This is a genomic window from Nonomuraea sp. NPDC001699, from assembly GCF_053596455.1.
The window spans coordinates 1-57,671 of sequence record NZ_JBSFGF010000010.1 but is presented as its reverse complement, the minus strand read 5'-3'; the positions used below and the strand labels follow the sequence as shown (position 1 = coordinate 57,671).

Here is a 57,671-nt window from a genome sequence, read left to right as displayed (position 1 = left end):
CAGAAGGAGTCCGTGACCGAGGCCTGCGCGGAGACCTCGGTCAGGTCTGCCAGCAACTCACCAGCCAACGCCGAGCGAAGGGATACGAGCTCATTACACAAACTCCGAGATCTCTTACATCGCGACCTCAGGCAAGGCCTCCTCGGGTGAGGTCCGCAGAGGTACCGCATACCTCAAGGCGCGGACAGTAGCGCCAGGTCATCAGGAGAAGCAGCGAGGCCCCGGCCGAACCCCTTCAGCGCTACCGCTGGAGTCGGCCGCCCCCTTCCTCAGGTACACCAACACAGGACAGGAGCAGAAGCGGATGAGCACTTCAACCATCGAACAGGGCGCCGATGGAGCGGCCGAGGTCGCTGGCACGTACACACCGTTCGACCCGTTCGACCTCGACATCAGGCTCACGGAGAACACCCCGGCGGCCAACACCTCGTTGAGGTGCGGTACCGGTGACACGTGCGGCAGCTCCTGCCCGAGCGCCTGCACCACTTCGTAACCCCGCTGGCCCAGGTCCCTCTCGACCGGACCCGGGATTCCCAGATCAGCCCGGATGGTGACAAGGAAAGGGAGTGATCAGGATGACGCGGACGCGGATCAGACGGTATCGGCGCACCGGTGTCGGGCTGCTGCGCGCCACCGTGCATCTCGCTCCTCCGGCCCGTCCGGGCTGGCCGAAGCCAGGCTCCTCGGTCGAGCAATGGCGGTCATGGCTGGCCCAGGTATGGGCGGATGAGCCCTTCCAACAGGCGGTCAACAGCGCCAGCCCAGACTTGGCCCGACAGCTTCAGGCGATCTTCGATGGGCAGGTGAGCAACGTCCGCCGGGTGCGTCGCGCCGCGCTCTCCATCGCCCGATACGCCATCCGCTTTGCGCACCGCTCCACCCCGTTCGGCCTGTTCGCGGGTGTCGCCCTGGTCGAGTTCGGCAACACGCCGTTCGTACGCGTCGGGGATGCGCACGAGGCCGTCGACCGGCCCGACCCCACAGAACTCGACTTGGCGATCACGGCGTGGGAGACAGACGAGAAGGGAATGGACGACGTCGAGGTGTGTGTGAACAACCTCGCCCGCGTGCGCGACGGCCGCGTCCATGTACCGGCCGAGGGCGCGGACGAATTCTCCCTGGTCTCGACGGCAGCGGTGGAGCTGGTGTTGGAAGCGGCCGGCTCTCCGATCCCGCATGCGGCCTTGCTGGGGAAGCTTGCCGCCGAATTCCCGCAGGTCGAGCCTTGCCGCAGGGCCGAACTGGTCGCTGAACTGCTGCGCACGCGGCTGCTGCGTTCCCGGCTGCGTGCGCCGGCCACTGTCACCAACCCGGCCAACGTCGTGTCGCCCGCGCTGCTGGCCGCCTGTGAGCGCACAGCGGTGGACTTGCGGCTGGACGCCGAGGTGCGCCTGCCTGAAACCGTCGCGGCTGAGGTGGAGACCGCGGCGACCGTGCTGGCCCGGCTTGCGACCCATCCCGCTGGTACTACGGCCTGGCGGCGATACGCCGAGCGATTCGTCGGCCGGTTCGGTGAGGGGACCGAAGTCCCCGTCGAACAGCTCACCGACCCTGAGCGGGGGTTGGGCCTGCCGGACGGGTTCGGCCTGCTGTCGGAGCCGCCCAGGCCGATGTCACGCCGCGACCGGCTGCTGCTGGATCTGGCCGGGACCGCTGCCGTCGAGGGCAAGCAGGCAGTCATCTTGTCCGAGGCGCTTGTCGAGGAGTTGGAAGTCGCCGCGGCCGAGCCGTTCGGCAACATCGCGCCTGCGCCGCACTTCGAGGTGTGCGCGCAGGTCCAGGCCCGGACGGTGGGCGCGCTCGACTCGGGCGACTTCCGGCTGCGCGTCCACACCGTCTCCCGCGCGGCCGGTTCCATGTCCGGGCGCTTTTGGCATCTGCTGCCGGGCCTGGCTGCCGGATACGCTGCCCTGCCCACCGTCGCGCCCGGCGCGACATTGGCGCAGTTGTCGTTCCACCCCACACGGGCCGAGGCAGACCTGCTCACCAGGGCACCGCGCGTTCTACCGAAGCTGGTCAGCGTCGGCGAATACCAGGGCGGCGAGGATGTGCTGTTCCCACGCGATCTGTCGGTCGGCTTCCGCGACGGTCATCTGTATCTGGCGGTGGCCGCGACCGGGGAGCGCCTGGAGCTGTTGGCCCCCACGGCGATCAATTTCCTGTGGAACAACTACACGCCGCCGATGGTCCGGTTCCTGGCCGAGATCAGCCGCGCCGCCACCACCCAGGTGACGTGGTTCGACTGGGGCGCTGCGTGGACGCTGCCATTCACTCCGGCGCTGCACTATCGGCGCACCATCCTGGTCGCCGCCCGCTGGCAGCTCCACGCCCGAAGACTGCCCGGCCGTACGGCACACCTGGACGAGTGGGCCGAGCACCTGCACGCGTGGCGCGTCCGGGCCGGGGTGCCCGAGCGGATACTCCTGGCCCTTGATGACCAGCACCTGCCTCTAGACCTCACGCGAGAGATGGACGTGGACCTGCTGCGCGCGCACCTGAGCGGCAATCCGATCGCGGTGCTGTTCGAGGCGCCGCCGCCTGATGCCGACGGGTGGCTCGGCGGCCGGGCACACAGCATCGTCGTCTCAGTGGTGTCGACACTATGAACACCCTGGCGACGCAGGCCCTGGCCGAGGGCGCGCTCGGCCAGGCACTGCTGCACATCGAGCGCGCCGATCTCGCCGCCGCGCGTCCCCTGTTGCAGGAAGCGGTATGCGGCGGCGTCAGCATCGGCTCCAACGCGAGCTTGTATCACGGAGCTCCCGCGCTGGAGTTCGTCCTCAGCCGCGCCGGGCGCGTCGACCGGGGTGTGCAGGCGGGCGTTGACCGGGTCGTGGCCGCGCGTCTGACCGCTGCCCGGCAGCGGCAGCAGGAGGGGCTGTTGCCGTCACTGGCGGAGTTCGACCTGATCAGGGGACTAACGGGGTTCGGGGCACTGCTGTTGGCCCGGCCGGGCGCCTCACCTCTGCTCAATGAGGTCTTGACCTATCTGGTGTCGCTGGCGCGCCCGGTCACGGTCGATGGGCGGATGCTGCCGGGGTGGTGGTCGTCGGACAACCCCACGCACGAGGCGCAGGTCTCCGGCGGTCACGGCAACAACGGCATCGCCCACGGCATCGCCGGGCCGCTGGCACTGCTGTCGTTGGCCGGTTGCCGAAGCGTTCAGGTCGACGGCCAGCGCGACGCCGTCCAGGTATACGCGACGTGGTTGGAGGAGTTCGGCAACTCCTACTGGATCACCCTCGACGAGCTGACCGACGGCAAGCCGCTGCCGGTACCGCCTCTGCGGCCGTCTTGGTGTTACGGGGACCTGGGGATCGCCCGCGCCCTGCAACTGGCTGCGCTCGCCCTGTGTGACCCGGCCCGCGGGCAGAAGGCTGAGGATGTCGCGATGGCGGCGCTGCTCGACTCGGATCGGCTCGGCCGGGTAAGCGATGCGTCGCTGTGTCACGGCTGGGCCGGGATCTTGACGGTCGCCACCGCTATCGCCGCGGACAGCGCCTTCCCGGCTCGGTTCACCACAAGTATCCGGCGAGTGCGCCAACGCCTGGCCGCCGGACTCGGCGACCTGACCAAGCCCGGGTTTCTTGAGGGGCGTGCCGGGGCGCAATTGGCGCTGGAGGGCTCCAACCGCACCGGCTGGACCTGCGCCCTACTCCTTCACTGACCCTCACCGTCCCACCGACCCGAACACGGAGCGAGCAGGAGCGACTCGACACCATGAACAGTTATGAGGACAACCTCGCCCCGCTGGCCGGGCCGGAATGGTGGCAGGCCACGATCAGCTTCCCCGACCGCATCGGGGTGAGCCCCGAGGCGGCGCTCGCGCTGTCGGCCGCCCTGGTCGGGCGGCGCTTCCACTTCCTGCGCAAGGAGGGCGGGCTGCGGCTGCGCACGGATAAGCCTGTGGACGTCGTGCTCGACCGGCTCATCGCCGACCAGGTGGTGGCCACGTGGGTCAGCGGCATCTACGAGCCCGAAACTGAAGCGTTCGGCGGCCCGCAGGGCATGGCTATCGCCCACGAGGTGTTCAGCGCCGACAGCCCCGCCGCGCTGGCCGAGACCGGCAGTCCCGACGGCAGGGAGCGATGCATTCTGCTGCTGTCGGCGATGTTCCGGGCGGCAGGGCTCGACCCGTTCGAGGTCGGCGACGTGTGGGCGAAGATCGGCGAGCTGCGTCCTGCGATTGACCCGCCCGCCGAAGCGCGCCGAGCGGCGGCGATCACCGCGATGCGGCGCCTCATGAACGCCGATGCCGCCCAGCGGCCTCTACCTGAACCGGGGTGGGCCGAGCGCGTGGCCGCCTTTGAGGACGCAGGCCGCCGCCTCGCCCGGTGCGCGAAGGACGGGCACCTGAAGCGAGGGCTGCGCGCCGTCCTGGCTCACCACGCCATCTTCGCGTTCAATCGCGCCGGCACGTCCGTGGCCGAGCAAGCCGCGGCGGCCTGGCTCGGCTGGCAGGTCGCCTTCGGAGAGGACGGGCCGGCCGCCGTGTCCACCAGCCCCTCCTCGCCAGTAACACCTACCTTCACCAGGATGGAGACCACCATCACTACCGCCGTCGATCCGACCAAGCTGCGCGAGGCCATGGTGGCCAAGTACATCGAATCCGGCCACCTGCGCACGCCAGAGATCATCGAGGCATTCCGTGCAGTCGAGCGCCACACGTTCGTCCCCGACGCTCCCATCGAGGCCGCCTACGTCGACGACGCCGTGGCGATCAAGCACGACCCCGGCGGAGAGATGATCTCGTGCATCTCCGCGCCGTCCATCGTGGCCACCCAACTGGAGCAGGTCGGCGCTCGCCCCGGGCACAAGATCATGGAGGCCGGGGCGGCCACCGGATACAACGCCGCGCTGCTCGGCCACCTGGTCGGCCCCACTGGACGCGTGTGGACGATCGATGTCGACCAAGACCTCGTCGACACAGCCCAGATGCACCTGCAAGCGGCCGGGGTGGGCAACGTGACTGTTCTGCTCGGCGACGGCGCGGCCGGGCTGCCGCAGCATGCCCCCTTCGATCGCATCCAGTTCACCGTGGGCGCCGGCGACATCCCCACCCAGGTGCTCGACCAACTCGGCCCGGACGGTCGTCTGGTCATCCCGATGCGCATCCGCGGCAGCATCTCCCGATCCTTCGCCTTCGAGCGCGACGGCGACACCTGGAAGACGGCCTCCTGCGAGATGGCGACCTTCGTGCCGCTACGCAAGGGCATCGGCGATGACATCTACACCCGCGTCCCCGTCGACGGCGAAGGCGATGTTCACCTGGAGACCTTCAGCGAGCAACTCGTCGACCGCGAGGCGATGCGTACGATCCTGGACACCCCAGCCCACCCGGCCTACACCGGGGTGAAGTTCCGGCAGGGCGACCCGTGGCAGTGGCTGTATCTGTGGCTGGCGTGCGTCCTGCCCAACGGGCTGTCCCGGATGCCCGGCAACCGGCCAGGGTTCACGCCGCACTTCGCGTGGGGCTCGATGGCCGCGCTCGACGCAGACACCCTGGCCTACCTGACCATCCGCGAAGGCGAGGACGGCGAAGGACGCTTCTGGCAGATCGGCGTCATCGGCCACGGCCCACGCGCCACAGCCCTGGCCGAGCAGGTCGCCACTGCGATCGAGGAATGGGACCGCGACTACGGCAACCACGCCCCCGCCCCCAGTTTCCGCATGGCCACCAGCGACAACCGTGACCTGCTCAAGGCCGCCGATCCGCGCTTCATCATCGACAAGCCGGCCAGCCGCCTCGTAGTCGACTGGCCGTAGGGAGGAGTCAGCGTCGTGATGAACCCGGCGATCGCCGCCCGTATCCCGCTGGTCTGCCGCACCAAACCGCCCGGCAAGCCGTTGGCGGAGCGCATCGCCGATCTCACTGCGCTGAGCATCGAACCGGCAGGTGCTGGCCGCCACGACCTGGTGGCCCGCGCCTGCGGGGTCCTCAACATCTCCGCGCTCATCGCCTCCGACGCCGCCCTGCCCGAGATGGCTGCCGATCTGTGCTGGAGGCAGCACCAGGTATTCGCCGAGGCTGGGAATCTCGACCGGGAGATCGCCGTCATGTCGCTGATGCCGCTGATCAACCTCGGCCGGCTACTGATTCGCGAAGGCGACGGCAAAGGCGCTTACGAGCTGCTTGATCAGCTTTACCGTGCGGCCCAGCAGCGCGCCGCTACCGTGATCCATGGACATGACGTCGACCTGTCGCCCCTGACCCGCACCCACGACGACCACGGTGCGGTGTGCATTGAGCTGTGGGTCGCCCTGCTCATCGACGGGGCCCGCGCCCTGGCCCAACAGGGTCGCTGGAGTGAGGCTGCCGACGCTATGGCATCCCACCGTGGTATCGGTGACCGGCTGCTCGACGGCCGCCAGCTCAAGATCATGGCCCTGCTGGAGCAGGGACGCCCGGTCGACGCGATTGCGCTGATCGACTCGACGACGCCAGCCGAGCCATGGGAGACGGTCGTGGCGTCGCTCCTGCGCATCGCCGTCCGCCCCGGCACCACAGCTACCTCGCAGGACGAGGTCGAGCACATGCTCGACCAGACGTACAGCCTGGTCGCCGCCCAGGAGCCGACCACAGCTGCGTTCCGGGCCCGCCTCGCGTTGACCGCTCTCGACGTGGCCGCCAGCCAAGGCCAGCCGAGCGGCGCCCAGCTGGCCGATGCCGTCATCGACGTCGCATTGACCGATGCCTACGTGGCCCGCGATGTCCTCGCCCACCCGGTGATGCGCTCCCGCATGACAGGCCAGCAGCACGAGGACCTCCTCGCCGTGATCGCCGCCGCGGCGCTCGGTACCGGGAGCATCCCGGACGTCCATCTCAAAGCCCTGACCGAGGCGGTGGAGCACGCCGAGCAGCGCCTGCGGAACCTGCTCGCCACAACCGTGTGCCCCCGCCCGACATCTTTGGAGAAGACGTGACGCGTCAGCCTTGGACCACCGCGCCACTCGTAGCCCTCGACCTGGAAGGCACCGGCGGCCAGGATCGTGACCGCGAGCAGATCCTGGAGATCGCGATCGTCCCGCTGGACGGCGGCTTCCCGGACATGACCGCTGCCTGGGACACTACGGTCAACCCCGGCCGCATGGTCGCGCCCCGCCCGTGGATCGCACGAGAACTCACTGGCAACTTCCTGTTCACCGCGCCCGCCTTGGACGACATCCGTGCCGAGATCGTTGATCGTCTCGACGCGCGGATCATCGTCGGGCACAACATCGGCGTGGACTGGCGGCTGCTGCGCCGTCTCGTGCCCGAAGCCCAGCCCTCGGCCTTGATCGATACCGCCCAGCTCTACCGTCACGGTCACCCGGCGAGCCGACGCTGGAATCTGGTCCGGCTGCTGGAGAAGTACGCCCTCAACGCCCAAGTCCACCAGCTCGTCCCCGCCAGCCGCCCGCACCGCGCCCTCTGGGACGCGGTCGGGGCAGCCCTGTTGCTGCCCTCACTGATCGAGGACCTGCCCAGCACGACTTCTCGCACGATGGAGGAACTGACCCACCTCGCCGGGGTACCCCCTACAGGGCAAGGCATCCCGCATGGGTGAGGCCGAGCAGGTTGCGCTCGATGTCTGACGGCCGCCCTGCCCCGGAGGAGGTCCGCATGAACGTTGCGCTCCGCGACGAGCTGCTGCGGCGCATGGAACGCGATCAAGCCGTCCGTACGGCCACTCCCCTCGGGCAGCCGATGACGGAACAGGCCTGGCGGGAATGGGAGCAGGTCGACCACGACAACACTCGCTTCCTGAAGGAGGTCATCGCTGAACATGGCTGGCCGGGCCGCGACCTCGTCGGCGACGACGCCAGCAAGGCTGCATGGCTACTCGCGCAGCACGCTGACCACGACGTCGTCTTCCAACGCCACTGCCTGGAACTGCTGCAGGCTGCTGCCACAGCCGGGCAGGCCGCGCTCCCCGATGTCGCGTATCTGACCGACCGGGTCTACGTCGCCGAGGGGCGCCCGCAGCTGTACGGCACGCAGTACCACGAACCCGACGGACGACTGCAGCCGCGTCCCATTGAGGACGCCGAGCATCTGGACCAGCGGCGCGCTCAGACGGGGCTTGGCCCGCACGCCGAGTACGACCAGCACATGCACGAGCAGTACGACCTACCTCAAGAACAGCCCCGCGAACTGCCATGACCGCCTGCCGCACTCGCCAGCCGCCTGACCCCGTCGGTAAGCGAAAGTAGCGTTGTCCGATAACCGCCGACGCCGTCTCCCTACAGCAGTCTCCGGATCACCCGCGGTCCGTCATGGTCGCCAGACTCATCGAGCGAGGCACGACTCAAATTGCCACAGGTAGAAGCGGCCTTCGCGAAGGTTCGCCGCCACCTGTTCGCTTTCGAGGCACCCCTGGCCGACGCCCACTCAGCCCAGAACACCGTCACGACCAAGCACGACACCTCAGGCGTGCCGACCAGCTCGATCAGCGCCCGCTGGCTCCAGGCCGAGATGCTGCAGGCCGTCCAGCTCTTCCGCGGGGCGAAGGTCACCGAGATGAGTCTGCAAGGTCGGCCCCAGCCTGCTGACGACGCAAGCTGAACGCGGCGGTGCCGTTGCGCACGCCTCACCGCGGTCCCGGCATGCTGACAGCCGCCTCGGCTGCCGCACCGCCGGACCGTCGTTGCTGGCCGACCCGCCCCACCCGCCTCAGGCCTGGCGCGTGCTGCTTGGCACCGTGCGCTCATGGGATAGAGGAACGATTACTGCTGTGAGGCGATCAAGCGGAATGTCCTCGGTGAATCAGTTGAAGACGTGGTGGCATGCGATATTGCGTAGCCGGTACTCGCGTGCGCGAGGTGGGAACAACTCGTCGCATTTCGTGCCGATCATCGATGGGCTGATACCCCAACTGGACAGGTCCCATGAGGGTGGGCGTGGGTCGTCCGCTACGCGTTTTGCCTGGCTGCTCGGCTTCGATGGGTGGCGGTCGGCTGCGGGACCGGCTGTCGCTGTTGAGTGCGGAAGCCCGTGGCGACGGTGCGGCTCAGGCAAGTGTGCACGGGTTCTGGCCGTGCTCCTCTCCTTGGCGCTGCTCGTCCTCTCATCTCGGTCGAAAGTTTTGTGGGGGAGGGCGAGTGACACCTGTGCGGGGAGAGCGGATGAGACGCTGGCCTTGTGCTCTAGCGGAGCCGGCCTGGAGGCATCGTGGCCGGCGACGGCTGGCCGAGCGTCCACGGCTTGAGGTGCAGAGCCTCGCTGGTCGTTGGGGTGGGCCGTTCCGGCGCCGCTCAGCGCTATCGCGGCGGTTATGACGGCAGCAGCTCCGCCTCCTAGAAGCAGAGTCCGGATGCGAACACCACGCATTCGCGGGCCGATGTCAGGCATGTCCTTGACCTCCGATGCTCTTGATCGTTACGGGGCGTAGCGTAGCTGCGACTCCGCGGACATCCGCTCGGCTTTGGCCGTACCTTGAGGACCCGTGACGCTGCCATCTCGTGTGCGTCGCTGCGTTTCTGTCGGGTCGCTTCGCCAGTGATCGTCGAGCCTGATCTTGGGTGTGTCCGTGAGCGGCCGTGTCTCGCCAGGACAACCCCCTGGGCGACGGATTCGGGGAGGGGGGAGGTGGATGGGTCCGCTTCGCGGAAGCCCCTCCTCGAAGGAGAAGCGATTCAGTCTCGTGAGGCTTACTCGGTAGATACCAGACTCGATGCAAGCACTTAATGTAGCCTTGCAACTACTTTAAGTCACCGAGCGTTTGGAGCGTCGATGCGCCTGCCTCTGCTGGCCGCCAATGTCGGTCTTTGTGCTGGTCTCGTCCTCGCAGCCGTCCCGGCCTACGGTGCTGCCCGGCCGAACGCGGTCTTCCTCTCCATTACGGCCCATGGAGGCACCACGATGAGGGCCGTCTACGTGCAATGTCCGAATCCGACGCAGGGGCACCCGTACGGCGAGGCTGCATGTGCCTCCATCGATGCCGTCGACGGAGACTTCGACCGTCTCCCCAGCCGTCCGCCCCGTCGGTGCCCCGAGGGGCAAGGCTCGGTCACGGCGACGATGAATGGCATGTGGCAAGATCGGCCAATCAGCTGGCAGAAGACCTTTCCCAATGTCTGTGAGCTTTACGCTAAGACGGGTGCAATCTTCCTCTTCTGAAAGGGCCTGCACGCCTGGACCGACCTGTTGAACGGTTCAGTCGGAGATCGCGCGGGCGCTCACCCCGCAACGGTCGATAGTGCCAGATGCTACGGCGGTTTCCCAGTTCCCGCCGGCTGGCCAGAACGGGGAGAGGTTAGCCCCTACAGGACGTCCAGGCCGTGGTGGCCATTATGGAACCCGAGACGGGCAACAACCTGCGTACGTCGCTCTCTTGATGGCGAGGGTGGGGGTTCTAGCGCCTGGCAGCGCATGCCTGACGGCGATGACGCGGTACAGCCCTCGTGTACTAAGGGCACTTGACGACTCCGGCTACTCGGTCGCTGAGGCGTCCTGCCCGGTGGCGCAGGCGGCACCTTCAGCTCAAGGAGGTGTTCCCTTCCACCGTTGTGCGTAGCGCATATGCGCGCCCCACGCTATCTCGCCTCCTATTATGCGCTTGCCGAGGTGCTTCAGATAAGTGACCTCGAAAGCGTATGGCGTGCCCTGAAGGTCGGTGCAGATTAGCAGTGCGATCACCTTGCCTGCGGCGTGCTCACCGGCTCGCAGGTCATGCTGTAGGGCTTAGCGTCGGGGTACTGGAATGAGAGCCGACGAGCGCGTGGTTCGGCGCGGTTTCAAGTCTTTGTGATGCGCATTCCGTTTCCTTGTCGTCATGCGAGGGGTGTGGTGGTACATCCTTGACGTAGACAAACCCCTCTGGAGGAATCTGGTGATTCGGGAATGCCTTACAAATGACCGAAAGAGCGAAGCTTCCGAGCTTTTGGGTCGAATTATTATCGCCGGTGCATTGACGTTTGAATTGCTGAGTGAACCAAGCATGGCCTTGGCCCATGCAGATCCCGCTTGTCCGACCGAATACGTCTCCGAGCAGGCACGCCAGATGTTCGACGTCGAGAAGCTGTGCGCGTTGGTCCGCGGGGACCTGGCGGAGGGGCGGCCAGTCGATCTCGGAAGGCGGATGGCCGAGACCCAGCGGCTACCAGGATTGACGGCACCAGCACCAGCACCGGGGCCACAGGCGCAATCCATACCGAAGAGCTCGCCCTCCAGAAAGAAGCGTCCCCGGCCAACGCCTGTGCCCGTACCTGCGCCTGTGCCGAGCAGGCAACAAGGAGTAGACGAGCCGGGCAGAGACGAGCCGCGCAAGCGGCGGGAGATGGTCCCACGGCCAAATCGTCCGTCGAAGCCTGTTCCGAGCCGAAACGACACCATCAGGCGCGTTCATCGCAGGCACGATCAGGACAACAGCGCGCCTTCGCATCGGCGTCACGCGCGAATGAAGCCAGCGACTCCGCCGCTGCCCTCCCCATCGCCCTCGGTGTCACGATCGCCTCTCTTGCCTGCGGCGGGCGGCGGTGCAGAAGATGTATCGGCCAACCGTGCCGGCGCCACATCTGAGGTGAGGCGACCGCTTGGAACCGCGCTGGCGTTCGGGCTGATGGTCATGCTGCTGGGAGCGGCACTGATCATCCGTCGACGCCTTCGAGCGGGTACCGCGCTTCCGGCCTCCCGGGCTGGGTCTACTGCGCACCCCCTTGAGAGCGGGCAAGGCCACGGCATGGTGGCTGCTGCCGATGTGACGGCACCGGAGATCGATGGGCCGTGGCGGGGTTCGTCGCCGGCGACTGTCGCATCGGGCAAACAGAAGAGAAGGCTGAAGAAGAGGCTGATGTCGATGCGCCTCGGTCGGGCAAGGCCAAGAAAGACGCAGGTGAGACGGGCATCGCAGCGACCGAGGCGCCGGCAGCTTCTTCCTCCGCAGCGCTGATGGCATCGCAGTTCGTCGCGGCCCCTGGAAAGGCGAGGGCCGAAGTGCTGGGAGCACTGCGGCTGTCGTACGGTGACTCGGAGCTCTCCTTCGGCCGGGCAGAGGCCTCTGATTTGTTCGCGTTGCTGTCGGCCACGCGGGAAGGCATGTCGACGCAGGGCATCATCGACACGCTGTGGCCTGGCGACGATGATCGTGGCGGTCGCCTGCTGGAGTCGGCGGTTCGGCAGCTCAACCAGGTGATGCGGCAGGCGTCCGGCCTGGGGGTCGGCGTGAAGTTCGTGGTGAAGGTAAGACAGCAGAGGCAACTGGCGGCTGCCTACTTCGATGTGGACTTGTGGCGGTTCGAGTCCGCCTTCGTCCGAACGGGCACCGTGGAGGGGAGGGCCGCCCGACTGGCTGCCCTGCAGGAGATGCTGGCCCTGTATCGGGGGCCGTTGCTGGCTGGGCGTGATGATCTTTGGATGCTTCCACTGCGGCAGGCGGCACAGCGGCAGGCGGTGAACGCTGCCGAGCGCTTCGCCGAACTGGCGCGGACGGAGGACCCAGACCGAGCGATTGACGTACTACGGCTGGCAGTGGAGCGTGTTGATCCACACAGCGAGGTGCTGTGGTGCCTGCTGATGTCGATCCAGGGTGAGCTGGGGCGCCTGCACGCAGTTCAGCGGACGTTCGAGCTGTTGAAGGAGCGGATGGCGGAGATCGACGCGGTGCCGAGCGCGCCAGCTCGGCAGATGTACGAACGGCTCATCCGCTAGGCGTGTCTCGGGAGCTGTCGGTGCACCTGAGGTGGCGGATGATGTGCTGGTCGCGCTGCGAGTAGGTGGCCAGAGCGTCGCTCGTGATGAGGTGCGCAGGGCGAGTGCCGTAGATGCGGGCCAGCAGGCGCAAGGTCAAGATCGAGGGGCGCCGGCCCGCTTGTGGCCAGTTCTCGTAGTCATACAGGCGAGACTCGCGCAGTCCTGTGCCGTCGGTGCGGGCGAGGCGATGGAAGGCGTCGACCGTTTGTGCTGCGGTGAGCCCGGCGGCGTATCGGTAGAGGCGTAGTGGGGTGGCGGGGTGGTCCAGGCCGAGGATGACGGCGATCTGGTCGGTGGTGAAGCCGTGCTGGCGTAGGTAGCGGCTGCGGCGTCGGCAGTCGAGCAGGGTCTGGTATCCGGTGCCGGACATGGCCTGGTGTCCCTTCGCGTGTGCGTGCGGTTGCGCGTGGCGGGCCCGTTGGGGTTCGGGTTGGGGACGGTAGGCGGGCTTGGTAGAGGGGCTCCAGTCTGGACGTGGGGTGATCGCCGAGTGATCTGCAGGGTGTGGGCGGCGGGAGCGCCGGTGTTGCCGCAGGTCGGGGGGCGGTGTGGGTGGGGTGTGGATTGGGGGTGTGATTCGGGCGGCGAGGTGGGTGATCGTGCTGGCCGCTCCTGGATCGGCCGGGGGCGTGACCGGAAGGGATATCTCCGCATGGACAAGCTCACGCAGCACGCGTTCTCGGGCGAGGCGGTCGACGCCCTCATTCCGCGAGGCTGTCAGCAGCCGTCGTTGATGGAGGAGTTCCCGGATCTGGCGCCGGGGCTGGTGATGTCGACGTTCCGTTCCTCGCGGTTGTGGGCCGGGGTGGCCTGGCGGCGGGCGTTCGCCGGGAGGGCGGATCAGTCGGCTGCCGCCCGCCGGATGGTCGGGCAGCTCCTGGCCGACACCGGGCTGGCCGACGATGCTCAGTGGGTGACGGCCGAGCTGGTCAGTAATGCGCTGCGGCACTCCTTCTCGGGTCGAGAGCGGGGGTTCTTCGTGGTGGAGGTGCTGCGCGGGGCGGAGTCGGTACGGGTCGTCGTTTATGACCTGGGTGGCGGCCCGGTCCCGGACTTTTCTCAGACGCCTGGCTCGGTACCGGAGACGGCCGAGGACGGCCGGGGGCTGGCCGCGGTGGCCGAGTTGGCGGACCGTACCGGGGTGACGGGGAATGCGGCGACCGGGCACGCGGTGTGGGCGGAGCTCTCCCTGATGGAGGGGGTTACCGGACCGTCCTTGGATGACGTGGTGGGTGACCGGGGGGAGGAGCCGAGTGGCGTTCTGGAACGGCCATCGGCGGCTAGACCCGGTTCTAGCCGTCAGGAGGAGGGTATCCGGCTGGACCCTTCCGCGGCCCTGCGGGAGAGGAGTTGAGGTGGAAGGCGGACCAGGTGTCCGCGTACGGGCAGGAGCCGTGGGCGCGGCAGGCACTCGCCGCGCTACGCCGGGGCTGGCCTGACTGGGCCTTCCTGGTGGTGGGCTACCAGTGGCTGGCGCTGCGCGGCAAGCAGGTGATGATCAGTGCCACCGGGCCGCAGGCACTACGGCATGCCTTGCCGCCGATCCCGGCCCAGCCGGTTTTCGAGCCAGGATCGCAGCTCTCTGGCCTGGCCGAGCACGGGCTGCATGGGGTCTGCCCTCTGGCGAGATTGGCCGAGTTGTTCAACGGGGCACCTGGTGTGATCTCGGCGAAAGCTAGCGTGCCGCCGCTGTTGGCCTCAGAGTCCGCACCCGACGCGGGGGCGGGTGCGGCCAGTGTGGGCGGTGGGGGCGCTGCGGGGATGAGCGGCCCGTGGACGGCCGATGCGGGGCCGTTGGGGGTGGCGGCGGAGCGGTCGGTGACGGGCACGTGGTCGGTCGCGGGCGCTGATGGGGCACGGGTGGCGTGGCGGCAGGGTGGATGGTGGCCATGGGCATTGGGTCGGCGGCGTGACCGGGCACGGCCAGACTCGCGAACAGGAGCCCCGGCTCGTCCGGACTGCCAAGTCGAGGCGGAGGAAGGTCATCGGCGTCGACGTCGTCGCGGCCGGTCCAGGTCCTCGGAGTTGGCTGGCGGCATCGCGGCATAGGGTTGCGGGCCGCGTCCAGGTATGGGTGTGGGGGCGGGCTTGACACCTGGGGTGCAGGTGGGTGTTGATACCGGTTCGCCCGCCCGTCCGGTGCGGGGTTGCCCGGGGGAGGGCTGGGATGGGGTTCGCCTCACGTAAGGGGTGAGGCGGACCCTGCCGAGCATAAGAGCAAGCACGGCATGATCGGTGTCGCGTGCACTTTTACGGGGTGTTGCCGGTTCCGCTGGTGAGGTGTTGATCGGTGTCGCATACGGTGTCGCGATTTGTTGTCGCGTCCGGTGTTGTTGCTGAGATCGCGACACCCTTTGGCGTGTCATCTGCTCAGGTCACGCGGTTTTCGTCTGTTGCGCTGGCCGCCCCGAATCGCCTATAGGCGACTCCTTTGAATATGTGTGCGCGCGTTCTCGTGCATGCCTGCACCATCAATTTCTCTTCTCTCATTCCGCCTCTGCGTCTCCGCCCTCCCCTCCTCCATCGGTAGCTGCCGGCCAGCGGCCCGGCCGCTGGCCGGCCCATCCGGTGACCTCGTCCTGTGCGGCGAGCAGTGCCTTCGTCTCGGCTGATCACGGAGCGGCCCCGGTGCCGCCGTAGGGCAGTACCGGGGCTGGTTGCGTTGCCCCGGGGTGGCTAGACGGGGCGGGCGTGGCGGCGCTCTCAGGCCCGTCCGCGCCGCCTCTGGTGGCGTCCGGGGCGGTGGTGGCGAGTGGATGTCCACGTAGGCGGCGATCATCCGGGCCACGTCAGCGGGCGGGATGTCGGCGCGGAGATCAGTGACGGGGTACGTGCCGCCGGGAGCGATGCGGCCGAGGTAGATCCATCGTCGGTCATGTGGTAGGCGACCGTCTCGAAGTCGGGTGCCCATCCGGCATGCATCCACGCAGTTGTGGGCGTCATCGCAGGTGGCGCAATCGCCACCGAGGTCGAACATGTGCTCGTAGACACAGATTTCCAGCAGGGTGCCGTCGTCCCCGCGTTCGGGGCGGACGATGACGGGTTGATCATGACGGTCGTCCCGCATGATCGCCCATCGGGGGCTGTGGTCGCTAGGGCGCGGGCGTGCGCGGGTTCGACAGTGCGGCGGGCGGCGGTGCCGGTCCCGTTGCAGGTTCCGGAGGCGGTGTGCGTCATCTGTGGTGTGCCCTTTCGTGTGGCTCGGCGTTATTCCGGGGCGGTGTTCCGGCGGTGTTTCCCGCCTAATTCCATGGACGCTCGTTTCCGTATTGATGTCAATCGGGATTGGCGCTCATCTCGCAGATTCTTTGTGCGGGAATTCGGGCAATCCGGCATCGTTCAACGTCGTCTTCTTGTTCGGTGAAGAGTCGGGCCGGCCCGGGATGTCAAGTCGATCCTGCTACCTTCTCGCCAGATGTTTACGCAGATCAGCGGTTATTTTGTTAGGTCAGCCTCTCCAGCCGTCGGGGTGACAATATTTGTTGCCGGATCGACTTGCCGCCCGCGTTATTGACGAGGGATGGTCGTGGTGCAAACGAAAAACACCGGCCCACACGGGCCAGAAAATTCGACCGGAAAGGGCGTCACGCAATGGCTATCCAAACCTCGGAAATGACCGCTACCGAAACCGTCCTCACTGATTCGGAAATCGCCGTTACCGGAACGGCCGCTACCGCGTCCCTGACGGGCCCTGACAGCCCCGACGCCGCCGCGCCGGGCGCTGACCCCGCGACGGACGCTGACGGGCGTGTAGTGGCGGTGTGGGCGGCGCTGAACGCCGAGCCGGGCGGGTCGGCCACAGCGATCGGGGCGGCGGCGGGCTTGAGCCGGATGGCGGCCGGAAAGATCCTCAACGACTTCGAGGCGGACGGCCGGGCGCGGCGTGAGCCGGGCGTTAGCGAGGGTGGGCGCGGGCGGGCGGCTGACCGGTGGTTCCCGATCATCCCCGACGCCGTCACCGCCACGGCCACCGACGTTGACGCGGAGCCGACCGGTACCGCTGACGCGCCCGCCATGCCTCCTGAGACGCCGGATGCCGCGCCTGACGCGGTCCCCACCCCGGACGGGCCAGAGAAGGCGTTCCCGGCCGGGTCTGCCTCGGTGGACGAGCCAACCGATGACGAGGAGCAGGACTCTGCCGACGATGACGCGGACGATCACGAGTCGGACAGGACGGACAGTGGCCTCGACGCGGTCGCCGTGGCCGACGCCTCCGAGCCAGTGGCAGACGATCCGGCGTGGGTGCGGGCACGTGCGGATCTGGCGGAGCTGGTGAACCTGTTCGGTGGGGTGATGTCGGCGAAAGCGGAGGGAAACGCCGTGATGGCATTGGGGTGCCTGGAAATGGCAATGACGAAGGTCGCCTCGGCGCACCGGAATGCGCGGGCGGCGCTGACCGGCACCGCTGCCCCGGCCCGTCCCGTGTCGGCGGCCCGTCCGGGTGCCAGTGGCGGCACGGGCGCGGGGGATGCGGTTCGTCCGGGTGCGTTGCGGGATCTGGTGTACGCGCACCTGGCCGAGTTCCCCGACAAGGACTTCACCCCGTACGAGATCGGGAAGGTCATCAACCGTTCGTCCGGCGCGGTGGCCAACGCCCTGGACCGGCTCGTCAGCCTCGGCGAGGCGGTGCTGACGTGTGAGCGGCCCCGCCGGTTCGGCCTCGCCCCCACCGCCAAGTCCACCCCCGCCGCACCCGCCGACGCCCACGACACGGACGCCGACGCGGCCTGAGCCCGAGGGGGGCGGGCCGCCCTTACCGGCCCGCCCACCCCGGCCCGGTAGCAGGCGGGACACCCTTACCGCCCCGCCCGCACCGGCCCGCAACGCGCCCGAGCACGGCCCCGGCCCCCGCGCCGGACGAACGCCCCTCACCCACTGATCACCGGCACACCGGCCCGCACGGCGCCGGGGCCGAACCCCGCTGACAACACCCATCGCGGCATCGCGTCTGTTCCGCGTACCCGCATTTCAAACCCCACATCAGAAAGGCACTGTCATGGCTCACGAGATCGAGATCTTCGCCAACGGTTCAGCCGGATTCGCCGCCGCCGGGAAGCCCGGCTGGCATGGGCTCGGCTACACCGCGCCCGGTCCGATGACGGCCGAGGAGCTGTTGTCCAACGCACAGCTCGCCGGGTGGAACGTGCGCAAGGTGCCGGTCGGTCAGGTGACCGACCCGGTCACCGGCCAGCCGGTTGTCACGGACGAGGACTTCCTGGTCGTCCGTACTAACCTGGTCACCGGCCTGCCCGAACGCCTCGGTCGGGTGGGACGGGACTATCAGGTCCTGCAGAACGAGGACGTCACCGACTTCCTCCAGACCCTGGTGGACGAGTCGGGAGCGATCTTCGACACCGGCGGGTCGCTGAACGGTGGGCGGCGCGTGTTCGTCACGATGCGGCTGCCCGAGCCGCTCATGGTCGGAGGGTTCGACCAGATCGATCTGTACCTGGCGGCGTTCTCCCGGCATGACGGGTGGGGCGCGTTCACGACGGTCGCGACTCCGGTCCGGGTGGTGTGCGCGAACACCGAACGGGCCGCGCTGGCAAACCACGCCTCCAAGTTCACCGTCCGGCACACCGGCAACGTTGCCGGGCGCATCGCTGAGGCGCGCGAGGCGCTCAAGCTCACGTGGAAGCACGGGGAAGCGTTCGCGGCCGAGGCAGAGAAGCTGCTCGCGGTCCCGATGGGTGTGAAGGAGTTCCGTCAGTTCGCCACCCGCCTCCACCCGCTTCCGGCGGATGCGAAGGAGCTGGCCAAGCGGAACCACGACCTGACCATGCAGGAACTGGAGTACCTGTTCAGCGAGGCGCCCACCCAGGAGCCGATTCGTAACACGCGGTGGGCGGCCTACAACGCGGTGACCGAGCGGCTGGACCACAAGAGCCCCGTGTTCGGCAGCCGCGACATCGCCACAGTCCGCGCCGAACGCGCCCTGCTCGATGACCACGACAACGCCAAGATCAAGGCCCGAGCCTTCCGGATGCTCGCCACGGTCTGACCGGACTGCCCGGCGCGGCCCCGTCGCGGGGCGCGCCGGGGACCCCGGCCGGACTCCGTAACCCTGCGCAGCCATACCGCCCACGCCCACACGTGGCGTGCGCGCTGGAACGTCCCCACCGCCCTATGCCCTCGGTCGACAATGCCCCGCGCCCGGCCGGGTGGCCCGCCCGAACGACCCCATCACCTGATCGCGAAGGAGTTCATCATGGGACGACTCGAAGACCTAGCCATGTACAACGCCAGCCTCGCCCGGCATGACCTCAGCGAAGCCCTCAACCGCATCGCCTCCCTCGACGACGTAGGAACGTTGCGCGACAAGGACCTGGGCCGCATCGCCTATGCCTACCAACGGATGTCGTGGTGGCAGCAGGTCACCGACCTCACCCACGGCCGCGAGGAGACCGTCGACGGCGCAACCGCGCTGCTGACCGTCCGGCAACGGGCCGAGCAATTGCTGATCAACACCCGCCCGCTGACCAACGGCGGCTTGTTCGCCCTGGCGATGGCCGAGTCCCGTCGAGGTGGCGCGCGTGCCTTCCTGGACGCCACCCAGAATCTCGCCGAGGCACTCACCCTGCCGCCCACGCGAGACCGCTGCCCGGATGACGACGCCACTGCTCACACGACATCGCCCGCCACCGCGAAGCCGGGGGGTGCGGCGGGCCAGTACCAGCCGTGACTGTGCGCCTGGTACTCCCGCCCACGTTGCGCCCGCCCACCCCGCTCGATGCGTTGGGGGCGGGCCGCCGGATGGAGGCCGCACCATGCCCTCACCCCTCACCTGCTCATGTCACCCGACGAGAGGAACCACGATGAACGACCTGCACCAGCCCGGCCCTCTGCCCCCGGAAGGCGGGTCGGACGCCGCCCCGGCCTCGGGCATCACCAACGTCTCCGGGCAGACGCAACGCTCGTTGGATGAGCTGACGTCCGAGAAGATCGCCGCCGCACGTCAGGCGCATTACGCGGCTGCGGCCGAGGCGGTCGCCGCCCTGCAGAACGGACGCTGGCTATCGGGCGAGCAATTGTTCGCCGCCGAGTACATGCGCTCCTCGCGCGCCTGGTGGGATCTGGTGGACGTACAGATCACGGCCCACAGGCTGGCCTGTGATCACGCGGCGCGGCGGGTGCGCTCGTGGGCCCGCCACTACCTCACCAGCGAGGCCCCGGCCGGGCGACCGGGGACGTTGTTCGAGCACGCCCTCGCCCACGCCTCGCGCATCGCTGCCCGCGACTTCCTCAACGGCAGCGGCCAGCTCCTGACCCAGCACCTCGCCGCAGAGCCCGGTGACCAAGCCGACATCCCGGCTACGGGCAAACCCGAGGACCAGTGCCACACCTACGGTTCGGCCGCACCCTCGGAGAAGCCCGCGACGACCTCAGATGCGCCGTGAACCAGCAGCCGCCCCTGCCAGCGCAACCCGCCGCTGGCCACACCACTCAATGAAAGGGCAACCACATGTGTCATCTCCCACGCCAGGCCAACCCCTCAACGCTCGCGCCGGACGCCGCTCCCAAGATGAGCGAGGCGCTCTCGATGGAGGCGATCATCGAGCAGGCCAGCGAGGTGCGGCGGCGTAACGCCGACGACATCGCGCGACGGCTGGGCCGGGGTGAGCGGCTGAACGCCGAGCAGCTCTACGTCACCCTGCACGCCCAGACGCTCACTGGGTGGTGGCTGCTCGTCGATCGGTACATCCAGCACGAGCGAGGCGGCCGAGACCTGACCTCGGAGCAGACGGTGGCCAGGTTCGTATCCTGGATCAGCCCGTACCTGGACGACGACGCCAGCGCGCTCGACACCGCCACGAGCTCCCAGGCCCTTGGGCTGGGCTGCGCGCACGAGCTCGCCCTGGCCCACGTCGAGCGGGCCTTGGCCCTCATCCGTCAGGACGCGGCACGAACCTTCCTGGACCAGGCGAAGACACTCGGGCCGGCCTCCCCGGCGGAGCAGGCTCCGGGCAGCAGTTCGGCCGGGCGGGAGATGAAGGCATGAGCGACAGCACCGCTACCGGCAAGCCCTCCAGCGCGCCTGAGCCGCCAGCCACGAGCAGGTCCGGCACTCGCCGCGCCGACAGCTCGCGGGTGGAGTTCTTCCAGATGATGGCGTGGAGATGGAACATCACCACCGCCAAGAAGCTCACCCGCGCCCGCACCCCGCAGGGCCGGATCGATCCCAGGGAATGGGCGGGCATACTCCGGCTGATCGCCATCAGCACCGAGCACGCCGCCCAGGTGAATCTGTCCGAGCCGCTGATCGTGGCCACCGTCCCGAACGGCGGCATGCTGGTCATCGACGGCTGGCACCGCCTCTACAAGGCGCTGGACACCGGAGTTCCCGAGCTACAGGCCGTGATCCTCACAGCCGAGGAGGAGCTCGCCTGCCGGATCTTCGGCGGAGAATCCAGCGACGAGAGCGACAAGTACGGGGACGACAAGGAGAAGTACGGCGGTAGCTGATCCGGTGATGTAGGAGGCATGCCCCGCCCAGCACAAGTCAAGTGTGCTGGCCGGGGCACACCTCCTTCACCACCGGCTCACGCGGAGGGGATTGCGGCTTCTGGCTGGACACGACGACCTTGCTCTGCTGCTAGCCGCGTGAAACGCTCAAACGCTTCCTCGAACGTCGGGTTCTGAAGAAGATGGGGGTTGGGTCCGTAGCCGAACACGCTCACGTGGGGTTCGGCCTTCTTCGGTGCAGGAGCAGGCTGGATTTGCTTTACGAGAGGTCCATCCGCTTTGGCATTGCCGATTCGGCGGCGGTCGAGGGCGTGCCCGATCAGGCGCAGGACTGATTCGACGGGGAGAAGGTAGTCGATGAGGCTGGTCTCGTCGTCATCCGAGAGGGTGGCGTCTTGGGGCCGGTTGCGGTTGTGCAGGTCGACCTGCACGGCGCTGTCGAGGCAGTGGTAGAGCTCGCCTTCGAGCCATCCGGCTTCGCTGCTGTTCAGCGTCTCGTCGTCGTTGGATTCGTAGCGGATGAGCAGGGCCCGGTACCAGTGGTCGCGGTCTTTGACCTGCTGAAGGACCCGGTGGCGCAGGCCGGGGTTGGTGGCCTTGCCGACGTAGGCTCCCCACCGGTCCTCGGCGTCTGGGCGGTCGAGCAGGATGTAGGCGCCGGGGACGTTCCAGCCTCGGTCGAGGCGGCTGGCGTGGTCTCGGTCGAGCAGGAGCATGCCGGCGACCTTGTGCTTGGCTCGGATCTTGATCGGGTTGTTGAGGTCGTGGGAGAGGCTGACCACGAGCTGGGACAGGGCGAACCGCGTCGCACACACGAGGCGTCTCCTTCTCCGGGCTACCGACCGAGAGCTTCCCGCACAGTATCGGTCACATCGCTCTGAGTGGCCACGGGTTTCGTCAGAAACGAGCAGCCCACCCCCAGGAAAGGTCATCCATGAACGGCCGGGCAGCGCCATCAGCACGCCCGTCAGCGCACCGCTGAGGCCGTCAGGCCGGATACGGGACGGGGTCTGTGCAGACCCCGTGTGGGCCGAACGGCAGCTGGATGCGGGGCCGATGCCGCAGCGGTGACATCGCGCGGTGGTCGCGTCCTGTCAGCGCGGGTCGGGTTGGTCGGTGGGCGCGTGGGCGGCCGGGCGAGAGAACCCGATCAAATCTCCGCGCTGGTAGGTGTCGATCTGGATGACGGTTCGTTTGTTGGGTGCGTGGATCATCTGGCCGCCTCCGAGGACGATGCCGACGTGTCCGGGCCCGTCTGGTTCCATGCGGAAGAAGGCGAGGTCGCCGGGTTGCTCCTGCCCTCGTGTGACGGGTGGGCCGTACCGCCATTGGTCTGCGGCGACGCGTGGGATGGAGATCCCGGCGGCCTGGTAGGCGCGCATGGTCAGGCCGCTGCAGTCGAAGCTGTCGGGGCCTTCGGCTCCCCACAGGTAGGGTTTGCCGAGCTGGGCGTGGGCGTAGGCGATGACGGCGGCGATCTGCTCCCCGGGAATGATCGCGACGCAGGACCCAGTCAAGGCGTCGACCACGCGTTGCGCGAGTGGCTCCCATGGGGTGTAGGCGTTGGGGAAGCCGGAACGTTGTACGGCCTGGGCGGCGCGGGTGAGCGGGAGCTGTTCCCAGCGCTTCACCTTGATCAGGTGGCCGTAGAAGGTGCTGGTGGCGTAGCGCGGATCAAGGATCTGCTCGCGGGTTCCCCAGCCCTGGGAGGGGCGTTGCTGGAACAGACCCAGCGAGTCGAGGTGCCCGTAGGTCAGGTTGCGGAGCTTGGATTCTTGCAACGCGGTCGCGGTGGCGACGACCGCTGCTCGTGCGGGCAGGCCGCGTTCCATCGCGATCTGCACGATGAGCGCGGCGTTGGCCTGCTGCTCGCCGTCCAAGATCAATGTGGAGGCGACGACGGTAGTTGCCGGTGCAGCCGCGACCGGCTCATCCTCCTGACTGCTCGCCATCGCTGGCGAGATCGCGCAGGCCACGCCGCCGGGTGTTGCGGAGCCGGTGAGGATGCTGGTGGCGGCTGCGAGGAAGGCCAAGACGATGAGCAGCAGGAGAGCGGCGCCGGCCGCGGCGGCCTTCACCTGCTCGTCTCCTCCTGGCCGAAGATGCGGTCGAGGGAGGCGTTGTCGTCCTCGTCGGCGGCAGGCTGTTCGGGTGCTTCGCCGAGGGCGAGGTGGGGCCACCCGTTGACAAGGTCGACCAGTCGCATCCTGCTCTGGCTGGGGCGGGCGGTGATGGGTAGCCAGCAGGGCCCGGCCGGGCCGTCATTCAGTTCGGTGTGTACGGCGGTGGCGATCGGCAGATCGGTGGTGATCAGCTTGCGGAGGTTGGATTCGCGGGTGCGGCTGGGCAGCCAGAACAGCACCGGGGTGGTGATGCGGGTGGTGTCGGCGAGGTCGCTGTAGGAGGCGAGCTTGCCGGTGACCTTGGCCAGGGTCATGCTGCCGGTGTCGTGCTCAAGGAAGAAGTCGATCTGGCAGCCGTTCTCGGCCCAGCACCCGTAGGCGTCGGGCCGGGCCAGGTCGCCCCAGATCCTGGCGCACTGCTTCTCCGACAGCCACGCCCGCAGGTGGGTGTCAGGGCGGTGGCGGGCCAGGTGGGCAAGGTTGACGAAGAAGTCGTTGACGCCGACCTGGTGGCCCCGCATCGATGACACCGCGATGCTCATGGATCGGTCCGGGTGGTAGCCCAGTTCTTTGATCGTGGTCTGGTTGCGCAGTGCGAGGAGTTCGGCTCCGGCCCGGCCGAGTATCCAGTGGTGTGGATAGGAGCCGGTGGGTGTCCAGGGCCGGTAGGGGGTGATCATGCCGAGGTTACGCAGGATGCCCAGACGGCGGCGGGTGGGCTGTGGTTTGGTGAAGAACAGTTTTTCCAGTTGGTGGGTGGTCAGGACTCGGTGGTGGAGAAGGTGTTGAAGGATCTCGTAGTCGCGTGGGGTGAGGCGGGTGGCGGCGTAGGCGATGGCTGCGGCGTCGAAGCGGGGCAGGCCGAGCGGGCGGCGGGTGACGGGCATGACGGTTCTCCAAGGTTGAGATGGATGCTGGTGGAGCTGCGGTGGACGGGGCGACCGGCTGGCCGAGGAGGACTCAGTCGAGCGGCTCGTCTCGCGTAGTCGTCTGGCCGTGGATGCTGGGGCGCAGGTCCAGCTCAACGCGGATCTGTCGGGCCCTGCGGACGGGAGATCGGGGGGTACGGCCAGGCTGAGCGAACCGCACGCGGGATGCCTGCCTGATGGCCTCTTGCCGTCCTTCGATCGGTGCGGGCAGGGGCCGGGTGCGGAGGGTGAACGCGGAGGTTTGTTGGCCGTCGACGATGAGGCGTGCGGCGGCTTGATAAGCGCCGAGGTGGGTGAGGTCGTGCGGGGTGAGCAGCGGCGCGGTGTGGTGCTTGAGGTCGTTCGCGTCCTTGGGTGAGGCGTTGAAGTAGATCTTGTTCCGCGCGTCAGCCGACAGCGCTTCGCGCAGGTCCGCCGGTAGCTGGTCGAGGTGCTGATGGGCGAGCACCAGAGAGAGCCGGTAGCCGCGTGCTTCGGCGAGGACGTCGTTGATGTGGCCGGGCAGGTTGAGGAAGTTGTGGCACTCGTCGATGACGAGGGAGGCGTCGGGCCGGTCGGTTTCGGCAATGTTGGAGCGGCGGGTGGTGGCCTGCCAGGTGTGGGCGAGCAGGATGGAGCCGAACAGCCGGGCGGCGTCATCGCCCAAGATGCCCTTCGGGAGCCGCGCGAGCACCAGGCCGCCTTGGTCGAGGAGCTTGCCGATATGGACGGTGGTGTCGGTGCTGGCCAGTGCCAGCCGCACAAACGGTCGGAGCAGTACGGCGCGGAGCTTGTTCATCACCGGCCCGATGACGGTTGCTTGTCCGGCTGGGGTGAGGGCTTCATAGGAGTCCCAGAACCCGCCCAGCAGGCCGTCGTCCAGACGGTTGACAATCTGCGCGCGGAATGCCGAATCGGTCAGCAAGCGGGGGACATCCGCCAAGGTCGCCTTGCGGCCCAGCACATGGGTCAGGGTGAGGCAGGTAGAGCGCAGCAGGTCATCGACTCGTGGTCCCCAGGCTGTGGAGAAGCAGCGGTGGAAGATGGTGACGACGGAGTCGACGGCGAAGGCGGGGTCGTGTCCGGCGAGGATGTTGATCGACGGCGGCGGTGCCGCGTCTTGCGGGTCGAACACGACGGTTCTGCCAATGGCTCGTTCGGGGAGCCGGTTGAGGATGTCGGTGATCAGGTCACCCTTCGGGTCGATGACCAGGGTGCCCCGACCTGCTGCTGCGTCGGCGAGGACGAGGTTGGCCAGCAGGGTGGATTTGCCGACGCCGGTGCCGCCCAGGACGTGGGTGTGGTGCCGCCCGTCCCGCACCGGTAGCGCAACGGGGCGCTGTGGGCCGCTGTCGGCGTCCCCCAGGATGCGTGCCGTACCACCGGCTGCGTTGCGGGGGACGGCCGGTGACGGGGCAACGGGCCGGGCTCCGGCGCGGGTGACGCCGGGGGCGTCGACGTCCCAGGGTAGGTGCGCGAGCGCGGCCAGCTCAGCGATCGACAGCAGATGGCCCTGGTCGAGGCGGCGTGAGCTGATCGCGCGGGCGGGCCGCCAGAGGCGGGCTCGGCGCAGGTACTGATGGCTGCAGGTGAACAGGGCGAAGACGCCGGCGAGGGTGTGGGCTTGACCTCGAAGCCACCCGCGGACGTGGCCGGAAGGAGCCGCAGCATCACGAACGCCCATCGGCTGGTGGGTTGCGATCGTCGCGCTGGGTTGTCGGCTGGTGGAGACGGCATAGCGGATGGCTACCTCGTAGCGGGGCTGTCCGGCCTTGGCGAGGATCGCGCGGACCTGTTCGGCGCGTTCGGGATAGTCGCGGGCCAGCTCGCTGGGCCGGTGGTCGCGGTTGTCAGTGGGCATGGGGAGGATGGCGTCGAAGAAGCGGCCGACGTGGTTTCGGCTGCCGCCTCCGCGTAGGTGGGCGGCGGCCCGGTAGGCGTGGCGGAGCCGTCGGCCTGTGGCGGGGCGAGCGACGATCTGCACGACGGCGTGTTCGCCTTGGCGGAGTCCGCCCATGGCTTCGAGCAAGGATCGGATGGGGTCATGGTCGTGGTTGGTGGTGAGCGGGAAGTGCTCAGGCCCGGCGAGTACGAGCCTGCCGCCCGCGACCTGCGCGCCTTCGGGCAGGGGCGAGCTGGCGGGTGAGGTGGTGGTGGTCGCGCCCGGCCAAGCGGCTTGGATGGCTTTCTCCACGATGCCGGGCGGTACGGTTCCGGGCACCCACAGCCGGATACGCACTCCGGCGTCGCTGCCGTGGTATTCCCACACCAGGTGCGGCTGCCCGGTGAAGACCCGCGCCCAGGCGGGCCGCAATAGGCCGACCAACTGCCGCCACAGCACCAGCGCCCCCTCGAGGTCGCTACACGGCGGCGAAGAGATCTCAATCAGCCGAGCCTGCGGGGTCATGTCGGCGTGATGAGCCCAGCCGAGCACGTACCGCACGGCAGCGGTCACGGACCAGATGACGGCCAAGGTCAGGGCGACACGGGGCCCATGGAAGAGGGCGAACTCAGGCAGCCGGGCGGGAAGCTTGGCGAGGAAGTCGAGTGCGTCTTCGACGTCCTGCTGGTCGATTTCGCACAGCAGGCACGGGCTTTCAGGATCAGTGAAGGTGAAGATCACAATGGGTCGCCCTCCTCGTCGGCATAGTCCTCGTGGTCGCTGCTGGTCCCGGCGAAGCCGGTCGGCGGGGCTGGTGGTGCGGCTTGTTGACTGAGCTCGGTGAGCTGATCGAGTTGGGCAAGATGGGTGGGATCCGTGGTGACCAGCTCCGCCTCACGGGGCGAGGCGATGACATGGAAGGCTGCTCGGCTGGCCGGCCCAGCGACCAGGAGCGCCTCGCCTCGCTCCGCGGTGAGCAGGAACTGCCGCTCGCCGTCGGTCAGGTCGAAGGCGTCCCCGACCACGCCAATGGCCTGCGGTGCCTGCCGGAGCAGGACCTGGTTGGCGGCGTTGGCGACGATCGCCTGTCCCAGCTCGCTGCCGAGCAGGTCCGCGGCGTCCTGGGTGATGACGGCGAGACCGGCCCAGTGCTTGCGCGCGGCCTTCGCCATCCGGAACAGGAACCGCGCGCCCTCGGGCTCCTTCATCAGCAGCCAGGCTTCGTCCACGACGACCAGTCGCTTCTTGCGGTTACGGGGGTTGGCCACCCGCCGCCAGATGGCGTCCAGCGAGAGCAGGGTGCCGACCGCCTTCAGCTCCTCGGGCAGATCCCGCAGCGAGAACACGATCAGGTGGCCAGACGGATGGGTCGTGGTGGGGCCGTCGAACAACTCGCGGTAGGAGCCTGTGACGTACGGGGCAAGCTGGGCGGCCAGCTCCGGCCCAGCCGAACCGGCGCCTTCTCCACCCCGGCCGCCAGTTCTGGTAAGGAAGGTGACCAGATCGGCGAGGAGCGGGGCGGGCCGGGTCCAGGTGGCGGGGTCGCGGGTGATCCCGGCGGCTTGGTATGTGGCGAGGATCGCCGAATCCAGGACAGCTCTGGCCTGTGCGGTGAGCCGTCCGCCGAGCATGGTTGCGATGAGGGTCTGCAAGAACATCGCCCGCCGCGCCAGCACGTCATCACGAGGGCCGTGGCTGGCGGGCAGGTCGAACGGGTTCCACCGGACTCCGGCCGCGCCGAGGTGCAGGCAGGTGCCACCGACCGCGCGAGCCAGGCGTGCGTATTCGTCTTCGGGGTCGACGACCGCGACCTCGACCCCTTGGTAGAGGAGGCGGAGGGCTTCGAGTTTGGTGAAGAAGCTCTTGCCCGCGCCGCTTCTGGCGAGGACGACGGAGTTGTGGTTGTCCTGGGCGTAGCGGTCCCACAGCACGATGCCAGAGCCGGTGGCGCTCAGCCCGTACAGCACGCTCGTCTCGCCGATCTCGGTGGCGAGGTCGGGTGAGGTGAACGGGAAGGCCGCCGCGAGCGCGCTGGTGTCGAAGGTGCGCATCAGGTTCAGGGAATCGACGCCGAGCGGCAGACACGTCGTCCACCCCTGCAACGCGCGGAACGTGGCCGGCTGCGCTTCGAGCAACAGCGAGGAGGCGAGAGCCCGCACGCGTTCGACCTCAGCGGCCAACTCCGCCTCGGTAGGGGCGTGGATGGTGAGGTACAGGCCGACCCTGAACAGGCGGCCGTGACCTCGGGCGAGACTGTCAGCCAGGTCGGTGGCGTCATCGGCGGCGGCCTCTGCCGCAAAGTCCTGAAGGCGTCCGTGCTGGGCGTCGGCGCGGCTGGCTGATTCCAGGCGGGCAAGCTGGCGGCGCAGCCGCATCGCGGCGACCTGCTGCGGGATGGGATCGATGTGCAGGGAGACGTCAAGGTGGCCAGGGTAGGTGAGCAGGGGCTCCAGCCAGCCCGCGCCGACCTCACGCGGGTAGCCGGTGATGGCGAACGACGCGCAGATGGCGTTGGGCAAGGTGACGGTCCGAGCGCCGACCTGGGCAGCGGCCGGTCGCATCAGCGCGCTTGGCTCCTCGTGGTGGGCGCGGCGGCGTAGCTTCACGCGATGCTCCTGATCGAAGAGGTGACGAGTTCGTCTGGGAGGGCCTGGCCGACGGAATAGCGGCCGCCGGGATCGAGGCACTCGGCGAGCGCCTGGGCGGCTTGATCGGCATCCAGGACGCGGGTGGTCACACCGAGCGAGGCCAGGGCGCGTTCGGTCTCTGCCGCCCGGCGCATGACGACCGCGGCCGAGGCATCTCGCCGTACCGAGCGGCGACCTCGACCGCTGGCAGGATGGTCGCGCAGGACGACGAGGACCTGCCGGGTCAGCAGTTCGCGGGAGGTGTGCAGCTCGGTCAGGTAGGCGGCATGTTCGCGTGCTGCCTGGGCCAGCGCCGGATGCGGCAGAGCCTCGGCTTGGGCCTCTACGGCCTGGACGAGGCCGGTCAGGTCCGCCGGCCGGGCTCGGGCCAGGAGCTGGACGGGCGCTTCGAGGGAGTTCAGCCACCTGCCGAACCCGCCGACCAGCGCTGCCTGCTCGCCAGTGGTACGCAGGTGAAACGACAGCGTGCCGGTCTCGACCAGGACGGCGACGCCGCCGTCTGCGAGTTCGAGCGCGCCGTCCGTGCGGATGGCTCGCACCGGCAGCCGCAGGGGTGCGGGCAGCTTGCCGCGCAGGCGGCACCACCTCGGCGGCTCGGTGACTTCGTCCGGCGTGGCGACCAGCCTCTTGGAGGTCCGGGCGAACTGTACGGCGGCGAGGGCGAACCGGTCCAGGCTCAGCCCGTCCCGTCGTCCGAGGGTGATGGCGATGCCGAGGGCGAGGAGCGGGAGCAGGATCGCGGCCAGGATGACGACGGGCAGGAGCTGGTGGAACAGGTAGTAGACGGCGGCGGCGATGCCGCCGGTCAGGGCAACGATGAGGAGCTGGCGAAAGGTGAGCCCATAGGCGATCTTGTCGGGTTGGTTGATGTCAGCCGGAATGCGGGCCAGCAGCGGCGGCGGCTCTGCCTCGTGCTTCATCGGGTCTCCCCTCGTGCCTGGCGCTGGACACGAGGGGTGCGGCGGGGCGGTGGATCGAGCCGCAGGCGGAGCTGGCCCGGGCGGGGCGCGCGGGTGGGCATGCCAGGAAGCCGGTCCTGCACCCACGGCGGGCGGGGTCGAATCCACGGCCCCGATGCCGAGGGCGTGCTCGCCGCTGGCGTCCCAGGTGGTGCGGGTGGGCGAGGGACGCGGGTGACCGGGAAGGGCAGCGCGAGCTGCGTGCCCTGTCGGGCCCGCCTCGCCGAGGCGGCAGCCGCTTGCGGAGTGGGAGCAGAGGGGGTGGACGACGGCAGGTTGAGCGGGAGTTCGAGCTGCTGCCAGGACGGCGAACGGTTGGGCATGGCGGCTCCCGTCTGCGGGCCGGTTGGAGGCTTAGGTGTCGTTGGGCTGCCGGGCTTCGGGCTTCGACCGGGGCCGCTCCTGCCGTTGCCTGGTCGGCCATGGCGGTGGGCTGCTGCCGCTTGGCCTTTGCGGGCAGCGACGGCTCGGCCGGTCTTGCCGAGAGAGCGGGCGGCGCCGAGGGTCTTGTAGACGATGACGGCTTTGACGAGGCGTTTGAGCAGGTTGGGCTGGCCCTGCTGCCAGATCGTCTTGGCGACCCAGCCGGGAATCTTGACCAGGACGAACAGGACGCCGATCAAGATGAGCGCGTCCAGGGCCCGGTTGAAGGTGGGGCGCATCGTGGCCTCGACCGCCTCGCCCATCCCGGGATTGGTAGGAACGAGGGGGTAAGCGGCTGCAGAGTCGGTGAGGAACAGCTTGAACGCCAAGATCAGCCCGATGGCTTGCAGGATCTGGATGGCGAGCAGGCCGAAGAAGCACCGCCACCACAGCTTCGCGATCCCTTCGGTCTGCGGCAGCGCGTGACACAGCAGGGCGAGCGGTGCGGCGATGATCAGAAACACGAGCAGGGTGATGCGGATCAGGCCGATGAAGGCGAGCGCGAGGCCCATCAGCGCCGCCGCGCCGACCAGCAGCACCAGGAAGAGCACGGTGCCTTTCGGGTCTTTGATCAAGCCGTCCACCTTGGCCGCGATCAGGTTCCCAGCCCGCTGGCCATCGACACCGTCACCGAGCAGCGCGGTAACCATGGCGTTGGTCAGCTCGATGGCGTACTGGCAGATGGTCAGCGAGGCGTTCAGCGCGATCACTGCGACGATCAGGCGCGGGATGATCTCACCCGGCGTGGTGGAGTTGCCGGAGGCACCGCCGTAGGCCATCACGATGACGCCCCCGGCCAGCACCATCAGCATCAGCAGTGCGTTGGCGACGAGCTGGACGTGGCCGGACAGCTCCCGGACACGCTCCAGCATCATCGGTGGAGGGGCGGCCAGCAGAGTGCTTCCGACCAGCGTGAAGGCGGGGTTGATCGCGTCGGTCACCAGGCTGGTGAACCAGCCGTTCATCGCCTGGTTGATCTTGCAGCCGACATCCATCCACCCGCACTCCTGCACCGCATTCGGCGGCGTCGAAGGCGATGTTGTGGGCGGTGTGACGGGCGGAATCCAGGTCACCTGCGGCGCCGGACCCGGACTCGGGCTCGCGATGGCGGAAGGCGTCGGAGCGGGCTCAGCCAGGGTAGGCCCGGCAGCGAATACGGAGACACTCACTGCGGCCGTCCCCATCAGCGCGATGGCTAGGCAGGCGCGGCGTAGCCGGCGCAGCCGTCCGCTGGTCCGGCTCCGGTGATGAACGCCTGTCATCAGGCGCCCACGATGCCTTTGAGCATGGTCACCAGGAGTGGAGCGAGGGCGGCGATGCCGTAGCCGAGGGCGGCGTAGCGCAGACCCTTCTTGGCGGCTTCAACTTCGCCGGGGTCGCCACCGGCCAGGATGTAGCGGACTCCTGCGACGGTGAGGAACAAGGTGGCGAGTGCCACGAGAAGGCCCACGATGACGTTGCGCAGGTTGTCGATCACCGCGTTCAGCGAAGACGGAGCCGCTGCCGCATTGACCGCTTCCAGGCCGGTGGACTCGGCGAAGGCGACGGCATGGACGATCACGTATTCGAGCAGGGCGCCCATGACGAGACCGCCGAGAACGACCAGAACGATGAGACAGATTCTGAGGCTGAGGGCGTGGGAAGAAGTGGTACGGCGCGGGCGAATCACGTGCTGCCTCCCAGAGCGATGGAGCGGAGCGAACGGCGGTCGCGGACGGGCGACGACGCGGGTCGATGGGGGGCGATCGTGTGAGGAGAGGGCGGCGCGGAGGTGCCGGGCCCGGCGCGGGGCCGGGTGGGCGTCCTCCTTCGAGGTGCGGAGCGTGGGCTGGGCCGGGTGACAGGGACCGGTGACCAGGTACGGGTCCCGCTGCCGGGCTCGGCGATCTTCCGCGCTGCCTTCACCTGTCCAAAGACCAGGTCGAAGGGCCGAGTTAGGACATCGGCGCCAGTGGATTTTGCTCGGCCTTTGCTGGCAAACTCGCGCTGGCGCCGGTCCGATCACTACAGGTTGCGCTTGAGAAACGCCTGGTAGAGGGCGTTCTCGGCGCGCTGACGGCGCTTGAGCGCGGTGCAGTACAGCAGGCCGCGGCGGCGGCAGTAGGAGCTGAGCGAGACGCCCTCCAGCCGGGTCAAGCCGATCAGCTCCGCCTCATCCCGTGTGATGACCCCCTCGGCGACCGCCTGGGCGAGCAGCAGGTCGGGGTGGCCTGTCGGGCAGGCGAGTGACTGCTGCCGCTCCTCGGCGCGGTCGATCAGGTCCGGGTCCGCCAGCAGGGTGGGTCGCTGCGGGACGTAGGCGCGCAGTACGGCGAACTGCGTGAGCCGTGACAGTCGTAGGACCGGATGGGACCAGGCCAGCTTCACCCGGGTCAGGGCTTCCATGTAAGCAGCCAGCACTTCGGCTTCCAGGTCCTCCCGATCAGCACTGGCCAGGCGGTTGCCCCGCTCGCCGTGAATCTCGATGGTGAGTGCGGTGACGAGGCGGCGCAGCATCGGGATGGCGAGCGCGACGGCGGCGACCATCCATGCGCCTCGATGGGTGCGGGCCTGCTCGATGAGATGCCGCCACACGTGGTCGCGGGTGATGCGTGAGCAGGACGGGTGCAGCAGGATCATCCGCAGTTCGTCCATCGGGATCGGCCGGGCAGGAAGCCCTTGTCCCAGGGCCGCGCCGTCGACCGACAGTGGGTCCGGGCCGCGCATGAGCAGGTGGAAGGCGTGTTCGGCCACGTCCAGTGCCATCGAACTTGCCAGCCCCGGCACGTCGTCGAGCTCGCGTCGCGTTCGGTGTGGGGTTTCGAGTGAGAGGGCGGACGCTTCGATGGGAGCCGGGCCTGGAACGGACAGGCCAGTGGTGGGCCGGTCAGTACTGCTCGACGAGTTCCCGGGATTGGTGGTCGCGCTACTGGTCGAGCTGACGATGTCTACGGAGAGGCGGACCGAAGGGTGAGACATAGCGACGCTCCCAAGGAGGAGATTCGGTTCGGACGTCGCCATCCGGCCAGAGGCTCTGGGCAGGAACCGGGCGGAAAATGATCAGACATCGGACAGCGTAAAGATCACGTCAGTTTCGGATCGTGTCTCAGAATTAGGGATGACCTGCGAAAACGCGGGAACCAGGCGGTCTGTGCCTGCAGATCGGAGTGCGGCCGTATCCCGTGATGCTGGGTGCGGAAAGCTGCCTGACCTGCGGGAACGGGATGAGGTCGAAACTCTCGCGTCAAGATTGCGTCAATGGGTGGACCTGGGCTCGAACCGAGGACCGCACCTGGCTTTCGTCAGGAGCCTTCGTCGTGGCCGTTCGGCCGGGTGATGGGCCGGCTGGTGCGAAGCATGCGGGCCTCGGCCCTCGCGCGAGTAATGACAGCCGAGACGGCCTCGGCCGCGCGACGGTCTGCCAGACGGCGGATCTCCTGGGGTGGGTCCCGGTCGTCGATGATGAAGAGGGTTCCGTTGTCGGCGACGTGCGTGCGTACGTGCCAGCCGAGCTGGCGTCCGGCTGCTCGCGCTGCACGGCGTAGGTCGGAGAGCTCACCCAGTCCGGTCACGGTCGCATGGTCGAGAATGAGCTCGCCGTAGAAGCCGCGAAACTCCGGCTTGAGGCCGGCGCTCATCATCGCTTTGAGCTGGTCGACGAGCTTGGCGAAGCGGCGTTCGGCCAGTTCGTCCTTCCGGCCCGGCATGTGAACCACCTCCCGGTGACACGGCTGGGGCCGCGTTGTCTCAGCGTAGGCGGATGCTGCCGGGCGGTGGCGCTAATCGGGATGAAGGTGAGCGATGAATACTGCCCGAGAGGTGTACGGCACGCGCACGAGAATGCTGTGACCTGAGGAAACGTGCTCTTCCAGATGGGGGCATGTCTTCGATGTTCGGGTGCCTCACGGGAGATTAAGCCCATCCCGGCCAGAAGACGGGAGCGCAGAGAAGAGCAAGGCGGAGTCATCCACGTACACATGGCGGAGTCGCATGTAAGTGGCCGCCCTTGTCGAACCTTTGCTTGACGGACTGTCCCAACTCGGGCTCTCGCGCCGGTATTTGGATCAGTGACAGGGACACGTGATCCGGTACTCGGGCCACATCTACATGACCGAACCGACCACCACCTCTTCGTCCACCACCTCCACTCCAGCCATAGATCTCTTCCGGGAGCTGTGCGTAATCCGCGAGGTGCAGGACCCTTCACGGGGACACCTGCCGCTGACCGTGTGGCTGGCGGCATCCGACACCGAATCCGTCCCCGCCTGCGGGGGAGGCTGCTGCCACCCAGTCAGCGGTCCGCTGGCCCGCCACCTCATCGCTGCGTGTGCTCGGTTGGGAGAGACGGTCGTTCATCTCGGCGCCAGCGATCATCAGCTGATCTCGGCCGCGTTGACGGCGGGCTGCCTGCCGGTGGCCGTCTTCACCAACACCGCCCGCGCGGGCGTGATCTGGACCCGGCTCGCACGCACCCATCCTGCCCACGACCTGGAGGTCACCGACCTGCGCATCACCGACCTCGGCGACGAGGCGCCGTTGGCCGACCTCGCCGACGGCGCAGGGCTGGTGGTGTCGGAGCAGGCCTGCGACCAGCCGGGCCGGCGTCCCGGACGGTCAAGCTCGCCGGACGCTGTCAAGGCGCACGGCATCGCGGCGGCGGCGAGGCTGGTGAAGCCAGGAGGGCATCTGGCCGTCGTAACCGGCCTGCACCGAGCCGATCGCGTGGTCGATCCGCTGCCGGAAATCATCATTCAGGCCCGCAAAACGGGGCTGGTGTATCTGCAGCACATCATCGCCCTGCATCACCCCGCTCGCGGCGAGTACACGGAACCAGGCCACCTGCGTCCCGGTCTGGCCACCCTCCAAGAACTTCCTTCGTGTGCCGGCCTGCTCGCCAGCACCCGGGTCCACTCGGACGTCCTGCTGTTCACCCGCCCACGAAGGCTCGCCGAGCCGCCCGAACCGACGGACAGTACCGCTTCGCCAGCCGCCGCCGAGGTCGTTGCTCAGGCAGCTGGAGGTGGGCGTTGACGGCCGAGGTGACGACGTCGGTGTGGGCGACCGGGCAACAGCCCTCGCGCGTGCAGCGGCGCGGCCGGTACCTGCCGGAGTCGATGGGGCATCCGGGCAAGATGCTCCCCTCGATCGCCGCTCGGGTGATCGGCACCTACACGCGGCCGGGGGAGCTGGTGGTCGACCCAATGTGCGGGATCGGCACCACCCTGGTCGAGGCCACACACCTCGGCAGGCACGCCGCGGGGGTGGAGTACGAGGAGAGATGGGCGAGGCTGGCGGTCGCCAACCTCGCCGACGCCAGGAAGCAGGGAGCCGAAGGGGCCGGCAGGGTGGTAGCCGGGGACTCGCGCAACATTGCCCGGCTGCTGCCGGACCTGGCGGAGCGGGCGGCGCTGGTGCTGACCTCCCCGCCGTACGGCGCAGCCACTCACGGGCACATCCGATCCACCCGCGACACCGGCGAGCCAGGGGTGCGCAAGTGGAACCACCACTACTCGGCCGATCGCGGCAACCTCGCCCATCAACAGCTCCCGGCGCTGCTGGAAGGGTTCGGCCGCATCCTGGCCGGATGCGTGCAGTTGCTGCGGCCAGGCGGCGCGGTGGCGATCACCGTGCGCCCGTACCGGGTGCGGGGCGAGCTGGTCGATCTGCCCGGCCACGTCCATCAGGTCGCCCAGAAGGCAGGGCTGGTGTTCGCCGACCGGATCGTGTGCCTGCTGTGCGGGCTCGGCGACGGCCACCTCCTCAACCGGGCGTCGTTCTTCCAGCTCCACGAGGCACGTAAGGCATGGGCGCGCGGCCTGCCCATTCACGCGGTCGCGCACGAGGACCTGCTGGTGTTCGTACGCCCGCAACCGCCTCGGCCGACGACGGCCGAGGTCGGCTCGCACCTTCGAGACGGTCGCGAGCTGGAGTAGCGCCGAGTGGGCCCCTGTTCCTGGCCCGGATTCGGGCCGGGAACAGGGGCACGTGCCCTGACCTGCGGATTTCGCTTGACACGGGCCATGAAGGTGGGCGTCGATACCGCCGTCACCAACCCCGCCCGGCATCCCGCGTGCCGGGGCTGTGACCGCCCCGTCCTCAACGGGACGGCACCCCTCGGCCCCGGACCCGTCGCGGGGCCGGTCGGCGGCGTAGCGCCCACCACAGCCCGCACCGGCCGGACGGGGCCGCAGATCGCACGCGGCACGGAACGGCCCCTGTTCATCAACGCGCATGGAGGTGACGCATGACCAGCACAACCCCGAACGAACTCCTCGCAGCCGGGGCAGCCGAGCGGCTGGAGGTGGTGAGCCTGCTGGCGGCCGGGAGGCTGCTCGGGATGGGCCGCACCAAGGCATACCGGCTCGCGAAAGCGGGTGAGTTCCCGTGCCGGGTGCTGCGGATCGGCGGCCGGTACGCCGTACCGGTGCGTGGGCTGCGGGCGCTCCTCGACCCGCCAGCTGCACGACTCGATCACATCAACCCGGGCGGCGACAGCCGTCCGACCAGCGAGGAAGGATGACCACGATGGCCAAGAAGCCGGTCAAGCCGACGGTAGGCAACGGGGCGACCGTCGCCAGGGGCACCACGCACAAGATCTGCTCCTGCACCGACCCCGAGACCGGCAAGAACATCGGCAAGACATGTCCGAAGCTGCGCAGCACGCACACTGACGGCGGCCAGCGGTGGAGCTCCACGCACGGCACATGGGCCTACCAACTGGAGTTGCCCGCGCAGGCCGACGGCAGGAGGCGGACCCCGCTGCGGCGGCGCGGGTTCGCGACGTTGGAGGACGCGGAGGCGGAGCTGGATCACGCTCGCGGACTGCTGGCCCTGGATCCCGACCCGGCGGTGCGCAGGCAAATCGCCGCTCTGATGTTGTCGGTGATCAAGGACACCAAGCAGCTTCCCGACACCGAAGAGGTGCGGCGCAAGGTCCGCACACATCAGGACCTGAACCGGCACGTCACCGTCGCCGAATGGCTGGAGGAGTTCCTCAAGCGCAAGCGCGCCATCGAGCCGACCACCAAACGCGCCTATGAGTCCCACCCGGCTGTACCTCAGCCCGTATCTGGGTGACATCCGGCTGGATCGGCTGCGGGTGTCGGACATCGCGGGCATGTTCGACGCGATCGAGGAGTTCAACGAGATCATCGCCACCGAACGCGCCAGCGGTGACCCTGCACGCGTGCGAGCTGTCCGGTATCGGCGTCCGGTCGGTCCCACCACGATGCATCGCATCCGGGCGACGCTCCGGCACGCGCTCAACATGGCGATTCGGCAGGATCGGCTGCTGGACTTCAACCCGGCCGCCGTTGTCGAGCTCGGCGCGGTGACCCGGCCCAAGCCGGTCATCTGGACCGAGGAGCGAGTGACCCAGTGGCGACAGGACCACACCGCTCATCTGGACCGGCTCAAGAGGGTCCGCGAGGGCAAGCGGATCGACCCGGTCGCGGCCCACATCGGTGCGCCGCGCCCGTCGCCGGTCATGGTGTGGACGCCCGAGCAGACGAACGCCTTCCTCGCTCACGCGCGAAAGGACCGGTTGTTCGTCCTGTATCGGCTGATCGCGATGCGCGGCCTGAGGCGTGGGGAAGGGGTGGGGCTGCGCTGGACCGATGTCATCTTCGAGCGGTCGAGGATCGGGATTCACTGGCAGATCACCCAGCTCGGCTGGGACCCGATCCAGGGCACTCCCAAGACCGATGCCAGCGATCGCGAGATCGCCGTCGACACCGAGACCATGGCCCTGCTCAAAGAACACAAGAAACGGCAAGCTCGGGAGCGGCTGGCCGCGGGCGAGGACTGGGTGGACTCGGGGTTCGTCTTCACCGACGAGTTCGGGCGGCCGCTGCATCCCCAGCATGTGACCGACCGCTTCTACCAGATCTGCTACCAGGCGGGCCTGCCACCGATTCGGCTGCACGACCTGCGCCACGGCGCGGCCACCGCGATGCTCGCCGCCGGGGTGGACATCAAGATCGTGCAGGAGACACTAGGGCACAAGACATCCGCGTTCACCCGTGACACCTACACCAGCGTCTACCCGGAGGCGGCTGCGGCTGCCGCCGAGGCAACCGCTGCATTTCTCACCGGATCGGCCGTTCCCGGGCCCCGGCCAGTGCTGTTCGGACGAGCCGCCACTGATCCCACAGGGACGGAGATGCTCAGCGAGACGAAGGGGGCAGTGATTCACCTGCCCACCAGGTAGCCGTCAGGAAGAAGCACGTCGGTGCTGTGGCCTGCGGACGTGACTGCGGCGCATCTCGGCGCGTCTCGGTCCGGCAGCAGCACAGGCTGGGAAGGTGGCGTGCTGCTGCCGGACGTCTACGGAGGTGGGCGGCCCCTCGCGTCGCACGGCCCTGCGTCTGCGACGCCATTTCAATCGAGGGGCCGCCCTGGGCGGCGATCAGGCGGACGGGGGCACCGCCGTGATCGCCGTCGGAAAGGTGGCAGGCCGATCTCCGTCTATCCGCCAGCCACCTGTGGCCCACCGCGTCCACGCCTGCACTCCAGGCGTTCGCGGTCACCACCATCTCGAGAGCGTGCGAGCTCGTCTGCATGACGGTCGTGCGCTCTCGAGAAGAAGTGCTCTCACCCGGCCTCCCGGACAGGACCGGGTGAGAGGGCTGCCAGCCGCAGGAATCCTCCGCCTGTGGCGGGTTGTGGCTGACAAGGTTGTGTGGCCTATCCGGCGACGCCGAACGGTGGGTTGGGTCGGCGTCGGCCCTGCCCGCCGCCGGTCGTGGGGCGGCGGGGGTGCGCCATCCAGGCGGTTTATCCGGAGGCAGGTCAGGCGGGTTGGTGAGTGGCTGGGGTCAGCACGTGGCCGATGCGTTCGGCGGCGATGGCCGTGTCGCTAATCGGGGTGATCGGTTCGGCCCACGACCACCAGAAGCTCCATTCGCCTTCTACCGGTGCGGCGGTGATGACTTCGCACAGGGTGGCGCAGCCGGGGTTGATTACCCGCAGGCGCGGCAGATGCTCAGGCCGGGTGAGGATGCGGGCGTGCAGGCCCCGTGCCAGCAGGAGGGTTTGGAGGTCGCTGAGGTGGGTGGTGGCTTGGTCGGCCTCGGCGACGGGGACGGGTTCAGACATGAGACGGTCACTCCCAGCTAGGTCGGGGCAGTGGCGGCTTCTAGGCGGGCGGCTGGGGGCGGCCGGCGGAACGTCGGGCGAGGTAGACCTTCCGTACGGTCACTGCTAAGACGCCGCAGAAGATGACCACGAGCACCGCCTGGGACACCGGCCGGGCCATGGTGGCGGGGGCCAGGAGAGCAAAGGCATCGAATCCGGCGATCAGGAGCAGTGCCAACGTGGAGATCACCTTGTCACGGGCCATGGAGGAACCTTCCTTCACGAGTGGTGGGGAAGAACGCGAGGTGGGGGATCGTGGTCCGAGGCGGTCAAGCGGTCGAACGGTGACCGGCCGTTGACGCGTCGGCGGCGGACCCTCCGCCGGTGCCAGAGCACGGCGGTCACGAAGACGCTCGGCCCCAGCACGAACGAGTACCGCAACGATGATCGGGATGGGGACGCCTTCGGGAGAGGCGATGATCCAGCCGACGAAGCCGACGTGAGGAACAGCGGTAAGAGCACGATCAAGTGATGGCGTCGCATCGCGGTTTTCCGATTCGCCGAGACCATCCAAGGCCCTTAGCCGGGCGAGGCGAGCCGGCTACACAGGGGCGCGGAACAAGTCCTCCATCTGTGTCGCAGTGGGATGGCGATCGAGATGGCACCACACGAGCCGGAAGCCGCTTCCGGACATCCGGTAGCTTCCCCACCGGCCACGCGACACGATCTCCACGATCGCGAGCCCCCGCCCCCGCTCGGAGTCCACGTCTGGTACCTGTAACGGGATGCGTGCGGGCATCGAGGAGCGTGACCCCGGATCGGTCACCGCCAGCCGGAGGACAAGCGCGTCCTGAGACAGCCTGAGCATGATCTCATCACCGGAACTCTCACCGGTACCGGCGGTGTCGGCGTACTTGACGGCGTTCGTCACCAGTTCCGATGCCGCCAGAATGGCGATCTCCCGAGCGGCATGAGCGCCCCCCAACCAATCGTTGATCGCCTCTCGGGCCAGAGAAGGCGCCCGAACGCTGCAGGCCATTTGGATGATGCCGAGCTCTTCGAATTTGGTTGGTGGAGATGTGTGATAGATCACCGGATTCGCCTCGCTACTTCCCGATCCTCGGCTGCTTCTTTATGTGAAGAATGCTCGCAATGATTAACACGTCTGCTCGCCGCTTCGTGTGCCTGGTCGGCGTGGTCCAAGCGACCTGAGGAGACCATCCCAGAAAATCCCTGCACCAGAGGCCTAATGCAAAACACTTCCCAGGCACGAACCAGGTGTGCTACTACACATGCCTGTGTATTTCTCGTGTGTTCTCGGGAAGGAGAGTGCTCTACCTTGGAAAACGCCGAGCCGGAACCCCAGCTGAAAGCGCCGGGAGTTGAATTCGGCGCCCATCTTCGTGAATCACGCATCGCCGCAGGGAAGCGGCAAAAAGAACTTGCTGCAATGCTCGGCTGGTCGGTGTCGAAGATCAGCATGGTCGAGCGTGGAGAACGTCCGGCGCATGAAGACTTCGTCCGCGCCGCCGACTCCGCACTTGGAGCAGGGGGCGGGCTGCTGGCCCACTGGCGAGAGACCGTCGAATACGCCACCCGATGGCCCGTCTGGCTGGCTCAACTGGCGGAGATTGAACAGCAGGCGGACACTCTGCAAACCTGGCAGCCACTGATCGTCCCTGGCTTGCTCCAGACCCCGGAGTATGCACGAGCCATCTTCAGGGGCAGGCCTGCCATCACCCCTGACGAGGTCGAACAGAATGTCGCTGCACGCATGGAACGCCAGCGTGTACTTCAGCGTGACAGGGGGCCTACTCTATGGGCGATAGTGGATGAAGGAGTCCTGACCCGACCGACCGGCAGTGAGGCGGTGATGGCCGAGCAGTTGGCTCACTTGGCTGCCCTGGACGAGGATCCCCGTATCAACATCCGCGTGCTCCCGCACAGCTCCTGGCTGACCACCGGACTACAAGGAGCTTTCATTCTCGCCGGCGGACCAGGGATGCCAGATATGGTCTACCTCGAGTCGATCACCATTGGCCAGATCACTGCCGACAGCGCACGCGTCCGCGAGGTCAGGCTGAAGTACGAGATGCTGCACAACGAAGCCCTGCCCCGTCGGGCTTCGCTGCAGCTCATAAGGGAGATGGCAGAAAAATGGACGAACTGACCGAAGAGCTTCTCAAGAACGCTGAATGGCGCAAGGCCGCCCGCTCTGGCGATAGCGGTGACTGCTTGGAAGTGGCTCCCCTGCCTGACGGCCGCGTGGGTTTGCGCGATACGGAGCGCCTCGATCTCGCTCCGTACGTGGTCTCACCGTCGGTCTGGGCCGCGTTCATCGATGGTGCGAAGAAGGGCGAGTTCGACTTCTAGGACGTGCCGTCACGGAGGAAGGGCGAAGGATCTTCGGCGCTCCGAAGGCCCTTCGCCCTTATGCGCGATCGCGGCGGTGTTCGCCGGACCGCGTAAGCAAGTAAGAGCGGTGGCCGTTTCAGTGCCGTAGCCGGGACTGGGTTTCGATCGGTGTCATAGACGGAGAAGTCCTCATCTGTGCTTACTGGGTCGCACCTGGATAACCTGAACTCTCCGTGAGCCGTGTCGCGTTCTGGCCTGGCTCGGACGCCGGAATCGTTGAGCCTTGCTGATTAGTCGGCGGTGTAACCAGGGGGCTCTTGCTCTGGTGGCGCTTGTCGCGGACATAGACAATCGCCGGTTTTCCGTCGCTGGGGGTGCGGCGGTCCAGCTCGAACAGCGTCGTTGCGGCGATCAGGTCGCTGAGTTTGGCGTAGCCGTAGGTGCGGGCGTCGAAGTCCGGTCGTTGTTTGGTGATGAAGTGCCCGACGTTGGCCACGCCTGCCCATCTGTCATCGTCGGAGTATGCCTGTAAAGCGTTGCGCAGGAGGTTTACCAGCACGGTGTCGCCTTTGAGCTTCGCGGCCGAGGCGCGCGGAAGCGGCGTGGCGGGTGTGCCGGTGAGCAGGGCGGAGGTGGAGGTGAGGTTCTCCAGGTAAATGAACTTGTCGCACGCCGCGACGAACGGCTTGGGTGTCTTGCGTTCGCCGAACCCGTATACCGTCAGGCCTGACTCGCGAATGCGGGCTGCCAGGCGGGTGAAGTCGCTGTCGCTGGAGATGAGGCAGAACCCGTCGAAGCGCCCGGTGTAGAGCAGGTCCATCGCGTCGATGACCAGCGCTGTGTCGGTGGCGTTCTTGCCGGGAGCTCACCACCCAGGTGAGCCTCTTGCGGCAGCTCCTGGCTCCTGCCGCGATCGGTGTCCGATGCGATCAGGACCGCGTCGAGCTGGTGTGCGAGGCCACGCTGAGCCAGGCAGGGGAGCGAGACCTCATCGACGCCCGTCTCGAGGCCGCCGATCTGGACTACCAGGATGCTCCCTTGGTGCTCACCGCTGTCCGCGCCCACCTCCAAGGCCCCCACCCGGGGCCGCCGCTGGTGGCGTGGGAAGCAGCCGAACCTCTGGCCGAGGCAGGAGCGATCGAGGAGCCGGGGCCGTATGCGGCCGGCAAGCTCGTCCGCCTGCACCCGCACCCCGACCTTCTGTACGCGCTGGGGTTCGCCGACAGGCCGTGCCGGCGGAGCAGACGCCGGTGAGGGGCGCCTCCGGCTGGGAAGGGCAGGGGTTGCACTCGCGGGTGGAAGCCCTGATCGCCACGTGCTACTGGGCCGCGGACGAGAATGTCTTTCCGGCGGCCCGGCTGGCTGAGCTGACCGTCGTGTGGCTGATGCGGAAAAGCAGCAGGACCCGCGTAAACTACCTCACTTGTCTGCGGTCGTGGTGGCAGCACAGCACCGGCCATCCGTTCAAGGTGGATGCCTTCAGCGTGCTCCTGTGGCTGGACCGGCACAGCTACCGGTGGACTCCTGATCGCCCGGCCGCCTCCGCCGTCCAGCATCTGAGTGTGGTGTCCTCGTGGTACAAGTTCATGATCGAGCAAGGGGCGTGCCACGCCAATCCCGCCGGCCAGGTCCGAGCACCCCCGGCCCGGACACCTCGACCATCAGGCCCCGTGCCCGCCCATGTGGTGGACCCGGGCGCCTCTGCGGCGGCCGTCGAAGTGGCCTTCGACCGCACCCGGCGGCTTGACTCGGAGGCGGCGTGGTGCCAGGCCACGGCCATCGCCCTGCTCTTCTACACCGGGATGAGTGTGGAGCAGGTGGCGGCAGCCGATATGCGGGATGTGCTGGGCCGCGACCAGAGCGAGGGGCCGTTAACCTTGTGGACCGGCGAGCAGCCGCCCCGGCCGCGTTCCTTCCAGGAACTCGGCGCCGATCTGTCGGCCGCTCTGCGCGCGTATCTCACGCTGCGTGCCGAGCGGGTGGGCCGCCCTATCGTGCTGCTGTCCGGCCCGTTGCTGGCCGCACCCAAATCCAGGCGCTCGCCACGTGATCGGGTGGTGACCTGCGCACGCATCGACCAGATGGTGCGAACCGCACTGGAGCGCGGCGGCATCGCCCTGCCGCAGCGGGTGAGAACAGTCCTCACTCCGGCGGCGAACGCGGCCGATCCGGTGCCACCGGCGACTCTCCTTACGCCGCCGATCTCCCGATGCACATCGCCGCCAGCCTGACCTCCAACTCGCCGGATACGGGCCGCGCCGGGTCCGGCGCACGCTGGCCTCAGGACTGGGCCGTCCAGCGGTGCGATGCCGCTGAACACATGGGGTCTGGGACGGCCTGCACGCGCTGCTCTTGCGAGCGGTTGGTCGTTACGGACGCCAGAACAGGCGCCAAAGGGTCTCTCGAATCCTGTCGGGGATCGGCTAGATGTGCTGAGCGGAGGAAGTGGCGGCGCGCCATGTCTTACCTGCGACAACCACATAGTGTGGCGAATCGGTGACGTTAAGTGTTTACAGGGAACGGTTATCTCCAGGGGCGGTCCTGTCTGCTCTGGAAGGGAGTACTGATCGTCATGCACCGTCTTCTCCTGGCCCCGACTGTCGCCGCGCTGGCCGCCTCCGCCATGCTTGCCGTCGCGCCGTACGCCGCCGCGCAGGCCGCCGCCCCTCTGCTCGACTGCACTGACGCCCGGACCGGCGCACCGGTGGCCTGTCCGGACCTGACGGAGGGAGGCCGCTCCATCTTCGATCGCCTCCGCCCGCACATCTACTGCCCGCCGGAGGGATGCGGCAGCGCGGGACCGTATGACCCGGCGCTGGCGCGCCCGTCCGTGCTGGAGTGGCAGGACCCCTACAACCCCGGCGCGAACACCCGCTAGGCGCCGTCGCCGCCCTGGAGTCCTCCGGCCGCCCGCCGGGGGCTCGCGGCTGTCAGGGCCCGGGATGCGCGGCCCTGCCACCCCGAGAGAGGACGACGGAGCCCACGCGTGTCGGCCCCGCGCTACACAGGTGGATCGTCGAGCGCACCTTGATGTGGCCGGTGCGCAGCGTCCACTCAGGCCGTCATGGCGTGGCCCGGAGAGCGCCGAGACTCGCCACCGCGCTGCGGCACGCGCTCGCGCTCTCTTGGAAGCTCCACATGTAACTCTTTGTATTACCTGCTGACGTTAAGTGACCAATTGGGCGGGGACGACTAAGGCGGATCGCGACAGAGGGGAGCATCATGACACCGACGAGATGCGACACAGTCCGACGAACGCGGCCGGACACTTGGGCCGCCGGATATGCGACTGTCTGCGGACGTCGAGCCGTGCCTACGCTGTCAGCGTCATCAGCGGGTGCACCGGAGCCTGCCGGACGAAGGTGCGCTGTGTAGCACTTGCAGTGAAGCAGCGGATACGGACGGCCGTCGGCATACATGGACGGTCGCCAGCGATCTCCGTATTTCCGTCCTCGACGTGAAGGGCGACGGTTGATCCCCTGACCCGTTCCCGTATGGATGGGCCATCTGTCACGGCCGACTCGACCGACCGCAGATGTCCTCCCGGCGACCGACCGTTCCGGACGGCGGCAACTGGACTCCGCTGGCACCGTCTCCGCTGATCAGGTCCATCCGTCCGGCGAGGAATGGCCCCGATCCGCACAGGCCGCGCCCGGACACCCCTGCCCGGTGCCACGGCTTCTGCATGCCGTTCTCCGACATCGACGATCACCCGACCTGGACCAGCCTGCCATGACGGTCCCGAAGATCCAGCCGGCGAACCCGCGGCGGAAGGCAGGGTGCGGGCAAACCGCACCAGCCATCTCTGCCTCACCGACCAGGCGATCTCCGCCCCCGGCCGCGACCTGCTCGCCCCTCGCTGGTCCAGCCCCTACGTCACCTACGTCGCCGAATGGAGCAACGGCACATGTCGCCAACAACGCAGACGCCGATCGCAGTGATCGGGATGGGATGCCGGTTCCCCGGAGGGGTGGAGACGCCGACCGGCCTGTGGAATCTCGTCAAACAGGGGCGCAGCACCGTCGGCCCGGTGCCCAAGGGACGGTGGGACACCGAATGGCTGTCGGCCGTGCACGATCCGGAGATGGCCGCCCGCGCCGCCCGTGGATGCTTTCTGGACGGGGACGTGTGGGCGTGGGATCCACAGGCGTTGTCGGTCGCGCCGGCTGAGCAGGCTGCTATCGATCCGCAGTTCCGGCTGATCGCCGAGGTGGCGTGGGAGGCCGTCGAGCACGCCGGGATTCCGGTGGGATCGATCCGTGGCACGCGTACCGGCGTCTACGTGGGCACCTATGCGCCGGACAACCTGCTGCGCGAGGCCCGTCCGGTGGAGGACGCTCCCGACAGCCTGTACCTGTTCGGCAACTTCACCGCTGGCGCGGCCGGGCGGGTCGCCTTCGCGATGGACCTGCGCGGCCCAGTGATGGTGGTGTCCACGCACTGCTCGTCCGGACTGGTCGCGGTGGACACCGCGTGCGCCGCGCTGACCACCGGGGCGTGCGACGCCGCGCTGGCCGGCGGCGTGCTGCTGATGTTGTCCCCGCTCACCCAACTGCTGGAGGCGCCGTGGCTGCTGTCGGCGCGCGGCGCCTGCTTCGCCTTCGACGAGCGCGCCGACGGATACGTACGAGGTGAGGGCGCCGGGATGCTGCTGCTCAAACGGCTGCAGGACGCCCGCGCCGACGGTGACCGGGTGCTGGCGGTGATCCGGGGCTCGGCCGTGAACAACGACGGGCAGTCCACCCGGCTCACCGCGCCGTCCACCATCGTGCAGCAGGAACTGTTCAGGACCGCGCTGCAGCGCGCCGGGATGGACCCGGACGGAGTCGGCCTGGTCGAGGCGCACGGCCCGGGTACGGCGGTAGGCGATCCGATCGAGTACACCTCGATCAACGCGGTGTACGGCCGGGGCCGCGGCCGGTGCGCGCTGGGCTCGATCAAGACGAACATCGGGCACAGCGAACCGGTCTCCGGCATCGCCGGGACCATCAAGGCCGTCCAGGCGCTGCGGCACGGGCGGATCCCGCCCAACCTGAACTTCCGCGCCTGGAACCCGGCGATCCCGCTGGACGAGGAGTCCCGGCTCTTCGTCCCGACCGAACTGATCCCCTGGCCGGTCGCGGAGGGGCCGCGGCAGGCGGCGGTGTGCTCCTACGGCATCACCGGCACCAATGCCCACATCGTGCTGGAACAGGCGCCACCCGTCGGCGGGCCGCCGCGAGCGACCGCTCGTGCCCCGCACCGCCGCGAGGAAGAGACCGCAGCCGATCTCGGGCCGAGCACGGACGACGCGGGCCCTGCCGCGGTTGCGCTGCCGTCGCTGTTCCCATTGTCAGCGTCATCGCAGGCGGCGCTGGGCATGGCCGCCGGCCGCCTCGGCCACTGGCTGGAGCGGCGCCGCGCGGACGGAGACGAGCCCAACCTGGAGGACGTGGCCCACACGCTGGCCCTGCGGCGCGGCCACGCACCCTTCCGGCTGACCGCGGTCGCCCGTGACGCGGGCGAACTCGCCGCGAAGCTGACGTCCTTTGCAGCTGGCGGGGAAGCCGAAGGCCTCGTCACGGGCACGCCCGTGCTGCCGGCCGAGCACCCGGGCCCGGTGTTCGTCTTCACCGGCCAAGGCTCCCAATGGGCGGGCATGGGCCGTACCCTGCTCGCCTCCGAGCCGGCCTTCGCCGACGCCATCGACGTGCTCGAACCGCTGATCGCCGCCGAGAGCGGCTTCTCCCTGCGCCAGGCCCTGCTCGCACCGGACCCGCCCGCGACGGTCGGCCGAATCCAGCCGGTGCTGTTCGGGCTGCAGGTCGCCCTGGCCGAACTGTGGCGCTCCTGGGGCGTACGCCCGGCGGCCGTCATCGGCCATTCGATGGGCGAGGCCGCCGCCGCGGTCGTGGCGGGCGCGCTCACCCCCGCCGAGGGTGCCGCGGTCATCTGTCGCCGCTCAGCACTGCTGGGCACGGTCACCGGCGGCGCGATGGCCTCGGTGCTGCTACCCGCCGAACAGGTGGCGGACGACATCGTCCGAGCCGGCGCCGATCAGGTGTCGGTCGCGGCGATGAACTCTGCCGACTCCACGGTGATCTCCGGAAACCCGGCGCAGATCGGGCTGCTGATCGCCTCGTGGCGGGCGGACGACGTACCCGCCACCGAAGTCAAGGTGGACGTCGCCTCGCACTCGCCGTACATGGACCCGATCCTGGGCCGGCTGGAGAGCGCGCTGAAGGATCTGCGCCCACGCTCGCCCGAGCTGGCCTTCTACTCCACCGTCACCGGCGACCCCCGCCAGAACCGGCCGATGGACGCGAGCTACTGGCGCGACAACCAGCGCCAAGTGGTACGGTTCTCGGCCGCCGCCGACGCCGCGCTGGCCGACGGGCACCGGTTGTTCATCGAGTGCGCCCCGCACCCGCTGGCACTGCGCGCAGTCGCCGACCTCGCCGAGGCCCGGCACGTACGCGACGCCGTGACCGTGCCCACCCTGCGCCGCAACACCGACGACCAGGAGACCTTCCTGACCAACCTGGGCCTGGCGTACTGCGCCGGATTCCCCGTCGAGTGGGCCTCACGATACGCACACGGCGAACTGGCCGAGCTGCCGACCGGGGCGTGGAACCGGAAGCGGCACGGCGGGGACGGCGAACCGTACCGGCTCGTTCTCCCGCACCTGATCGGCGGCCGTCAGCACCCGCTGCTGGGCGGGCACGTGAAGGATCCGCGGCAGCCGCACCTGCACACCTGGCAGACGCCGATCTCACCGCGCCGCCTGCCGTGGCTCGGCGATCATCAGGTGGCCGGGGTGCCGGTGCTGGCCGGCGCGGGCATCGCGGAGATGATGCTGAGCGCCGCCCGCGAGGCGTTGGGGTGCGATCAGGTCGTTCTGCGCGGAGTCATGCTGCTCAGCCCGCTGGTGCTCGACCCCGAGCCGATCGTCACCACCCGTCTCACCATGCGGGAGAACGGCGAGCCCGCCGCCGTGGAGGTGGTCTCCGGCGAAGGGGAGACTCTCCAGGTCCACGCGTACGCCACCGTAGGACCGCTGGACGGGCCACCGCCCGTCGGGACCGCAGCCGCCGGCGAGGACTGGCAGGAGTCGCCGCCGCAGGAGTTGTACGAGCGCCTTCGCGACCGTCACCAGATCTACCACGGGCCCGCGTTCGCCGGGCTGGAACGTACGCGCATCCACCCCCGACAGGACGTGGCGGTGGCGACCTTGCGGCTGGACGACAGCGCCCGCGTCAGCTCGTGGATGATGGCGCTGCACCCGGCGCTGACCGACGAGTTCGTCCAGGCCGCGGCGTCCCTCTGGCTGGCCCGCCAACCCATCAGCCCCGGCCCGGTGGTCGTGGCCGGGTTCGAGGAGATCCGCGTCCACGGCCCCGCCTCGCACGTCCGCCGGGCCCGGGTACGCCTGCACGAGGCCGACGACCTGGCCAGCACCTCGTCCGGGGTGCTGATGAACGCCGACGACACGGTGGTGGCCGAGATCCGCGGCCTGCGCATGGCCAACGTCACCCCGCCCGATCAGCGATACGCCGACCGGCTGTCCCACATCGCCTGGGTACCGGCGAAACCAGCCGGCGACAAGGCGAGCGGACAGGCGGGCCCTAAGGCTCGGACCGAGTCCTGGCTGGTGCTCACCGACAGCGCGGAGGCCGGCACGGCCTGGCCCCGCGAGCTGGCGCAGCAGCTGTCCCGCTTGCTGGCCCAGCCAACACCCGGCCAGGACGCCGGGTGCCGCCTGGCCATCCTGCCGCACAGCCTAGGCACCTCTGGCGCGGGCACCGAGGCCGGCGCCCTCCTGCCCGGCCTGGACGATCTGAGCGGTGTGGTGCTGGCCATGGACGGCTCGACCGGCGGCTCGACCGGCGGCTCGACCGGCGGCTCGACCGGCGGCTCGACCGGCGGCAGGCCCACTGCGCCGCCGCTGGTCGCCCGGAACCGTGTCGCCCGCCTGACAGGGCTCATCCGCTGGCTGGCCGAGCTGCCCAGCCCGCCCCGGTTGTGGATCGCCGCATGCCAGGACGGGGCGACACCCGCCACCGCCGGGCCGCGCGGCGTGCTGCGGACGGCCACCTATGAGCTTCCACGGCTCACCGCCTCGATCATCGACTTCACCCCCGGAACCGATCTGGCCGAGGTGGCGGCCGACATCCTGACGGCGCATCCGGTGGTCGAGATCTCCTGGCGCGACGGCGTACGCCATGTGGCCCACCTGCGCGCCGGCCCTCCGGAGCCGCCCCCCCGTGGCGACGCCGACGCGGCCGAGCCGGCGGACGGCCACCAGGTCAAGGACCGGGATTGGAGCCGGCTGCCCGTCCGCGGCGGATACTCCTACCTGATCTCCGGCGGGCTGACCGGTCTCGGGCTGGCGACCGCCCAGTGGCTGGCCGCTCAGGGAGCAGATCACCTGATCCTCGTCGGCCGCTCGGCTCCCGGTGGCGACGCCGAGAAGACGTTCGCGCGGCTGCGCGAGTCGGGCACCGTCGTGAACGTCGTCCAGGGGGACATCGCCGACAGCACGGTCACGGCCGGCGCGATGGCCGCCGCCGGGGATCGTCCGCTGCGCGGAGTGATCCACGCCGCAGGCGTGGTGCAGGACGCGACCCTGGCCCATGCCGACGAGGATCTCCTGCGCCGGGTGTGGCGCGGCAAGGCCGAAGGCGCCTGGGCCCTGCACGCCGCCACAGCCGACCAGGACCTGGACTTCTTCGTGTTGTACTCCTCCCTCGCCTCCCTCATCGGCTCACCCGGCCAGAGCATGTACGCCGCGGCCAACACCTTCCTGGACGACCTGGCCGACTGGCGAGCCGCCCGCGGACTGCCCGCCACCGCGATCCACTGGGGCGCCTGGGCCGGAACCGGGCGCGGACAGCACCTGGCCGAGCGGGGCTTCGTCATGATCTCTCCCGAGGACGGCACCGACGCGCTGGGCCGCATCCTGGCCGCCGGTCACACCCGGGTCGCCTATTCCCCGATCGAGGCCGGCGCGTACGCCAAGGGCTTCCCTGCCGTGGCAGCCTCCGAACTCCTCGCCGAACTCGGCCGAGCCGGCGACGACGGCGACCGCGCGTTGCTGGAGGAGGTTCTCGCCGCCGAAAGCGACGGCCGGCGCACGTCGCTCATCCAGGAGCACATCATCATGCTCACCCGGCAGATCCTCGGCGGCACCTCCCAGCACATCGGACCCGCCACCAGCCTGGTCATCCTCGGCCTGGACTCCCTCGGCGCAGTGCGGCTACGCGCCCAGCTGGAAAGCTCGCTGAAGACCTCCATCGACCCAGGAGTCATCTGGGTCCGTCCCACCCCGGCCGGTCTCACCGAATGGATCAAGAACCGGATGGGATTCCAGACCGGCGAGGGACTGAAGGCTTGACACACGTGTTTCAGGGGAGGGCCGGCCCGCCCGTCAAGAGGAGATCGATCCATGCCGCACCACCTACCGCTCCCCGATCCGTGGCGGACGTCTCCGCACAGGGAGCACGTGACCGAGTCGGCAGGCGTGTCTCCAGCAGCCTTCACCCGCCTGAGCGCTGACGCGGCCGACACGGCATCCACCCGCTGCCACAGGCGCTTTCTCATGCCCCGCTCGGTGTGGGCGTCGGTGGGCGCGGCATCCCTGGTCGCGCAGGTGCTTCTGTACTCCACGTGGATCGCCGACCAGGGATACCGGCTGGCCACGCCCCGGCCCTCTGACGGATCCCTCTTCCCGCTTATCACCCAGACAGCCGTCTGCGGGATATACGGGGTGATCCTGTTCCTCGGGGGGATCGTCCTGGCCCGGCACCGGCTGAGGATGGGGGTCGCGCTGACGGCCGCGATCGTCTTCGCGCTGTGGCTGGAGCCGCTGGCCAACGTGGCGGGGCTGCTCATCGACTACAACGCCAACGCGATCGGCTCCGCCTCGTCCTGGGCGCCCTACCTGCCGGGCTGGCAGGGGCCTGCCCGCCATCACGCCACGCACCAGCCGTTGACGGTGGCGGTGGCCTTTGCCGGCGGGACCGTCGCCGGAGTCCTGTACGGAGAAGCGCTGATCCTCCACCGGCGCCGGCACATGAGCGCGCGGCGTTTCATCGCACTGCTGGTCCTCAGCAGTGTCGCAGTCGTCAACCTGCAAGATCCGCTGTTCTTCGCACTCGGGTTCATGCGCTATCACAAGGCAATCGACGGCTTCACTCTGTGGCCCGGCACCTGGCACCAGTTCCCGCTGCAGGAGACACTGGCCTTCTCCACTCTGATGATCGGACTCGTCGGCTTCTACTGCTGGCACCGGCTGCATGGTGGCGACTTCCTGCAACCCGCCTCCACCGGTCCCCGCGCACTCCGCCGCGCGATCCCCTTCCTGGCCGTCATCGGCGTCGCGAACTCGGTCATGTTCTGCTACATCGCCATCCTGGTGCTGTGCGGGCTGCCGGCCACGATCACCCCCGCCGAACTCCCCGGCTTCTGGAGCTCCCCGTGACCGCCTCACTTCGCCACGGCGACGCCGTGGTGATCGGGGGAGGTATCGCTGGTCTGCTGGCCGCCCGCGTCCTGGCCGACCATTTCCACCAGGTCACCCTCGTCGAGCAGGACACCTTCCCCGAGTCACCCGAACATCGCCGCGGCGTACCGCAATCCCACCACGTGCACGGGCTGCTCATCGGCGGCCGCGAGACGATCGACGATCTGTTTCCCGGCTTCACCGCCCAACTGATCGCGCACGAGGCGCCGACGTGCGATTTCGGCTCCGAGTTCATCATGCTCTCTGCGGCCGGGTGGGCCGCCCGCCGCCCCTGCGGCCTGCGCGCGGTCGGCGCCAGCCGCGTCCTGGTCGAATGGATCGTCCGCCGCCGGGTCCTGGCACTGCCCAACGTCGTCCTGCGGCAGCAGACCCGGGCATGCGGACTGGTCGGCGACGCGAAAGCCGTGCGGGGTGTCCACGTCCGCAGCCGAGGGCAAGCACAGCGGGGAACACTGCGCGAGCCGTCGAAAGCCGTCCCGCAGGCGGCGGTCGAGGAGGTCCTGCCCGCCGACCTGGTCATCGACGCGGCCGGCCGCGGCTCGCGAACCCCTGCCTGGCTCGGTAGCATCGGCGCCGCAGCGCCGGCCGAGCAGGCCCTCGACCCTCACCTGGGTTACGCCAGCCGCATCTTCGCCATACCGGCCGGGCACGCCGCCGACTGGAAGGCCTGCCACCTCCTGCCCGGCAGAGGCGGCCCGCCCCGCGGAGCCACCGTCATCCCGATCGAGGGCGACCGCTGGATCGTGACCCTGTTCGGCATCGGCTCCGAGCACCCCACAGCCCGCGAGGAGGATTTCCTTCCCTACGCGCGCAGCTTGCCCAGCCCGCTCGTCGCGAACGCCATCAGCGACGCCTGCCCTTTGTCGGAGGTCGTCACCACCCATGCCACCGCCAACCGCCGCCGCCTGCTCACCGCAGGACCGGGCCGGCCGGGCAACCTCCTGCTGATCGGCGACGCCGCCTACTGCTCCAACCCTCTCTACGCCCAAGGCATGACCACCGCGGCGTTCGGTGCGGCCCTCCTCGGTGACTGCCTGAGGGTCGGCCACGGACCCGATAACCTGGCCCGGCGCTACCATCATCGGCTCGCGAGGCAGAACCGTGCCTTTTGGTACATGGCCACCCTCGGCGATCACATGCTGTCCGGGAACACCTCCGGAGTCCCGCCCGCACGGCGACTCGCCGCCCGATACCTGAGCCGCCTGCGGGCAGCGGGCACCCGAGATGCTGAGGTCCACCTGGCCTTCCTCCAGGTCTTCGCCGCCTTGCATAGCCCGCTGGCATTGTGCGCGCCGCCGACGGTCCTGCGTGTTCTCAGAGCACGGCCGCCTCGCCGGGGTCGTGATGAGCCCGTTCCCGTTGACCCCCCGAACAACTCGCGGCAGACCTGAAGCCCTGTCCGGCAAAGGCGATCAAGTAGTTGCCGCGCACCTTGCCAGGGCAGTCTCACCCTCGCGCCTTCGCGACGACGGGCTGCAGACCCCGCACTGAGATCATGACCGGATGGCCGCTGCCGAGACACCGCTTGACGCGCGCCGCAGCGGAGCGCGCCGCTGAGTGCCTGGAGGCGATCGCGAGTCGGCCGCTGTGTTTGCGACGCCATCGCCAAGATCCCCGATCTCAGGAGCAGCGACTCCCACCCGGACAGGCCCCTGCCCACCATGACTGTGCCCAGACCATCATCGACCGACGTCTCGGAAGGCGACGCATGACCATCCGCACGGTCGGACGCTGGCACGCGAAACGCGGACGGCCCGCCTTTCAGAGATGCAGGCCGTCGCGCTGCTAGGAAGGTCAAACGCGGGTCACGTCGAACCTCCAGCCGTTGTCGCGGCGGATTCTGAGCTTGAGCACCCAGCCCAGGTCGTTGCATTGGTCGAAGGGAACAGCGCTTTGGAAGTCGCTGCCTCCAAAAGCCATGTAACGACTGCCGCTCGGACCTGTCATCACGTGAGCGGACGCAGTCTTGGTCGGGCCGTTGGCGATGGTGTACTCGATTTGGCTTCTGCTGGCGTGGAAGATGAACTTGACCTCCCTGCTGCTGTCCATCATGCCTCGGTAGAGGCCGTCGAGTGTGCCGTCGTTGCGACAGGTCCACCGGGCGGATGTCGGCGCGGCAGCGGTGGCCGTGGCCGGAGCAGCTGCCGTCAATGCCGCGCTCGCAGTGAGAACGATGGCCAACGCCGTGTGGCGTATGCGGGAATGCATGTGGCTCCTCGCTGTCGAGGTTCTGTAGGTGCGGACAATTCTTTAATAACACAGAGTAGTTATATTACAACAGAGAGTATTGGAAAGTTGTTTGCGTCCGGCACCTTCGCTGGGAGCCACCACCGGACGGCCGGCGAATGCGCTACACGGGACAAAGAAGATCATCGGGCTGCTGATCTGCAACAAGAGGGGATGAAGCCAAGGCAGCGAGATCGACGGAGACCAAGAGCTCCTGGTTGATCTGCGTGATTTACACGGCGGGCCTTGCGGATCTGTTCACAAGAACTTGCAGTAGATGCGGCACTGCCGGGCGACCTCCTTGTCGGCCGCCGACACCATACGCCGCTGCCTCGACAGATCCCGCGACCGGACCAGGTCCTCACTTGGGCACCATCGCCCGGCCTACCTTCGGACGCTACGTGCTCCTGCGCGAGGAACCTCCGGCGATGGTTATCTTGGGTTCGCAGCCCTTCCCGCAGCTCAACGCGATGTGATCTTGTCAGGCACGCAAGGCAAGTAGGCCGCCTGACGGCCTGGGGCGCCAGCCATCCGGTGACGGAGAGTGCCGAGGGTGCGGAGATCGCCGGAGGCGAGCAGCTACCCTCCTGTGACATCCACGGGTGAGCTGCCCCGTGTCAGGTGACGTCCCATCTCGCGCATTGATCACGAGGGTTGAGGCCGGTGGGTCGGCCGGAGAAGGCGCGGATGCCGGTGGTGCCGTCGCTGTGGTTGACCACCGTGAAGCCTTGCGAACGCAGGCCCTGTGCAGGGTGCGCACGCGGCGGTGCCGCCCTGCACAGGGCCTGGGTGTCTTCGTGCTGGCTTTGCTGTCGCAGGTGGTGACTGCAGATACTGCCCTGGGAGGGGCGGGACGAGGTCAGCCGACGGTGAGGTCGCCGTGGTAGCCGATGCTCTTGGCGCCGCCGAACGGGCCGCCGACGGTGCACTTGAGGCTGCCGCGGAACAGGTCGGCGTGCAGGTGGGCGGAGAACTTCTCGCCGTCGAGGGGGCCGCCGACGACCTGCCCGGACAGGGTCACCTCGCTGGCGATGTTGCTCTCGAAGTTCAGGTCGAGGTCGCTGCGGGCCCTTCTGCCGTCGTTGAGGGTCCAGTCCAGGGTGCCGGTGCCATGGCCGGTGCCGCCGCCGCCGAGTTCGCAGGTGAGCCAGACGCCGCTGAAGTCCGCGGTGAGCTTGGCCTCGTCGATGCCTAGGCCCGTGGAGTCGCGGCAGGAGCCGTTGGCGCCGCGGATCTCGATGTCCTGCTTGAGTGGGACGATCTGCACTCCCGGCTTGAAGTACATGGTGCCGGAGGTGTCGCAGGTGAGGCTTCCGGCGGCGTTGGCGGGTGTGGTGAGGGAAGTGAGGCCGGCGACGGTGATCAGGGTGGCCAGCAGGGCGGCGACGCGGGTGCGGGGGACTGGTGACAAGGCAACTCTCCCTTGGGGGGCTGGCCGGGCGCCGGCGCGATGGCCACGATGCACCCGGGTGGTCTCTCCCACCCTCACGGCTACGCAGAGTAGCGTCAAGGACGCATACTGTTACTGTGAGTGAGGCAAGCCTTGCTGCGGCGTGACGGTCCGAGGCCACGGCGCGACTGGAGGCCCTGGGCTGCTGTGGCGGGTACGGTCATGGCGAACAAGGGAGAAGTCGACGGCGGTATTCGAAGGTGACGCGACCGGCGCAGGGGCGGAGGGCGTCGTGGCCCGCATCGTCGCGGGCCGAAACGGGCGCCGCAGTGCCTCTCGAATCCTGTCGGGGGTCAGTGAGATGTTCCGGGCGGAGGAAGTGAAGGCGCGCCATGCCCTGCCTGCGACGGCAACACAATGTAGCGACTTGGAAACGTTAAGTGTTCACAGGGAGCGGCTATCCCAAGAGGCGGTCCTGTCTGCTCTGGAAAGGGAGTCCTGATCGTCATGCACCACCTTCTCCTGGCCCCGGCTGTCGCCACGCTGGCCGCCGCCCTGCTGGCCGCTGCGCCGTCCGCCGCCGCGCAGGCCACCGCCTCTCCCGCCTGCACGAACGTCCGCACCGGCGCACCGGTGGCCTGCCCGGAGCCAGGCGCCTTTCTCCAGGAGATGGACAGGATGTGCGCACACATGCCGGGAGGATGCCCCAAGCCGGGGGCGTATGACCCGGAGGTGACGCGCCCAGCCGTGATGGAGTGGGAGGACCCCTACAACCCTCACCCCGGGGCGAATCCCCGCAACTAGCGGAAAAGTACGGGCCCGGCGGTCGTTGCTCGTGCAGCAACGCTGAATCAGTCCAAGAGCGAGCCGGACCGCGCCCTCATTCAACGCCGCTTCCCGACAGGAGGAATTGCCCATGCGTATCCCCGCCGCCTTGGCCGCCCTGCTGGCCACCGCTATTGTCCTCGCCGCAGCACCGGTGGCGACAGCCGCGCCGACCGTTCGCCCAGCCCAACCGGCCGGGCGGAGCTGTACCGGCTACTGGACCATGGACATGCCCAACCCCCAGACGGGCGCCACGGACGGATCGGTAACCGTGCCGGACGGCATCACCCACCCCTCGTTCGGCCGATGCATCGACGGATACTGGGGTGGCGGTCAGTCCATCCACATCCCACATCCCCTAGACGACGGGTGGTGAGTCATCGGCGACGATCTGAGCGCCCCCTCCACACAGCCACGCGAGGGCCGTTGTGACCCGGAACTCCCATAGCTCCGGCGAGCCGCCACTCAGTTGATCAGTGGGTACAGCGGCGCGGTGCGGCATGCAAGGCAAGCATGCCGTTTGACGGCCTGGGGCGCCAGCCATCCGGCCCTCGACGCATCCCTTGCCACGGCGCGCACCACCACCCCAACACCCACCCGCGGCGCCTACCCCTTTCCACCGACCGCACCGTCGCCCTGCTTGGCCGAGACAGGGCCTCGCCGACGTCACCGACGCCGAGCATGGCGCCGCGCTCATCGAGCTGTGGGGCCGATGCGCGCCGGCGACCTGGAACCTGCAGACCGACGTGGAACTCTGGCCCTCCTGGAAGAGGCTCGCCGCCGCTCGGATCCGGCCAAGGCCGAACGCCGCGAGGAAAGGGCCGACGAGACCCGCGGGGCGCCAAGGCCGCCCCTCCTCCGGCTGCCGCTCACCCCGCGGGCCGGCTCGGCTACGATCGCGCCCGCGTCCTGCTGGAGAAGGACGCCAGCCTCGATCCGCACCCAGCTGCACCCAGCGCCGCCACCCACCTCGGCGAGGCATGAGGGCCCAGTGAGCACGTCAGACAGGTAGTGGACCTGGCTGACTACTGGCTCAGCGGGTCATCGCCGCCCGCTGAGCCGTTAGGCCTTGTCGTGATTGGCAGCGACTCAACACCGCATATGATCACGCAAGGCCGTCTTGCTGTCCGCGAAACGACCAACCCACCGCTGGTTGCGTCGGTCAGAAGTAGAAACGCTTGTTCACGGGTTCGAGCAACGCCAGCGGCTCAACGGGTTCGGAAATGTCGATGAGATTCAGCAAC

Annotated in this window: 49 protein-coding genes and 1 pseudogene; 32 read left to right on the top strand and 18 right to left on the bottom strand. The window is 68.6% G+C overall.

Going from position 1 to position 57,671, the window contains the following annotated elements:
* The first annotated feature begins 304 nt into the window (after nt 1-304).
* From ACWCSU_RS28545 to ACWCSU_RS28500, 10 genes are all read left to right on the top strand, one after another.
* On the top strand, nt 305-493 hold the full coding sequence (locus ACWCSU_RS28545) for an FxLD family lanthipeptide (RefSeq protein ID WP_449938993.1): 189 nt from the start codon (nt 305-307) through the stop codon (nt 491-493).
* 82 nt (nt 494-575) lie between these two features.
* Nucleotides 576-2,606 (top strand): lantibiotic dehydratase family protein, encoded by a 2,031-nt coding sequence (locus ACWCSU_RS28540; RefSeq protein ID WP_449939358.1) that lies wholly within the window; start codon nt 576-578, stop codon nt 2,604-2,606.
* Nucleotides 2,603-3,667 carry a lanthionine synthetase C family protein gene (locus tag ACWCSU_RS28535; RefSeq protein WP_449938992.1) on the top strand — a complete coding sequence of 355 codons (1,065 nt, stop codon included), beginning with the start codon at nt 2,603-2,605 and terminating at the stop codon, nt 3,665-3,667. Before ACWCSU_RS28540 ends, ACWCSU_RS28535 begins: the two co-directional genes overlap by 4 nt.
* A gap of 137 nt (nt 3,668-3,804) precedes the next feature.
* Nucleotides 3,805-5,766 (top strand): methyltransferase, FxLD system, encoded by a 1,962-nt coding sequence (fxlM, locus tag ACWCSU_RS28530; protein WP_449938990.1) that lies wholly within the window; start codon nt 3,805-3,807, stop codon nt 5,764-5,766.
* A gap of 18 nt (nt 5,767-5,784) precedes the next feature.
* Nucleotides 5,785-6,924: a hypothetical protein gene (locus tag ACWCSU_RS28525; RefSeq protein ID WP_449938988.1), complete on the top strand. Its 1,140-nt coding sequence runs from the start codon at nt 5,785-5,787 to the stop codon at nt 6,922-6,924.
* Entirely contained in the window at nt 6,921-7,547 is a 627-nt protein-coding gene (locus ACWCSU_RS28520) for a 3'-5' exonuclease (protein ID WP_449938987.1), read from the top strand. Before ACWCSU_RS28525 ends, ACWCSU_RS28520 begins: the two co-directional genes overlap by 4 nt.
* A gap of 56 nt (nt 7,548-7,603) precedes the next feature.
* Nucleotides 7,604-8,143, top strand: coding sequence for a DUF6624 domain-containing protein (locus ACWCSU_RS28515; protein ID WP_449938986.1), 540 nt, complete (start codon nt 7,604-7,606; stop codon nt 8,141-8,143).
* 150 nt (nt 8,144-8,293) lie between these two features.
* On the top strand, nt 8,294-8,545 hold the full coding sequence (locus ACWCSU_RS28510) for a hypothetical protein (protein WP_449938984.1): 252 nt from the start codon (nt 8,294-8,296) through the stop codon (nt 8,543-8,545).
* 1,167 nt (nt 8,546-9,712) lie between these two features.
* Nucleotides 9,713-10,099, top strand: a complete 387-nt coding sequence (locus ACWCSU_RS28505) for an SSI family serine proteinase inhibitor (protein WP_449938982.1) — start codon at nt 9,713-9,715, stop codon at nt 10,097-10,099.
* 1,605 nt (nt 10,100-11,704) lie between these two features.
* Nucleotides 11,705-12,628, top strand: coding sequence for an AfsR/SARP family transcriptional regulator (locus ACWCSU_RS28500; protein ID WP_449938980.1), 924 nt, complete (start codon nt 11,705-11,707; stop codon nt 12,626-12,628).
* Here the strand turns inward: ACWCSU_RS28500 and ACWCSU_RS28495 are convergent.
* Nucleotides 12,618-13,040, bottom strand: coding sequence for a helix-turn-helix domain-containing protein (locus ACWCSU_RS28495; protein ID WP_449938979.1), 423 nt, complete (start codon nt 13,038-13,040; stop codon nt 12,618-12,620). The genes ACWCSU_RS28500 and ACWCSU_RS28495 overlap by 11 nt on opposite strands.
* Before the next feature lie 282 nt (nt 13,041-13,322).
* On the opposite strand from ACWCSU_RS28495, the gene ACWCSU_RS28490 reads away from it, so the two are divergent.
* The 7 genes from ACWCSU_RS28490 (at nt 13,323) to ACWCSU_RS28460 (ending at nt 21,133) form a co-directional block, all read left to right on the top strand.
* Complete coding sequence (locus ACWCSU_RS28490; RefSeq protein WP_449938977.1) at nt 13,323-14,024, top strand: ATP-binding protein; 702 nt, start codon at nt 13,323-13,325, stop codon at nt 14,022-14,024.
* A gap of 2,258 nt (nt 14,025-16,282) precedes the next feature.
* Nucleotides 16,283-17,401, top strand: coding sequence for a hypothetical protein (locus ACWCSU_RS28485; RefSeq protein WP_449938976.1), 1,119 nt, complete (start codon nt 16,283-16,285; stop codon nt 17,399-17,401).
* A gap of 265 nt (nt 17,402-17,666) precedes the next feature.
* Entirely contained in the window at nt 17,667-18,671 is a 1,005-nt protein-coding gene (locus ACWCSU_RS28480) for a DUF932 domain-containing protein (protein ID WP_449938974.1), read from the top strand.
* Between the two features lie 207 nt (nt 18,672-18,878).
* Complete coding sequence (locus ACWCSU_RS28475) at nt 18,879-19,352, top strand: hypothetical protein (protein ID WP_449938971.1); 474 nt, start codon at nt 18,879-18,881, stop codon at nt 19,350-19,352.
* 133 nt (nt 19,353-19,485) lie between these two features.
* Nucleotides 19,486-20,067: a hypothetical protein gene (locus ACWCSU_RS28470; RefSeq protein WP_449938969.1), complete on the top strand. Its 582-nt coding sequence runs from the start codon at nt 19,486-19,488 to the stop codon at nt 20,065-20,067.
* Between the two features lie 65 nt (nt 20,068-20,132).
* Nucleotides 20,133-20,669, top strand: a complete 537-nt coding sequence (locus tag ACWCSU_RS28465; protein ID WP_449938967.1) for a hypothetical protein — start codon at nt 20,133-20,135, stop codon at nt 20,667-20,669.
* A complete protein-coding gene (locus ACWCSU_RS28460; RefSeq protein ID WP_449938965.1) occupies nt 20,666-21,133 on the top strand; it encodes a hypothetical protein in 468 nt (155 codons plus the stop codon). The genes ACWCSU_RS28465 and ACWCSU_RS28460 overlap by 4 nt, the downstream gene beginning before the upstream one ends.
* A 77-nt stretch (nt 21,134-21,210) precedes the next feature.
* Here ACWCSU_RS28460 and ACWCSU_RS28455 read toward each other — a convergent pair whose 3' ends face one another.
* The 7 genes from ACWCSU_RS28455 to ACWCSU_RS28425 form a co-directional block, all read right to left on the bottom strand.
* Nucleotides 21,211-21,948 carry a hypothetical protein gene (locus ACWCSU_RS28455; protein ID WP_449938962.1) on the bottom strand — a complete coding sequence of 246 codons (738 nt, stop codon included), beginning with the start codon at nt 21,946-21,948 and terminating at the stop codon, nt 21,211-21,213.
* 279 nt (nt 21,949-22,227) lie between these two features.
* A complete protein-coding gene (locus ACWCSU_RS28450) occupies nt 22,228-23,211 on the bottom strand; it encodes a C40 family peptidase (RefSeq protein ID WP_449938960.1) in 984 nt (327 codons plus the stop codon).
* Nucleotides 23,208-24,143, bottom strand: coding sequence for a replication-relaxation family protein (locus tag ACWCSU_RS28445; protein WP_449938958.1), 936 nt, complete (start codon nt 24,141-24,143; stop codon nt 23,208-23,210). The genes ACWCSU_RS28450 and ACWCSU_RS28445 overlap by 4 nt, the downstream gene beginning before the upstream one ends.
* Nucleotides 24,144-24,216: 73 nt before the next feature.
* Nucleotides 24,217-26,787 carry a type IV secretory system conjugative DNA transfer family protein gene (locus tag ACWCSU_RS28440; protein ID WP_449938955.1) on the bottom strand — a complete coding sequence of 857 codons (2,571 nt, stop codon included), beginning with the start codon at nt 26,785-26,787 and terminating at the stop codon, nt 24,217-24,219.
* Nucleotides 26,784-28,652: a VirB4 family type IV secretion system protein gene (locus ACWCSU_RS28435; protein WP_449938952.1), complete on the bottom strand. Its 1,869-nt coding sequence runs from the start codon at nt 28,650-28,652 to the stop codon at nt 26,784-26,786. The genes ACWCSU_RS28440 and ACWCSU_RS28435 overlap by 4 nt, the downstream gene beginning before the upstream one ends.
* Nucleotides 28,649-29,614: a PrgI family protein gene (locus tag ACWCSU_RS28430; protein ID WP_449938950.1), complete on the bottom strand. Its 966-nt coding sequence runs from the start codon at nt 29,612-29,614 to the stop codon at nt 28,649-28,651. The genes ACWCSU_RS28435 and ACWCSU_RS28430 overlap by 4 nt, the downstream gene beginning before the upstream one ends.
* On the bottom strand, nt 29,611-31,071 hold the full coding sequence (locus ACWCSU_RS28425; protein ID WP_449939361.1) for a hypothetical protein: 1,461 nt from the start codon (nt 31,069-31,071) through the stop codon (nt 29,611-29,613). The genes ACWCSU_RS28430 and ACWCSU_RS28425 overlap by 4 nt, the downstream gene beginning before the upstream one ends.
* On the opposite strand from ACWCSU_RS28425, the gene ACWCSU_RS28420 reads away from it, so the two are divergent.
* A complete protein-coding gene (locus tag ACWCSU_RS28420) occupies nt 30,974-31,324 on the top strand; it encodes a hypothetical protein (RefSeq protein ID WP_449938948.1) in 351 nt (116 codons plus the stop codon). The two genes, ACWCSU_RS28425 and ACWCSU_RS28420, sit on opposite strands and share 98 nt — an antisense overlap.
* Before the next feature lie 13 nt (nt 31,325-31,337).
* Here ACWCSU_RS28420 and ACWCSU_RS28415 read toward each other — a convergent pair whose 3' ends face one another.
* The 3 genes from ACWCSU_RS28415 to ACWCSU_RS28405 form a co-directional block, all read right to left on the bottom strand.
* Nucleotides 31,338-31,745: a pilin gene (locus ACWCSU_RS28415; protein ID WP_449938946.1), complete on the bottom strand. Its 408-nt coding sequence runs from the start codon at nt 31,743-31,745 to the stop codon at nt 31,338-31,340.
* A gap of 335 nt (nt 31,746-32,080) precedes the next feature.
* Nucleotides 32,081-32,821, bottom strand: a complete 741-nt coding sequence (locus ACWCSU_RS28410; RefSeq protein ID WP_449938943.1) for a hypothetical protein — start codon at nt 32,819-32,821, stop codon at nt 32,081-32,083.
* Between the two features lie 536 nt (nt 32,822-33,357).
* On the bottom strand, nt 33,358-33,762 hold the full coding sequence (locus ACWCSU_RS28405) for a hypothetical protein (RefSeq protein WP_449938941.1): 405 nt from the start codon (nt 33,760-33,762) through the stop codon (nt 33,358-33,360).
* Nucleotides 33,763-34,135: 373 nt separating this feature from the next.
* Here ACWCSU_RS28405 and ACWCSU_RS28400 point away from each other — a divergent pair, with 373 nt between their 5' ends.
* The 5 genes from ACWCSU_RS28400 (at nt 34,136) to ACWCSU_RS28380 (ending at nt 38,264) form a co-directional block, all read left to right on the top strand.
* Nucleotides 34,136-35,086: a hypothetical protein gene (locus ACWCSU_RS28400; protein ID WP_449938939.1), complete on the top strand. Its 951-nt coding sequence runs from the start codon at nt 34,136-34,138 to the stop codon at nt 35,084-35,086.
* Nucleotides 35,083-35,988, top strand: a complete 906-nt coding sequence (locus ACWCSU_RS28395) for a TRM11 family SAM-dependent methyltransferase (RefSeq protein ID WP_449938936.1) — start codon at nt 35,083-35,085, stop codon at nt 35,986-35,988. The genes ACWCSU_RS28400 and ACWCSU_RS28395 overlap by 4 nt, the downstream gene beginning before the upstream one ends.
* 311 nt (nt 35,989-36,299) lie before the next feature.
* Nucleotides 36,300-36,575, top strand: a complete 276-nt coding sequence (locus tag ACWCSU_RS28390) for a helix-turn-helix transcriptional regulator (protein WP_449938934.1) — start codon at nt 36,300-36,302, stop codon at nt 36,573-36,575.
* 5 nt (nt 36,576-36,580) lie between these two features.
* Nucleotides 36,581-37,132 carry a hypothetical protein gene (locus ACWCSU_RS28385; RefSeq protein WP_449938931.1) on the top strand — a complete coding sequence of 184 codons (552 nt, stop codon included), beginning with the start codon at nt 36,581-36,583 and terminating at the stop codon, nt 37,130-37,132.
* On the top strand, nt 37,092-38,264 hold the full coding sequence (locus ACWCSU_RS28380) for a tyrosine-type recombinase/integrase (protein WP_449938929.1): 1,173 nt from the start codon (nt 37,092-37,094) through the stop codon (nt 38,262-38,264). The genes ACWCSU_RS28385 and ACWCSU_RS28380 overlap by 41 nt, the downstream gene beginning before the upstream one ends.
* Nucleotides 38,265-38,845: 581 nt before the next feature.
* On the opposite strand, the gene ACWCSU_RS28375 is transcribed toward ACWCSU_RS28380, so the two are convergent.
* From ACWCSU_RS28375 to ACWCSU_RS28365, 3 genes are all read right to left on the bottom strand, one after another.
* Nucleotides 38,846-39,151 carry a hypothetical protein gene (locus tag ACWCSU_RS28375; RefSeq protein WP_449938927.1) on the bottom strand — a complete coding sequence of 102 codons (306 nt, stop codon included), beginning with the start codon at nt 39,149-39,151 and terminating at the stop codon, nt 38,846-38,848.
* 40 nt (nt 39,152-39,191) lie between these two features.
* Nucleotides 39,192-39,395 (bottom strand): hypothetical protein, encoded by a 204-nt coding sequence (locus ACWCSU_RS28370; RefSeq protein WP_449938925.1) that lies wholly within the window; start codon nt 39,393-39,395, stop codon nt 39,192-39,194.
* Nucleotides 39,396-39,731: 336 nt separating this feature from the next.
* Complete coding sequence (locus ACWCSU_RS28365) at nt 39,732-40,223, bottom strand: ATP-binding protein (RefSeq protein ID WP_449938923.1); 492 nt, start codon at nt 40,221-40,223, stop codon at nt 39,732-39,734.
* A gap of 246 nt (nt 40,224-40,469) precedes the next feature.
* Between ACWCSU_RS28365 and ACWCSU_RS28360 the strand changes: the two genes are divergently transcribed.
* Nucleotides 40,470-41,300 carry a helix-turn-helix domain-containing protein gene (locus ACWCSU_RS28360; protein ID WP_449938920.1) on the top strand — a complete coding sequence of 277 codons (831 nt, stop codon included), beginning with the start codon at nt 40,470-40,472 and terminating at the stop codon, nt 41,298-41,300.
* Entirely contained in the window at nt 41,288-41,503 is a 216-nt protein-coding gene (locus ACWCSU_RS28355; RefSeq protein WP_449938918.1) for a DUF397 domain-containing protein, read from the top strand. Before ACWCSU_RS28360 ends, ACWCSU_RS28355 begins: the two co-directional genes overlap by 13 nt.
* Nucleotides 41,504-41,684: 181 nt before the next feature.
* Here ACWCSU_RS28355 and ACWCSU_RS28350 read toward each other — a convergent pair whose 3' ends face one another.
* Complete coding sequence (locus ACWCSU_RS28350) at nt 41,685-42,044, bottom strand: OST-HTH/LOTUS domain-containing protein (RefSeq protein WP_449939357.1); 360 nt, start codon at nt 42,042-42,044, stop codon at nt 41,685-41,687.
* Nucleotides 42,045-42,143: 99 nt separating this feature from the next.
* A pseudogene (locus tag ACWCSU_RS28345) lies at nt 42,144-42,332 on the bottom strand (NYN domain-containing protein); the annotation flags it as partial.
* A 38-nt stretch (nt 42,333-42,370) separates the two neighbouring features.
* Between ACWCSU_RS28345 and ACWCSU_RS28340 the strand changes: the two are divergent.
* The 6 genes from ACWCSU_RS28340 to ACWCSU_RS28315 all read left to right on the top strand — a co-directional run bounded on the left by ACWCSU_RS28340 (nt 42,371) and on the right by ACWCSU_RS28315 (nt 53,377).
* The gene (locus ACWCSU_RS28340) at nt 42,371-42,739 is read left to right on the top strand and encodes a hypothetical protein (protein WP_449938916.1); all 369 of its coding nucleotides are present in this window, start codon (nt 42,371-42,373) and stop codon (nt 42,737-42,739) included.
* Nucleotides 42,740-42,780: 41 nt separating this feature from the next.
* A complete protein-coding gene (locus ACWCSU_RS28335; RefSeq protein WP_449938915.1) occupies nt 42,781-43,716 on the top strand; it encodes a hypothetical protein in 936 nt (311 codons plus the stop codon).
* 341 nt (nt 43,717-44,057) lie between these two features.
* Nucleotides 44,058-44,363 (top strand): hypothetical protein, encoded by a 306-nt coding sequence (locus ACWCSU_RS28330; protein WP_449938913.1) that lies wholly within the window; start codon nt 44,058-44,060, stop codon nt 44,361-44,363.
* 1,029 nt (nt 44,364-45,392) lie between these two features.
* On the top strand, nt 45,393-50,858 hold the full coding sequence (locus tag ACWCSU_RS28325) for a type I polyketide synthase (protein ID WP_449938911.1): 5,466 nt from the start codon (nt 45,393-45,395) through the stop codon (nt 50,856-50,858).
* A gap of 204 nt (nt 50,859-51,062) precedes the next feature.
* A complete protein-coding gene (locus tag ACWCSU_RS28320) occupies nt 51,063-51,944 on the top strand; it encodes a spirocyclase AveC family protein (RefSeq protein ID WP_449938908.1) in 882 nt (293 codons plus the stop codon).
* The gene (locus tag ACWCSU_RS28315; protein WP_449938906.1) at nt 51,941-53,377 is read left to right on the top strand and encodes an NAD(P)/FAD-dependent oxidoreductase; all 1,437 of its coding nucleotides are present in this window, start codon (nt 51,941-51,943) and stop codon (nt 53,375-53,377) included. The genes ACWCSU_RS28320 and ACWCSU_RS28315 overlap by 4 nt, the downstream gene beginning before the upstream one ends.
* A 403-nt stretch (nt 53,378-53,780) precedes the next feature.
* Here the strand turns inward: ACWCSU_RS28315 and ACWCSU_RS28310 are convergent, their stop codons facing one another.
* Together ACWCSU_RS28310 and ACWCSU_RS28305 are read right to left on the bottom strand one after the other, a co-directional pair.
* Complete coding sequence (locus ACWCSU_RS28310; protein WP_449938904.1) at nt 53,781-54,194, bottom strand: hypothetical protein; 414 nt, start codon at nt 54,192-54,194, stop codon at nt 53,781-53,783.
* A gap of 877 nt (nt 54,195-55,071) precedes the next feature.
* The gene (locus ACWCSU_RS28305; protein ID WP_449938901.1) at nt 55,072-55,623 is read right to left on the bottom strand and encodes a hypothetical protein; all 552 of its coding nucleotides are present in this window, start codon (nt 55,621-55,623) and stop codon (nt 55,072-55,074) included.
* A 486-nt stretch (nt 55,624-56,109) separates the two neighbouring features.
* Here ACWCSU_RS28305 and ACWCSU_RS28300 point away from each other — a divergent pair, with 486 nt between their 5' ends.
* Nucleotides 56,110-56,406 carry a hypothetical protein gene (locus ACWCSU_RS28300; protein ID WP_449938898.1) on the top strand — a complete coding sequence of 99 codons (297 nt, stop codon included), beginning with the start codon at nt 56,110-56,112 and terminating at the stop codon, nt 56,404-56,406.
* Nucleotides 56,407-57,671: the final 1,265 nt, after the last annotated feature.

What these genes read in the sequence shown, in the direction of transcription:
- ACWCSU_RS28380 (WP_449938929.1), top strand. Translation starts at nt 37,092, where the DNA reads ATGAGTCCCACCCGGCTGTACCTCAGCCCGTATCTGGGTGACATCCGG.
- ACWCSU_RS28310 (WP_449938904.1), bottom strand. Translation starts at nt 54,194, where the DNA reads ATGCATTCCCGCATACGCCACACGGCGTTGGCCATCGTTCTCACTGCG.
- ACWCSU_RS28405 (WP_449938941.1), bottom strand. Translation starts at nt 33,762, where the DNA reads ATGCCGGGCCGGAAGGACGAACTGGCCGAACGCCGCTTCGCCAAGCTC.
- ACWCSU_RS28375 (WP_449938927.1), bottom strand. Translation starts at nt 39,151, where the DNA reads ATGTCTGAACCCGTCCCCGTCGCCGAGGCCGACCAAGCCACCACCCAC.
- ACWCSU_RS28300 (WP_449938898.1), top strand. Translation starts at nt 56,110, where the DNA reads ATGCACCACCTTCTCCTGGCCCCGGCTGTCGCCACGCTGGCCGCCGCC.
- ACWCSU_RS28445 (WP_449938958.1), bottom strand. Translation starts at nt 24,143, where the DNA reads ATGCCCGTCACCCGCCGCCCGCTCGGCCTGCCCCGCTTCGACGCCGCA.
- ACWCSU_RS28425 (WP_449939361.1), bottom strand. Translation starts at nt 31,071, where the DNA reads ATGGATGTCGGCTGCAAGATCAACCAGGCGATGAACGGCTGGTTCACC.
- ACWCSU_RS28475 (WP_449938971.1), top strand. Translation starts at nt 18,879, where the DNA reads ATGGGACGACTCGAAGACCTAGCCATGTACAACGCCAGCCTCGCCCGG.
- ACWCSU_RS28355 (WP_449938918.1), top strand. Translation starts at nt 41,288, where the DNA reads ATGGACGAACTGACCGAAGAGCTTCTCAAGAACGCTGAATGGCGCAAG.
- ACWCSU_RS28325 (WP_449938911.1), top strand. Translation starts at nt 45,393, where the DNA reads ATGTCGCCAACAACGCAGACGCCGATCGCAGTGATCGGGATGGGATGC.
- ACWCSU_RS28410 (WP_449938943.1), bottom strand. Translation starts at nt 32,821, where the DNA reads ATGGCACTGGACGTGGCCGAACACGCCTTCCACCTGCTCATGCGCGGC.
- ACWCSU_RS28370 (WP_449938925.1), bottom strand. Translation starts at nt 39,395, where the DNA reads ATGGCCCGTGACAAGGTGATCTCCACGTTGGCACTGCTCCTGATCGCC.
- ACWCSU_RS28330 (WP_449938913.1), top strand. Translation starts at nt 44,058, where the DNA reads ATGCACCGTCTTCTCCTGGCCCCGACTGTCGCCGCGCTGGCCGCCTCC.
- ACWCSU_RS28490 (WP_449938977.1), top strand. Translation starts at nt 13,323, where the DNA reads ATGGACAAGCTCACGCAGCACGCGTTCTCGGGCGAGGCGGTCGACGCC.
- ACWCSU_RS28545 (WP_449938993.1), top strand. Translation starts at nt 305, where the DNA reads ATGAGCACTTCAACCATCGAACAGGGCGCCGATGGAGCGGCCGAGGTC.
- ACWCSU_RS28480 (WP_449938974.1), top strand. Translation starts at nt 17,667, where the DNA reads ATGGCTCACGAGATCGAGATCTTCGCCAACGGTTCAGCCGGATTCGCC.
- ACWCSU_RS28430 (WP_449938950.1), bottom strand. Translation starts at nt 29,614, where the DNA reads ATGAAGCACGAGGCAGAGCCGCCGCCGCTGCTGGCCCGCATTCCGGCT.
- ACWCSU_RS28485 (WP_449938976.1), top strand. Translation starts at nt 16,283, where the DNA reads ATGACCGCTACCGAAACCGTCCTCACTGATTCGGAAATCGCCGTTACC.
- ACWCSU_RS28525 (WP_449938988.1), top strand. Translation starts at nt 5,785, where the DNA reads ATGAACCCGGCGATCGCCGCCCGTATCCCGCTGGTCTGCCGCACCAAA.
- ACWCSU_RS28390 (WP_449938934.1), top strand. Translation starts at nt 36,300, where the DNA reads ATGACCAGCACAACCCCGAACGAACTCCTCGCAGCCGGGGCAGCCGAG.
- ACWCSU_RS28540 (WP_449939358.1), top strand. Translation starts at nt 576, where the DNA reads ATGACGCGGACGCGGATCAGACGGTATCGGCGCACCGGTGTCGGGCTG.
- ACWCSU_RS28515 (WP_449938986.1), top strand. Translation starts at nt 7,604, where the DNA reads ATGAACGTTGCGCTCCGCGACGAGCTGCTGCGGCGCATGGAACGCGAT.
- ACWCSU_RS28495 (WP_449938979.1), bottom strand. Translation starts at nt 13,040, where the DNA reads ATGTCCGGCACCGGATACCAGACCCTGCTCGACTGCCGACGCCGCAGC.
- ACWCSU_RS28505 (WP_449938982.1), top strand. Translation starts at nt 9,713, where the DNA reads ATGCGCCTGCCTCTGCTGGCCGCCAATGTCGGTCTTTGTGCTGGTCTC.
- ACWCSU_RS28470 (WP_449938969.1), top strand. Translation starts at nt 19,486, where the DNA reads ATGAACGACCTGCACCAGCCCGGCCCTCTGCCCCCGGAAGGCGGGTCG.
- ACWCSU_RS28385 (WP_449938931.1), top strand. Translation starts at nt 36,581, where the DNA reads ATGGCCAAGAAGCCGGTCAAGCCGACGGTAGGCAACGGGGCGACCGTC.
- ACWCSU_RS28460 (WP_449938965.1), top strand. Translation starts at nt 20,666, where the DNA reads ATGAGCGACAGCACCGCTACCGGCAAGCCCTCCAGCGCGCCTGAGCCG.
- ACWCSU_RS28320 (WP_449938908.1), top strand. Translation starts at nt 51,063, where the DNA reads ATGCCCCGCTCGGTGTGGGCGTCGGTGGGCGCGGCATCCCTGGTCGCG.
- ACWCSU_RS28535 (WP_449938992.1), top strand. Translation starts at nt 2,603, where the DNA reads ATGAACACCCTGGCGACGCAGGCCCTGGCCGAGGGCGCGCTCGGCCAG.
- ACWCSU_RS28465 (WP_449938967.1), top strand. Translation starts at nt 20,133, where the DNA reads ATGTGTCATCTCCCACGCCAGGCCAACCCCTCAACGCTCGCGCCGGAC.